Here is a 57,671-nt window from a genome sequence, read left to right as displayed (position 1 = left end):
ATATGGGTTGCCGTCTGCCCAAAGTGCTTCCCATCGGAAGCACATAGGCGCACTTGAGCTGCCGCCTGCCCAAAGTGCTTCCGATTAGAAGCACTTGAGCGCATATGGGTTGCCGTCTGCCGAAAGTGCTTCCGATTAGAAGCACTTGAGCGCATATGGGTTGGCGCATGCCCGAAGTGCTTCCCATTAGAAGCACATAGGCACACTTGGGCTGCCGTCTGCCCAAAGTGCTTCCGATTGGAAGCACTTGAGCACATATGGGTTCCCGTCTGCCGAAAGTGCTTCTCATTAGAAGCACTTGCGCGCACTTAAGTTGCCGCCTGAAGAACCGAGCAGGCTCAAAGGGGAAGCCCCATAGAGATAGCCCTGTTCTTCGGACTATTCCAAATCCGGAACCGTCTTCAAGTTGTTCGTTCTTTCCTCCGAAATCTCGTCGTACCCCAGTTTCCTTTCCGTTTCCTGCCACTTCGCGATGATGCTCCGGATTTCATCCTCGGATTTAGCCAGCACGCCGGCTACGACCATGTCCTTCCACCGGGTAGCATAGCCTGCGCCCTTCTTCAATTCGATCGGTCCCGGGAGGACGTATGGCGCTTTATCCGTAATGTAGCTGTAGACCGGCTCTCCCTGCACGTAACCCATGTTTTTCAAGGTCTCGATGACGTCGGCCCGCTTGTCGTACGCGGTCGGCGCATAGTACTTGGCCTGGAGCTCGTAGTTCGGCGTCGGACTGTAATACCAGATCCCTTCGGGGATTTTTTCCGTGAGGCTGCCTTTGAATTTATCCGCGGCCGCTTGCGTCTCGACGATCTTGTGGTCCGCGTCGTATTCCCAATCGACGCCTTCTTGTCCGAAGGTCGTCAGCTTCCAGCCTTCTTCGCCCATCGTGTATTCCATGTACTTGATGAATGCATTCAAGTTTTCTTCGCTGATGCTTTTCTTGATGATCCAGTAAGAGTTGACGCCAAGCATGGCCTTACGGACGAAATCCGTGTTCATCGTCGGATTCGTCTTGCTGCTGAATACCGTCGTGCCTACGAACAGCCCGTCTGGATCGACGCTCGCCAGGCTATCGTTGACCGTCATGACATGCGTGCCCCAGGTTCCGAACAGGCCCACCCGGCCGCTGGACGCCTTCTCGATATATTGACCGTACTTCATCGTCAAGCTTTCCTTGTCGATCAGGCCTTCTTTGAAGAGCGAGTTGTAGTACGCCACAAATTCGTACAGATTATCCGTGAATACCATGTCATGCCGCTTGACCTTGCCGTCGTTTTTGTCCGTGAACCAGTCGTTCAAGCCGACCGTCACGTTGCCGGAGCCCGCATAGGAATATTCCGGATTATCGAACATGTATTTATTGTTCCAGAACATCTCTCCGAAATCGATCGAAGGAATGACCTTCTGTCCGTCGGGAAGCTTGATTTTGTCGCGGAAAGCAATCAGCGTATCCCGCAATTCATCCGTCGTCTTGGGCAGCGGAAGGCCGAGCTCGTCCAGCCAATCCTTGCGGATGAGCGGCGCCGTCGCGGGCTTGGTTCCGAGCGGGGACTCGAAATTCTGAGGAGCGCGGAACTGCTTGCCGGTCTCTACGTCCCTACTGATCGGAAGAAGCTGGTTCACTTGCGCCTTATAGTTCGGCATCCGGTCGAGGATGTCGTTCCAGTCGAGCAGGATGCCGTTTCTGCCGAGCGAATCGATCGTTTGCGCCGCCAGCGTGGAGCTTGTCGTCATCAAGATGTCCGGCATGTCAGCCGCCTTGGTCGCCGCCCATAACTGAAGCTTCTTGTCGGCCTCGTCCGAGCTTCCCGCCTTCAGAACGTTGAGCTTGACCTTGAAGCCCAGCGCCTTCTCGAGCTCGGGTCCGATTCTGTCGCGGGCTTCGTCTACAGTCGGCCATCCCCAGTTAAAGGAGGATACGGTAAGCTCCGCAGGAAGCGCTTCCTTCGAAGTCGCCGCCGAAGCGGACGCCTGTTGTTCGGTCGATGAAGCCGCGGGCGCCGATTGTTGGGCCGCGTCGTTCGATTTGGCGCAGCCGGCCAGCACGCTTGATACCGTCAGTGCAAGCGTGGCCAGCGATACGATCATCTTCTTTTTCTTCCTCATGCGAACCTCTCCCTATGATTTCATTATATATAAATACCGTAAGGTACTCATACCGACTGTCCGACTAACCTTTGACCGAACCGAGCATCATGCCTTTGACGAAGCACTTCTGAAGAAAGGGATAGACGACGATAACCGGAACCGTCGTGATGACCAGCATGGCCATTTTGACGGATTCTGCCGTAACGGTCGCTTTGAAGCCCGCATCCATCTTGGAGATGGACGCGATGTTGGACGCTTCGTTCGTTTGGATGATTTTCAGAAGCACGTTCTGCGCGGTCCAGAGGTGTTCGCTCGTCATATAGGTGAATCCGGAAAACCAGTCGTTCCAATGGAAAACGCCGATAAACAGCGCGACCGTCGCCAGCACCGGCGTGCTCAGCGGCATAATGATTCGCCAGAATAGCGAGAAATCGCTGGCTCCGTCGATAACGGCCGATTCTTCCAGGGCGGCCGGCAGCTCGTTCAAGTAGCTGCGGAGGATCAGGATATGGAAAGTGGCGAGCAAATGCGGCAGCACGTATACCATCACGTTGTTGACCAGCCCGAGCATGTCCATGACAACGTAAGTCGGGATGATGCCGCCGGAGAAATACATCGGAATCAGCATCCACCAGGTCAGAAATTTTCGGAAGACGAAGTGCTTCTTGGTTAACGCAAAAGCGAACATCGCGGTCAGGACGACATGCAGCGCAGTCCCGGCAACGACGCGAAACAGCGTAATTTGATAAGCGTTTAACAGCTCCGACGTCTTGAAGATCGCTTTATAATTTTCGAAGGAGAACGACCTTACCCACAGGTAGAGCCCCCCTCGCTGCGCATCCAGCGGATCGTTAAGGGATACGATCAAGACGTAGTAGAACGGATAAATACAGGCGAACGCGAAGAGGAGCATCAGCAATCCGTTAATCGCGGCGAACGCGTCTAGTTTTCGTTTCTTCTCCATGCCTAACCTCCGGCTATCAAATGATGGAATCGCTCTTGGCGGCTTTCGCCAAATAATTGCAGACGACGAACAAAGCCAGGCCGATAAAGGCTTGGAAGATGCCCATGGCCGTTCCGATCGAGTATCCCGTAAGTCCCATATCCTTCAAGTATCGAAGCACGAGCGTATCCAAAATCTCGGCTTTCTGCTGAACGGTTACGTTCGACATCGTCCACAGTTGATCCTGACCCGCCTTGAGCAAGTTCGAGGCGTTCAGAATGAACATCAGCACGATCGTGTTTTTGATGCCCGGCAGCGAGATGTGCCAGATTTGCCTGAATCGGCTGGCTCCGTCCACCCTGGCCGCCTCGTACTGTTGGACGTCGATCGCGGACAGGGAAGCGGTAAAGATAATCGCGCTGAAGCCCATGTTTTTCCAGGCCTCGGTCAATAAAATGATCGGGTAGAAAGCGTCCTTATCGGCCAAAAAGTAAAACGGCTCCTTTAGGATGCCAAGCGAGACGAGCAGGTCGTTCACGACGCCGCCGTCGATGGACAAGAGCTTATACCAGATCCCGGCCGCGATGACCCATGAAACGAAGTAAGGCAAGTAGGAGGTCGTTTGAACGAACTTCCTGAACCATCCCGTACTGATCTCGTTGATCATGAGGGCAAAAATGACGGTCGCGGGGAAGAGCAGGATCATTTTCAGGGCGCTGATGAGGATCGTGTTCCGGAGCGCGTTGTTAAAGTCGGGCATATCGAACAACGTCTTAAAGTTATCGAATCCGACGAAGTCGCTTCGGAACACGCCTTTGAAGACGTCGAAGTCCTGAAAAGAAATGACGACGCCGTACATCGGCAAATAGGCAAACACGAGGAAAAACAGAAATCCGGGCAAAGCGAACGCGATCAACCATTTTTGCTGATAAAGTTTGTTCATGCCTTTCACCTTCTTAGCTATAAAATAATCCTTAAATAATGAAAGCGCTTTCTTTAATGATTGAGCGGGACCGCCCGTTCCGCGCTTAGCTTTGACCTTTCCAAAGCTTCGCTCGTAACGGACTCGATCCTCTATCCTCTTCTCGATTGCGCGTTGCTTCTTATAAGTCTACTTTAACTCACCTTACACCGCTGATCTTGCACGATTCTTACGCGTTTTTTTGACTTTTTTTACGCTTCGTCCGCCATTCGTTCGGCGTCGTTCCCGTCGTTTTCTTGAATACCCGGTTAAAGTACTGTTGGTCGGAAAAGCCGAGTCCGTGGGCGATATCCGCGATCTCCAGCGCCCCGTGCTCCAGCAGTTCTTTGGCCTTGTCGATCTTAAGCCCGGTCACGTATTTGACGAAGCCCTGGTTCGTAGCCGCCTTGAAGACGCGCGACAGGTACGAAGGGTTAATGGCGAATTTATCGGATATCGTCTGCAGCGTCAATTCATCCTCGATATTTCTGGACACGTAAACGATGATTTGATCGATGACCGACGAATTGAGAGCGGCATTGCGGCGTACGTCTCCCTCCGATCCGGTAGCGGCGCGGAACAGCCGCTCGAGCATCGTCTCGATCGCCTTCACGATCGCGCCGCGATCCTCGAGCTCGTCGAGCGCCCTCCCCGACAGAACGTCCGGATCGATCCGCTCGATGAAGTCGTAATCGTTTTTTAAGCAGAACCGGATCACCAGATTGACGTATTCGTTAAACAAGTAGTCGATCGAAATCTCTTCCCGGCATTCGGCCAGCGAGCGAACGAATACATCCTCCGCGGTATGGCGAAGAAGGCCGATCGCTTTCGCGAGGCTTTTATTTTCGAGGCTTTGTTCGGCCAGCTTAAACTTTAGCGCGAGCGCTTGCGAAGCGCCGTTGCCGCGAATCTCGGTCGCGGCATATCGAAAGATTCGGTCCGTTCCGAAGCAGAATCGGCTCTTCAGCGCCATCGCGGCTTGCCGGTAAGCCGTCCTCGGATCGCCGCAAGGCAGGCTGACGCCGATCGTCGCCGCCAACCCGTGCCGTTCGCGCAGCGACGCACGAAGCCCATGCGTCTCCTTAGCCGCCATGTCGGCTAGCCGATTTTCGTCCTCGCCGCCGAATATCAGAATGAAGGTATCCTTGCCGAAGTAATTTTCCAGCATCCAGCCGTTTCCCGTTTCAGCGTCGAACCGATCGCGCATTTCCCGATAGACTTCGCCGCCGACCGGCTGCTCGCCGGCATGGAGCCTGACCGAGGCAACGACGTAGACGCCGTGTCTTAGAAGGGAGATTTCCCGTTTGGCTTCCCATTTCTCGCCTTCGTCCTCCCGCCGGTCGGTCAACAGATGATAAATTTCCTTTTCCATGGCCAAACGGCGATTTTCCCTGCTGACCGTCTCGATCCGCTTGCTGTCTTCCTTCGCCTGTCCGGAGGCCTCGATCGCGGCCCGCATCGCCTCCACGACGGGGATGAGATCCAGAGCTTTGACCGGCTTGAGTACGTAATCCGTGACGCCGTGCTTCATCGCTTTGACCGCGTAATCGAAATCGGCGTAACCGCTGGTTACGATAAACCTGGTGTCCGGATACCGTTCCTTTACGGCCTCGATCAATTCCAGCCCGTTCATGACGGGCATCCGGATATCGGTCAGAATCAAGTCCGGAAGCTCGCCGCCTTCGATCAGGTCCAGCGCTTCCCTGCCGTTGCCCGCCGTTAACACGCTTTCGAACGAAATGGAGCTGCTTTGCAGCAAATAAACGATTTTGTCCTTGCTCAATTCTTCGTCGTCTACGACCATGACCTTCATCTGGATGCACCTCACTGCATTTTGCGACCTGTAATGACGACTTTTGTCCCTTTCCCCTTCTCGCTTTCAATCGCTATTCCGTAATCGCCGCCGAACAACAGCTTGAACCGCATGTTCACGTTTTTCAGTCCTACGCCCCCGCGCGGCTCGGCATGAGGCAAGGAACCGCCTCCGTCGATGCTTTGCTTGATCTGGCGAAGCTTGGGCTCTTCGATGCCGATTCCGTTGTCCGACACTTCCAGCACGATCGAATCCTCCGTTGCATAGACGCCGATCCGTATGATATAAGCCTGGGACATTTCGTTAAAGGCATGCTTGATCGCGTTCTCGACGACGGGTTGAAGCGTGAACCGAATCGTCCGGTATGCCAAGACGTCTTCGTCGATCTCATAGATGACGCTTAATCGATTTCCGTAACGAACCTGGATGATTTCCAGATAATTTTTCACGTGCTGGATTTCGGTTCCGATCTCCACGACGTTATGGCTTGCGATGTTCATGTTATACCGGTAAAAATCGGCCAGCTTTTCCACCATTTCATTGATTCGGACATGATCCCGTTTGATGGCCAGCGAGCTGATCGCATCGAGCGTATTATATAGAAAATGCGGGTTGATCTGGTCCTGCAAGCTCTTGATCTCGGCTTCGTTGCGCAGCACCTGGTTTTCCAGCACGTTCTTGACCATCGCATTAAAGCTCTGGCTGAGATCGCCGATCTCGTCGTTGCGGTTGATGTCGCTCCGGATTTTGTAGTTCGACTTCTCGATGTTTTTCATCGTCTTGGACAGCCGCTTGAGATCCCGCGTGCTCCTCGTCACGAAGAGATGTACGGCGAGGATCAGGATGACCATCACGATGATTCCCGTCAGCATGATGATGATTTTCGAATCGTTGATTTGTTTGTCGATCTTGTTTTGGTTAATCAAAGAGACGACGTACCAGCCGGTCGTCGCGGAGTTTTTAACGTTGGCATAGTAGCTTGATCCGTTGAAATGAAGCGTATCGAACTCAGTCAGCCGGCCGATGTCCTTGCCGCTGAACTCGTCATACGTCGAGACGTCGGAATTGAGGCTGAAAATCACCTTCCCGTCGGCCGTCGTAATCAGAATATCGTCGAAGGCCTGGTTGTTGACCCCGTTGAGAAAATCCGAGAACAGGTTTTTGTCGGCGCTCAGCACCATAAAGTCTTTTTCTCCGGGCAGGTTGTCCCATAACTTGATGGCCTGTGAGAATAGCGTATTGTTATCCTTGCCCGGCAGCAGGGAGAATCCGGGCAGCAGCACCATCGATTGATCGGAATCGGTGATCTCGCGATACATGTTCGTATTCAAGGCGTTGCGAATGTACTTGAAATCCTGGCCGTCATTTAGATCCGTCGTCAGAATTTCCTGCCTGTCGAAGAGAATGACCGACAGCGACTTGTACCCTTTGAAAAAAATGAGCGATCGGATGTTATCGTAAAAATGATTGTAAGCCGAATAGCCTTCGTACGTTCCGACGAACTTCTTGTCCGCGATCACGGGGAGATTGGCATCCTCGGAGAGGATCATCAGCACCTTCTGCATATCGTCGACGTAGCGGTCGATGCTGTTGCTGATCTGCGCGTTCAGGCTCGTGACGTACTGATTGATGTTTTCCTTCGTGTACTTTTCCATAAAATGCGACAACAGCGCGCTTAGCACGGTAATAAATACGATGCCGACGACGGTGTTGAACAAAATAAATTTATTTCTTAAACCAAAAAAGAGGAATTTCATCCTCTTCTGGAAATGGGGAACGATATTCGTTCGTATAAAATAACCTCCTGACGCGGAAGCCCGATCTAGATGGCGATGCAGAGTTGTTTCATTATATCATCGTCAGTCGAATCGCAGCGTAATTTCGGCTTCTCCGTCGAACCCCTCAACCAGGACGTTTTGCCGCGACGCGGCATAAGTTCCGCCCATGACGCTTGCGGGAATCGCCCCCTCCGGATGCGGGAGCCGGATGCTGACCGTATTCGGCTTCCTGTCCGAACGGCAAACGACTTTCGCCACGATCTCCTTCCGGTCCAAATGCGATTCGACGTGCAGCGAGACGGGCCCGAAATAAGTCGCGATGCCGTCCAGCTCGATGACGTTGCCGCTCTCCAGCCATTTGCTCGGAATGCCCGGCAGCAGGTTCAACCGCTCTTCCCCGTCTTCCATATACAGCATCCAGCGGGTCTGCATAAGGAACCAGCCTTCTTCGTGCGTCTTGTGCGGGCTGGCGTGCCAGAAATGCTCCCAGAACGTATACGTCTCCCGGTCCGCCAATCCGGCAAACCCGTTATAATAGGCCTTCAGGAACGGCTTGACCTCGCCGCGCTTTAGGTGCACCCACGGATGAATGCTGTAGTACGGCTGGCTCAGCGCGACGTTGCGGGTACACATCAATTCATGATGGTAATTCAACATGAACGACGACGCGTCTTCCTCGGAATCCACGACCTCCTGAAAAACGAGGTAGAGCGGGCCGAGCAGCGAATCCCGCGTGGCGACCGAGCCGTGCGTCAGCCACTTGCCGCCTTCCCCGTTCACGGCAAGCGGTCCCCTGTGCTCCACCCAAGGCGGAACGGTCGGCACCCAGCTTCCGTCGGCCAACGGGACGACCGGCGCATTCGCCATCGCGGCGAACAAAGCTTGACGGATATCCGCTTTGAAGGCTTGCGCCTCGGCTTCGATCCGCGCGGAGTTGCCGGGATCGATGTCCCTCAGCATCTCCGCCAGCCTGCTCATCCCCATGTACGCATAGCCGTTTAACATAAAGGAACGGAACGGATCTTCCGGATCCGCCGTCTTTCCTTCCAGCATACCGTAGCCTTTGCCTCGAAGCGCCTCCGTTTTATTGCGCTCCCTCCACTTCGCCAGATAATCGAACGCTTTCAGCAAATGATCCTTGATTCGCACAACCCATCGTGCGTCCCGCGTATATCGGTAATGCTCTCCGAGGCTCCACAACGCGGCGCCCGTTTCCAGCATATATCCGCCGTAATTTTGCATGAGACCGTCGTCGTGCTGCTTATCCAGGAAAAACCGCAGCGCCCGCTCCGCAACATCGTTCCAGCCCATGGATTCCATGAATTGAATGATCGGCGAGCTCTCCGAGCCGATCGCCGTATACACGCCGATCGTCGGGACGACCGTTCCGCCGGGCTCCAGTCCGTAAGAGACGAGATCGAGATGGAGCAAGCCCGCCTTGACCATCTCTTCGATCCGCGGCTCGGGAAGCTTGATCGAAGCCGCCCGGGACAGCTTCTCCCGCCAGAACGCGCGGCATTCCGTCCATCGCGCCTCGAAGGACTGCCGGCTCAAGCCTTCGGCGCGTTCCCTGGAGATCGGCCGGTGAGGCAGGTAAAATTCGAAGGCGACCGACGCGCCCGGAGGCAGGAGAACGGCCGTCTCTTCCATGCGAAGCGGTTGTCCGTCCAACTTGGATACGCAGAAGACTCGATCCTCCGAATAGCGGACGAACCCGGTATCCCCGTCAAATTCGTATTGCTTGTCGTCGTTCAGGACAAAAGCGTTTGGCACGACATTTTTGAACCAGGCGTACCTGGGCACTTGGGCGTTGTTGGTGGCTACCGCCCGGAAGTAGAGCACCGTCTCCTCTTCCCGGTCCAGCTCCTGCGGCAGGATCCGTTCCCGCAGCGCCGTTTGTTCCTCCGTCAGCATATGGAAGTGACCGAAGCCGTCGGCAGCGAGATAGTGCGTGCCCCTTAACGTATCGGCATTTAACGGGCTGCTTTCGTAAGAGACGAACGATACCGTGTCATAGACGACGTCGTTGTCCGAGATGGATGCGTGCAGGATGGGCAGCGCCCCGTCCTCGAGCCTGCGGGAGATGCCTTCCACGCAGCCGACGCCTCGGCCAAGCATGTACCGGTAACAGACAGGCTTGTCCTCGTTCTCGGGCAGCTTCGCCTCGAAGCCATGGAATCTCGGCTGCACCCAATCCCATAGCCGCTCTTCCCCGCCGATGCCGCGAAATCCGACGCCAAAAATCCGAACGTCTCGCGATAACCCGAGCCACGTCTGCGAAGCGAGCTCCCGCGTATGCGCGGCGGCGTTCTCGTAGCTTTCTTCCGGTTCCTCCTCGATCCGCTGCAGATCGGTGACCAGATTCTTCGCCTTGATATCGAGCTCGATTTGGTCGTAGGTCCGATCGTCTTCCGCTTGCGTGACGGCGACGCCGTAAGCGGGGATGTAGATCGGATAGCCCTTGTTCACGTCGCTCAGAAAAAAGCTGAACGGGTACTGTGGCGCATCGATCTTCACCAGGATCGCCGGGAAGCGGTTCGCCTCCTCCGTTTCTAATGTCACTTCCAGCCGCACCGGATTACCGTCCGTGAAGAAACGATTTCCTTCGGACTTGCCGCTCCCCCGCATGATTGCCGTAACGAGCGTGCCGGCGGTCGCCGTAACGTTCCCCTCGATCGGCCCCGTTTTCCACTCTACCGCGATTTTTGCTTTCATTTATTCCGCCCCCTTATGTCACCATTTCCAATCCGCGTGAAAGCGTTATCATTTATAATTCTACTATAGCCTTCGGCGAGAAAATACGATTGTACAATGCTTACGTTTTCTTTTGGACTTTTTTTACTTGGGGAAGTCGTATGATCCGAGCAGATGACGGATTGCTTAACTCATGAAAAAAAGGCACAGCCCCCTTATGAGAATAAAGGAACTGTACCCTGCTTCTTTAAATTAAACCCGCCGCTTCCAGCAAACGTTTGGCGAACGCCGCCGTTTCCGCCCGCGTGATATTGCTGGCTGGACGGAGCATATCGTCGCTGCCTTCGACGATGTGCAGTTCTACGCAGAGCGCCGCCGCGCCTTTGGCCCAGCCGCCGAACGACGCGCTATCGCGAAATGCGACAAGCCGTGCGGCAATTTGCTCATCTGTCAACGTTTGATTGTTACCGGCGAGCTTCAGCGCCCGCTGCATAATGACCATTGCTTCCTGACGGCTGATTCGCTTGTCCGGGCCCAATTTAGTATCGCCGTACCCCTGGATCAAACCATATTCCTGGGCAATAGCCACCTCCGTGTAATACCAATCGCTCTCGTTTACATCGGCATAGGCAATCCTATGGTGCGCTTCATGCAATCCAAGCGTGCGGACGATAATCGAGATAAACGCTGCTCGCGTAATTTCCTGATTCGGAGCAAAATGACTTTCGTCAATCCCGTTAATAACGAGACGTGCGCTCATTTCGTTTACGGTGTCCTTGGACCAGTGATTTTGGACGTCCGCGAACGATTTTTGATTGTAAATAACCGAATAAACGCTGTTGGTCAGGCTGTTGATCACTGCATAGAATTTACCGTCCTTCTGGACTATCTTTGTTGGCACATGGACGAATGTGCCGTCCGGCATCGCCACGACGCCGGTCGTAATACGGCTCGGATCCGTACCGTCAGGAATGGCAATCGTACGCTCCACGTATTCGTTGAACCGGCTGACCTCGACCTGCTTGCCATCGTAGCTGGCTACCAGCTTGAACGAGACGGCCGGTGCGATCATTTCGACATTGCCGTTCTGTTGCTTCTGCAGGACGATCGCCGGATCGTCAGGGGACAGATTAGAAATCCTTGAGCGCAGCATTACTATCGAACATGGCGAACACCGTGTCGATGTCGATTAGTCTCGCAGGAATGGTGTACGATGCATTGTTCGTTTGCACCTGGAGCACCGCTTCGTGCGCAGCCATGTTTTTAGCCATCAGTCCGTTCAGCATGCTGAATGCTTGGTCCTCATCCTTAGTAAACGGAATGATGATGATCGCATGGTTGCCTTCCGTCTCAAGCTTTGCATTCATCGCTTGATCGTCGAGCTTAATGGTGCTTCTCTTGCGGCCGTCCGGCAATGTTTCTGTTTTGACCGTTGCCATTTGCTTCTGCACGACACCGTTAACGATCAATTGGGCGGAATTCGAGTCAACCGGAGTCGTCGGGTTCGGATTCGGACTCGCTTGTAAAACAAAGGAGACCGCCGCATTGCAGTCGGCATATAATTCGCCGTCGTATGCGTTCCAGACCAGTTTGGCCGTGCCGGACCAGCCTAGCTGAGGCGTATAAACCAGTTGGTCGATATGCGCGATATCGATTTCTTGACTCACGGCAGCCGCGACGTTATTGAACATAAGCGTGCCGTGATCCGGCAGCGAGACAATTTTGATTTTTTGCAGTGTACTGCCATCCTCGTTGCTGTATCCGAAGAAGGACGCTGATAAGGAAACGGCCTGGTTATCCATTCCGGAATGCTTATAATCGGCGAGTTGCGGCACCGATTTGTACGCGATCGTATCGGTATAGCTCGAGCTGACATTACCCAGGGAATCCTTGAGCTGCATATAAACGGTTTTTGTGCCTTTGCCGCTTGTTAGCGTCCATGCTTGGCTGGCTGCTATGGCCTGCCATTCCGTCCAATCGGTATTGTCGTTGGAGAAACGGGCTTGAATGCCGCCTGCGCCGCCGCCGTCCGATCCGGTGACCGTAAGGGTTACGGTCTTGTTCGCGGTCGAATCGGCATTGCCGTTGATGACGAGCGTACCGATCGGCGCCGTCTTATCCAGATTGAATTGAATCGTCGTGCTGTTGCCGGCCGCATCTGCCACTATCAGCGTGTGCGAACCTTCCCCGTCCACGATTCCGCCGCTTGAGAAGCCGGCGCCGTCCAACGTAGCCGTGCCTTCGTTGAAGGCGATCGTCAGGTCGCTTGAATACTCTCCGGCATCGGCAGCGCCTGTAATGACCGGAGCGGTCTTGTCGATCGTGAAGCTTACCGTCGTCGTATTTCCGGCCGCATCTGTCACGATCAGCGTATGCGAGTCTTCCGCGCTCACCGTGCTGCCGCTCGTGAATGGGGAGCCGTCCAGCGTCGCCGAGCCTTCGTCGAAGGTAATCGTTTTGTTGACATTATACTGGCCGCTGTCCGCTACACCCATAACTACCGGCGCCGTCTTGTCGATCGAGAAGGTTACTGTCGTCGTATTCCCCGCCGTGTCCGTCACGATCAGCGTATGCGGACCTTCCGCGCTCACCGTGCTGCCGCTCGTAAAGGGGGAGCCGTCCAGCGCCGCCGTGCCTTCGTTGAAGGTGATCGTTTGGCTGATGTTGTAGAGCAAACCTTCCGTCACGCCCGTCACGATGGGCGCCGTCTTGTCGATCGTGAAGTGGATCGTCGATGTATTCCCCGCCCCATCCGTTACGACCAGCGTATGCGGACCTTCCGCGCTCACCGTGCTGCCGCTCGTAAAGGGGGAGCCGTCCAGCGTCGCCGTGCCTTCGTTGAAGGTAATCGTTTTGTTGACATTATACTGGCCGCTGTCCGCTACACCCATAACTACCGGCGCCGTCTTGTCGATCGTGAAGTTTACCGTCGTCGTATTCCCCGCCGTGTCCGTCACGATCAGCGTATGCGGACCTTCCGCGCTCACCGTGCTGCCGCTCGTAAAGGGGGAGCCGTCCAGCGTCGCCGTGCCTTTGTTGAAGGTGATCGTTTGGTCGACGTTATATAGGCCGCTGTCCGATACACCTGTCACCACCGGCCCCGTTTTGTCGATCGTGAAGTTGACCGTCGTCGTATTCCCCGCCGTGTCCGTAACGATCAACGTATACGAGCCTTCCGCGCTCACCATGCTGCCGCTCGTGAATGCGGAGCCATTTAACGTCGCCGTGCCTTCATTAAATGTTATTGTTTTGCTTGTATTGTACAATCCGGTGTCCGTCACGCCCAGCACTAACGGCGCAGTCTTGTCGATTATGAACGTCACTGTTCTCGTATTCCCTGCCGCATCCGTCGCGACCAGCGTATACGAACCTTCCGTGCTTACCGTGCTGCCGCTCGTAAATGCGGAACCGTTCAGCGTCGCCGTACCGTCGCTTAACGTAAGGGTACGGTCATTATTATAGCTGGAGCCGTTCGCCGCTCCAGTTACCGTAGGCGCCGTTTTATCGATCGTAAAGTGCACCGTCGTCATATTATCCGCCGCGTCCGTCACGATCAGCGTATAGAAGCCTTCCGCGCTCACCGTACTGCCGCTCGTAAATGCGGAGCCATTCAACGTCGCCGTACCTTCATTAAACGAAATCGTTTTGTTCGTATTGTACAAGCCGGCTTCCGTTACGCCCGTGACCACCGGAGGCGTGGTATCCGCTGGCGGGACATTCACAACCTGCGTGACTGCAAAAGTTACAGGCGTCATATTGTCGGCCGTTACCGTAACCGTAGCCGTATAAGTCCCTGCGACGAGCCCGTCGTTCGCTTTTACCGCAAAGGTCGTCGATGGCGTCACGCTGTTTAGCGTGGTCAACAACGGCTGCGTAACCGTAAAGCTGCTGGCGTTCGTTCCGCTCAACGCCGTCGTCAAGCTCGTCAAGTCCCCGGTTCCCGTACGCGTCACCGTTACCGTCTTGGTCTCCTGCGTTTCCGGCGCATAGCCCGCGTTCAGCTCAGTCGGCGTTACATCCGATAAAGAGGAGATCGTGTACATCGGCGGAACATAGGGTAATTGCGAAGTCGAAGAATTACGAGGAATAGGGGTCCTAGCCACAAAGTCCGTTGAATTGTTATTGGTATCCAGACTAGAAGCGTAGCTCGAGAACACGCCGTTGTTCCCGTCTTTGCGGACAAGTCCCAGAATGTTGGACACAGAAGGGGCTGCCGCAGCGCCCTCCCAATTAGCCGCGGTACCCCAGCCGACAAAATCTACAACATCAGGATTGTTGAGAACATTACTGGATGTCACACTATTAGAATTAGTTACCAATATTACTCTTCCGCCAGCTGTCGAGCTAGAACTCATATCAAATGATACAATCGCATCAGGAGCAGGAAGAGCAGTCCCACTAGTAGAGAATCCATATGCTTTGATTAAAAAATAACTATGAGCAGGAATTGTCCCGGTTAGCGTACCCATTGATGAAAAAACAGTCCCTGTAGCGGATGCATATCGAATCGTCCATCCGTTCATGTTAATCGGACTTGCGGTTGGATTATACAATTCAATGAAATCGTTATTATATACATTTGGGGAACCCCCGAACAACTGGCTAATCACCACGTTGCCGTTATCCGTCGCTGCATTTGCCTTTCTAGTCATGCCAACGGGCACGAACAACGTCACCAGCATAACCGCTGCCATGAACAAGGCATAAATCTTCTTGTTGATTTGAATCAATCTCGACATAATCGGGCTTTCCCTCCGCATCGTTATCCTCTTGCCTATTTATCGCATCCTATCACATTCCGCTAAACTTTATCTAAACATTAACGTAGAACGTCCCCTCACATTTGTTCGTCTGCTTAAGTCATCTCAACAAAAAAACGCAGTCCATTGGGACTGCGCAGCACTTATTGCGATTGCGTAATCGAGCGGCGTTCAATCCGCCGGAACAAGACCGCGAACACGACAATGCATCCGATGGCGAGCACCGCATTGTACATGAATACGTCGCGCATTCCCCAAATCTCACTAGCCTCTCCGCCCGCGTAGCTCCCGATCAAGCGGGCGACGCCCAGGCACAGCAGGGCGTTTAACGTCTGTCCGCTCGCTTTGAGTTCGTCCGGCACTTCCCGGTTGATGACGGTGGCCATCGTGACGGACAATACGATAAAGATTAAGCCGTGCAGTACCTGAACCGGAATCGTCCAATAAGGATCGTGGATGGCGGAGAACAAATACCATCGCAGAGCAGCCGCAATGCCTGCCCCGAACAAGATGTAGTGGGTGCGTACACGCTGAAATATCTTCCCTGCCAGCAGCAGGAAAGGAATCTCGCTCAACGACGATATAACCATCGACCAGCCGAGCCAAGCGTTGCTGCCGCCCAATTCCTGAAAATATAAGGGGAAAAACGTATAATAGTATCCCAGCGTGATATGAAGAACGAAATTGACCGCCAAATAAAAGACGAGCTTGCGATTGCGAAACAAGATCCAGATCCTGATTCGCCTTCCTTGCCTCTGATGGCCTGCGACAGACGGAAAGCGGAGGACGAACATGAAAGACACAACCATGACCATTGCATAGACCGCAAACATCAGGTCTACCCGCTTCTCGGCAATCAAGCCGAACGCGATCGACATGAGCGCGAATCCGAGCGTACCCGCAAGCCGAATTCGGCTGAACCCTCCCGCCCATCGATGCCGATCTAATTCTTCAAGCGTGATCGCGTCGCTGAGGGCGAATATCGAGGCCTGGAAGAAGGTAAAGATGCTGATCATGCCGAGCAAGTAGCCGAATCCGTCGGATAACGGATACAGCAGCATGGCGCCTCCGCTCCCGGCAATCAGCAGCAACAATATGGTGTTTTTGGTTTTGGCCCGGTCGCTTAGAGCGCCCCATACCGGCTGCGCGAAGATGGCGACGAGCGGGCCGATGCCGAGCAGGATGCCGATCTGGGAGGCGTCGAATCCCGCATCGCGGAAGTAAAGCGGGATAAAAGTGCCGTATACGGCGTTGCCCATATAAATAAAAAAGTAGAACAAATAGAAATAGGAGAGCCGAACCGTCGTTGTCATAAGCAGCTTCCTTTGCAGCAGATTACGCAAGCTGCTACTAGCATAATCCCTGCCAACCGCAAGATCAATTCTGAATCTCGCATCCTGGAGCTTGTTGCACTGGCATTTGATGAAGCCAAGGGGGATAACGATATCCTGATTTAACTTGCTGACGAAGCAAATTCGCCGATGTAGAGCGCTGCGGTAGATATCGATGCCGTGCTCGTCCGCCTCCGGCTCCCTGCGCGCGGAACGCCCCCCGGGGTCCGCCCCCTCCGAGGCCCCACCAAATGCAAAAAACACGCCTCATCGGCGTGTCTGAAGTTTGCATTTGGTGGAGCCAAGGGGGATCGAACCCCTGACCTCATCGCTGCCAGCGATGCGCTCTCCCAGCTGAGCTATGGCCCCAAATGACGTGTCGTTCGTTGGCGACAAGAATGATCTTATCACAAGACTGAAAGGCCTGTCAACAATAATTTGAACGAACTTTCTTCATGCACATAAAGCTTAAAAGCTCTGCCCCTGTAAGGCGCAGAGCTTGTCCGCCTGTAAACGAAAAAACATGCAACACATCAAACCCCATGCTTGTTAATGAGCACGTTCAATTCCTTAAGGAACATGTTAATGTCCTTGAACTGCCGGTATACGGAAGCGAAGCGCACGTAGGCGACTTCGTCGACCGGGTACAGCTGCTCCATGACGCTCTCGCCGATCATGTTGCTGTCGATCTCCGCCTGGGCGGTGTTGCGCAGCTCGCGCTCGACGTTGGAGACGAGGATCTCGAGCTGTCCGACGGATACGGGACGCTTCTCGCATGCGCGCAGCAAGCCGCGCAGCAGCTTCTCGCGGCTGAACTCTTCGCGGCTGCCGTCTTTCTTGATGACGATCAGCGGCGTCTCTTCGACCATTTCGAACGTCGTGAAGCGGCGATTGCACGATTCGCATTCGCGACGGCGGCGAATCGACTTGTTGTCGTTGGCCGGACGGGAGTCCAGCACCTTCGTTCCGTTGTAGTCGCAATAAGGACATTTCATATGGATGCGGCTCTCCTTCGACGAGAGAAACTTTTTTTAAATTTCCAAGCCTTCCCTTACATGATTCCTGGGATAAGGCACATAATACGTTTACCAACCGCGAGGAGGTGAACAACATGAGCCAAGGAAACAACAGCAACAGCAACAACCTAGTGGTACCTCAATCTCACGGTGCGCTTGACCAACTGAAGTATGAAGTTGCTCAAGAACTCGGCATCGCAATCCCGCAAGACGGTTACTACGGGAACATGGTTACTCGCGACACCGGTTCGATTGGTGGCAGCATCACTAAGCGTCTGGTACAAATCGCCGAGCAACAACTCGCTGGCCGTTTCTAAGTTCACGCTCTTCACCTAGGTAATTCAATAACAAGGAGTCCTGAAGCTTCGCGCTTCAGGGCTTCTTTTCCATTTTAACGCGATTAAGACCAATTGTCATACAGTTCGTCATATTTCTTGCGGTAAAAAAGCACCTTTTGTACATACCGCCGGGTTTCTCCGTATGGAATATCGGAGATCGTCTCTTCGCGGCCGTCCCATTTTCCGTCGCGGAGCCACTGCTTCACCTTGCCTGGCCCAGCATTGTATGCCGCCAGCGACTTGACCGCATCGCCGTCGAATTGCCGCAGCAGCTCCTTGAGGTACCAGGACCCGAGGCGAATGCCCGCGTCTGCTCGCTCTCCCGCGAGCTTGGCCGTGATGCTGCCGAAGTCGTCTTGCTTGAGGATCCATTCGGCGGTATCCGGCATGATCTGCATGATGCCGATCGCGCCTTTCGGAGAGACGGCATTCGGCTCGAAATTGGATTCTACCCGTATGACGGCCGCAATCAGGCGAGGATCCACGGCATAGCGGTCCGCGTTCGATTGAATTTCTTTTTGGTACTGAATGGGGTACACCATTTGGCCGAGCCATTCCGATCGGATAAACAGCAGCGCGACGATAATGAGGAACAGCAGCAAAAACCAGCGTTTTCGCTTCGGCCTCGTCCTTTTTTTGCTCATAACGAAACCGTTCCTGACTGAAGCGACCGCCAGAAGCGATCCAGCTGCGCTTCAGTGTCGTCGATCGTACCGCTATTGTTTATCACGTAATCGGCAAGCTGCCGTTTTTTTTCGATGTCCATTTGCGCGCCAAGTCGCTTGTCCGCTTCTTCAGGCGACAGCCCGTCGCGCTGGATCAGGCGAATCCGCTGAATTTCCCGAGGAACGTAAGCCACCATGACGCCTTCGTATAAATGCTGCAGCCCCGACTCGTACAGCAGCGGAATGTCCGCCACGACTAATCGGTCCGGCCGCTCCGCCTCAAGCGCGTCGATCCGCTCGCGCATCAACTCGCGAATGGCCGGATGCGTGATCGCCTCCAGCGCCTTGCGCTCCTCCGCATTCGCGAACACGATCGAACCCAACATCCGCCGGTCAAGCGTACCGTCCTCGCGGATGACCTCTGCGCCGAATCGCTCTGCGATCCGCGCGAGGGAAGCTTGTCCTGGTTCGACAATTTCCCGGGCAATTCGATCGGCGTCGACGAGCGCAGCCCCTCGGGCCACCAACATTCGCGCGACTGTACTCTTGCCGGTAGCAATGCCGCCGGTCAATCCGATGTTCATCCTGCCAACCTCCTTGCAGCGGCAAAGTATGCCGTCGTTCGCTCCAAATGAAAGGGTTGCCGTCCTTTGTACGATTATACCGTTCGCTCAGCTCCGGCACTCCCTGCCATGCCATTATCCCCTCGGCTCAGATAAAGCTACGAGCTGCCCATGCTGCGCATCTGACTGCCGAATGAAGCTCCTGTGCAAACCGGCTGCCAAATGAGCCTGCTGAGTCAATGGGATAATGGCATGAGTCGTAAAAATCGAGCCTATACCGCGGACCTCAAGAAGCCTGCATCAGCTTGAATATGCCCATTACGATTAAAATAATGCCCGGCAACACGGTCAGCCTCTGCACCCAGCGCATTCCCGACGCCAGAAATCCGACGCGCATGCCCGCCCAAAGAAACATGCCGCTCGCCGCCGCGATCAAGATCGCAGTCGGCACAGCGGGAAATCCGACGAGCGCAGCGCCGATGCCCGCTCCGAACGCGTCCAGCGACAAGGCAATGCCGAGTAGCAGCGCCTCGCCGGAAGTAATAATGCCTGACCTGTCGACGTCGGCAACCGACGGCGTTCGCAGTATTTGTATAATAAGACCGAACACGCGAAGCTCAAGCGTCAGCATCGGCACGACGCTAACGGCGTCAGCTGCATGCGCCGCCTCTGCGCCCGACCTCGGTGCGTGGGATTCGCCAACCTGGGCGTTCAGCGCTGCTGCGTCGCTCTGTCCCCCGTCCGCTAACTCGCCGTTCTCCTCAGTCCTTGATTCTTTATCCGCCTTGCGATTACGCGCGAACTGGATTAAGGCCCAAGTGCCGATTCCTATAAGAATCACCGCGCCCACGGCTTTGGATCCGTACGGCGACAGCCACCCGGCGATTAGCGATCCTACGATCATGGAGACGAGGATAACCACGCCCGAGCATGCCGCGATGATCGCGACGGACGGGAGCGGGATGCGAATCTTGCGAAGACCGTACGTAATGCCGACACCGAAGCCGTCCAGACTGACCGCGAACGCGAGAAATAATAATGATGCCAAATGAGCGAGCATGATCGTACCTCCTGCATGGCGAAGACATAGCGCCGAACCCGGGTAGGGATCGACGGTTCTGTTCATCCTATGCAGAAGCGCGGGCGAATGCCCGCTTCGATCTCGAACAATCGGTTACGATTCGTCGGCAGCCGATCCGTCCAACCTGCGCTTTACGACGTTGCCGCCCTCGCGGTAACGCTTGGAAGCAGCCGCGCTGACGCCGCTCGCCGGTCCTGCGGCATCCTTCGGGGGCTTCTGGCACTTGGCGCACACATGCGTGCCGCGCCCGCCGACGACTGACTTGACGATTGGGCCTCCGCACACCGGGCAGGCCTCGCCGGTGCGGCCGTATACGCGAAGCCGATGCTGGAACATGCCCATCTCGCCCTGTCCGTTGACGTAAGACTTGACCGATGATCCGCCGGCCTCGACCGCCGCCGTCAGCGTCGTTACGATCGCTTCATGCAGTCTGCCCCAATCCTTGGGCCTAAGCTCGCCGGCCATGCGCTCGGGATGAATGCCCGCAAGATGGAGCGCCTCATCTACATAAATATTGCCGAGTCCCACGATCCATTCCTGATTCAGGAGCAGCGGCTTGATCTTTGTATTTCTGCGGCCCAGCGAGCCCCGCAGCGCCTCCGCGGTAAAGCCTGCCTCGAGCGGTTCGAGCCCGAGCTTCGCAAGCGGCGGCGACACGAGCTCCTCGCCTGCAGGAAATAAATGCATCGTGCCGAACTGCCGCACGTCCGTGTACCTCAGCGCCGTGCCGTCCGTAAAATGGAATATGACATGCGTATGCTTGTCCAGCGGCGCGTCGTCCGCGAACATGCCGTACCGGCCTTCCATTCGCAGGTGGGAGACGAGGACGAGTCCGTCCAGGATCAGCCGCAGAAACTTGCCCCGCCGCTCTACGGCCGTAAACGTACGCCCCTCAAGCATCGCGCCGAAAACGTCGGGATCGTCCGGTTTTTGCAGGATGCGCGGCAGGCGCACCGTTACCGATCGAATTTGCTTGCCTACGATCAGCTCGCTCAACGTGCGCCTGACCGTTTCTACCTCCGGGAGCTCCGGCATATTTGTCCATCCTTTCTCTAAGGTGACTGATCGATTCGCTAAAAATCGAACGCCGCTTGCGTCGCTTATTTTGCCTCGTACCAATTGACGCCTGCGCTAACCTCCGCCTTCAGCGGCACGTCGAGCGGCAGCGCGGAAGCCATCACTTCCGGCACGAGCTTCTTCATCGTATCCAGCTCCTCCGGCGGCACCTCGAATACGAGTTCGTCATGCACCTGCAGCAGCATTCGGCTTTTTAACCCTTTTGCTTTAAGCGCTTCGGCCATACGCACCATTGCAAGCTTGATGATATCGGCAGCCGTGCCCTGGATCGGCGTATTCATCGCCGTACGCTCCGCGAAGGAACGCAGGTTGAAGTTAGACGAGCGGATGTCGGGCAGATAGCGGCGACGCTCGAGCATCGTCTTGACGTAGCCGTCCTGCTTGGCCTGCGCCACGATGTCGTCCATGTACCGGCGTACGCCCGGGAAGGCGGCAAAGTACTGCTCGATAAAGGATGCCGCTTCCTTCCGCGTAATACCAAGGTTCTGCGACAGGCCATAGTCGCTGATGCCGTACACGATGCCGAAGTTGACGGCTTTGGCGCTGCGCCGCATGTTGCCGTCCACCTGCTCGGCGCTGACGCCGAAAACGTCCATCGCCGTCTTCGTATGAACGTCCATTTCCAGCCGGAAAGCTTCCTTCAGCCCTTCGTCGCCAGAAATGTGCGCGAGCACGCGCAGTTCGATCTGCGAGTAGTCGGCGGCGATAATCTGCCAGCCCGGCTCGGACGGCACGAACGCCTTGCGAATCTGGCGTCCCTCCTCCATGCGGATCGGGATGTTCTGCAGGTTGGGATACTGGCTGCTGAGGCGGCCCGTCGCGGCGATCGTCTGACGGTAATACGTATGGATCTTGCCGTCCTCCGGGCGAATTTCCTTGAGCAGTCCCTCGATATAAGTCGACTGCAGCTTGGCAAGCTGGCGGTAATGAAGGATGAGCCGCACGATCTCGTGATACGGCTCAAGCTTCTCCAGCACCTCGGCGTCCGTCGAGTAGCCGGTCTTCGTCTTCTTGACGACGGGCAGACCGAGCTTGTCGAACAGCACCTCGCCGAGCTGCTTGGTCGATCCGATGTTGAACTCGAAGCCCGCGATCCGGTAGATCTCGGTCACGATCTGGCCGATCCGCGCTTGAAAGTCCTTGCCCAGCTCCTCGAGCGCCTCGGACTGCACGACGATCCCCTGCTTCTCCATGTCGGCGAGGATGATCGCCAGCGGCTGCTCGAGCTCGTAGAACAGCGGCTTCATCCCCGCTTCATCGAGCTCTGACGCCTGACGGGAGGCGAGACGCCTGACGGCATCCGCCTTGGAGGCCAAATGGGCGGCCAGCGCCTCGGGCTCCGGCACCTTGAACTTCGCGCCCTTGCCGTAAGCCGCTTCGTCGGACGCGATGCCGGGCAACCCGGCCTTGGCCAGCAGTCCGACAAGCGACGGATCCGCCTCGGTCGGGTCGAGCAGGTACGCCGCGAGCGAGCAGTCGAAAGCTTGACCGCGCAGCTCGAGCCCCTTGCGAGCCAGCACGAGCTCGGCGCGGTGCAGGTCGTAGCCGGTCTTGGGCACGCCGGCATCCGCGAGCCAGTCCCTGAGCGGCGCGGCTTGCGGTGCCGTCAGCAGCGCCTCGAACGGAAGCGCGTATACCCGCTCTCCGGCGGCGACCGCGATGCCGATGCCTTCGCTCATGTGCGGGTTATCGCCGCTCGCGTCGAGGATGAAGCTATCGGCGTGCGGCAGCGCCTCCGCGAGCGCGGCCCAGCCCGCGTCATCGTTAACGCGCACCGTCTCGTAAGCGGCAGCGGCCAAGGCGGCGGACGCCGCGTCCGCTTCGCCTTCGCTGAGCGCGAGCCGCTCGATCAGCGATTTGAACTCGAGCTTGCGCAACGCCGCGAGCAGCGCCGGTTCCTCGGCGCCTTCCCAGGCAAGCTGCTCCCAGTTCCGCTCAAGCGGAATCTCGCGCATAATCGTCGCGAGCTCCTTGCTCATTTTCGCCGAGTCCATGTTGCCGCGCACGTTCTCTCCGAGCTTGCCTTTGATCTCTCCGGCATGCGCCAGCACTTCTTCGACGCTGCCATACTCCGCGAGCAGCTTGAGCGCCGTCTTCTCCCCGACCCCGGGAATGCCCGGAATATTGTCGGAAGCATCTCCCATGAGTCCCTTCAGGTCGATGATCTGAAGCGGCGCCAGACCGTATTTGTCTCCGATCGCCGCAGGCGTATAACGCTCCGTCTCGCTCACGCCCTTGCGCGTGAGGAGCACGCTCGTCCGCTCGGACGCCAGCTGCAGCATATCCTTGTCTCCCGAGACGACGACCGCCTCGATGCCCGCTTGCTCGGCCTGCTTGGTCAGCGTGCCGATGATGTCGTCAGCCTCGTAGCCGGGAATCTCGTACCTTGCGATCGAGAACGCGTCCAGCAATTCCTTGAGCAGCGGAAATTGCTCGGACAGCTCCGGCGGCGTCTTCTGGCGGCCGCCTTTGTACTCGGCGAAGCCCTCGTGGCGGAACACCGTCTTACCTGCGTCGAACGCGACGATCAGATGCGTCGGGCGCTCCTCCTCGAGTACCTTGAGCAGCATCGTCGTGAAGCCGAACACCGCGTTCGTCTGCAAGCCGGCAGCATTCGTCAGCGGCGGCATCGCATAAAACGCCCGGAATACGATACTATTGCCGTCGATCAAGAGCAGCTTGTCCCGCCCGCCTTCGCCTTGCCCGGTTTTCCATCGTTTTGCCATCGGTTTCGCACGCTCCATCCGTTCTTCTTCCATTAAGATCAATCATACCATAAACGCCGGAGGCCGGGCGACGTCGGGGACCGATCCCGCTTTAAGGAAAGTTTAAGCACTTGGCCCGGGCGGGCTGTGTTAATATTGCAATATATTTGAACGGTAAGGAGAGTTCGCGTTGACCCAAGCGAGAAGATACATCCCGGAAATCAACCTGATGCGAGCGATGGCGATACTGGCCGTCATCATGATTCACTCGACGAGCAATGCCCTGGTTCAGCTGCAGACAGCCTCTTCCTTCTATGGACTATACGTATTTTTGCATGATTTCGCCGTCTTCGCCGTGCCTGCGTTTATTTTTATAAGCGGGTTCGTGCTTACCTACAATTATGTCGGCAAACCGCTCACCGGCGGCACGATCGGCACCTTTTACCGCAAGCGCATCTGGAACGCCGTGCTGCCGTACGCGATTTTCAGTCTGTTCTATTTTCTGCTCAAAGCCAAATTCGCGCCGTCGGCCGATTCGGCGACGAAATTCCTTGAACAGCTGCTCACCGGACAGGCATACGGCCACTTGTATTTCATGTTTGTCATCATCCAGTACTACATCCTGTTCCCCATTCTGCTGCTCGCGCTCCGCAGCGGCTGGGTCCGCCGCCATATCTGGTGGATCGGCATTGCCCTTCAATGGGGCTATTACTACCTGAATCGCGAATACATCGTGCATCAGACCGGATGGCCTGACGTTCTGCATCGTACAGGCAGCCTGTTCATCTCTTACTTCGGCGTCTTCACGGTCGCCATATGGATCGCCATCCACTATGAACGGATTCTGTCCTGGTTCGCGGCGCGTCCCGCCGTTCGCCGTCTGTCCGCGCTGCTGGCCTACGCGTTGTGGCTCGTGTCGGGTTTCTACTACGTCTACTTGCGATATCAAGGTCTCGTGCACAAGGACTGGGCAGACGGACAGGTTTTCACCTATACGCAATTCGTATACAACCTCGCTTCCGCCGTCGCGCTGTTCCTGCTCTCGAACGTCATCCTTCGCCGGCCCAAGGCGTTGGGGACCAGACTGCTGGGCAACATCGGCGTCTGCTCCTTCGGGATCTACTTTGTTCATCCTGCCGTCTTGTACTATTACCGCGACATACCGGTCCCTGGCAACGGCATGCTGTTCCACGTATATTACGCCTGCGAATATCTCGCGGCGCTGCTGGTCGCATGGGGCATCACCTGGGCGATTCAGCGCAATTTCCGGTGGGCCTGGATCCTGTTCGGCACCTCCTCGGTACCTAAAAAGAAACCGGCTGAGTCGCGATAAACGGCGATCAACCCCCCTATTTTCCGCGTAAAAATGACGCAAAAAAGGAAGGCCGTCCAAGAGGGCGGCCTTTTGTTCGCTGTTTCTTCACGATTTCAACGCAACTTTTGATTCCGGCATTCGTCTAGAATAGAGTCGCATCCAACCGTAACCGTCGGATTTTAGAAGTAAAAGGAGACCTTAGCACTATGAAATGGAAGCTTGAAAGACAACGCTTGATCAAATGGCTCACCGCTGCCGCGCTGCTCGTTACGCTGCTCGCACCAGCCGCTACGCACGTCGCTACGGCCGCCAGCCCGAGCGACAACGTTCTCACTTTGACCCTGAACAAAGCGCAAGTATCGGTCAACGGCACGACATACGCCTCGCCGCAGCCCGCACTTATCGTCAAAGGCGTCACCTATGCGCCAATATCCATGCTCGCCCTCCGATTCGGCTATAAGATTGCATACAACGCCGCATCCAAGTCCTACACGATCTCCACAGACGGCAATTCGGTCGAATTCAAGACCGGCAGCACCTCGTTTTGGCTGAACGGAGCGAAGGTCGCTTCCTCCGGCAAGACTTACATCTACAACGGCAGCCTGATGGTTCCGCTGCGCGATTGGGTCAAGGCGACCGGCTCCACGCTGTCGGCTGCGCCAGGCACCGTATCGCTCACCTGGAGCGTTGCGCCGACCGCCGACTTCAAGGTGGATCAGGACGTGATCTATGCCGGCCAGACGCAGGTCACTTACACGAGCCTGTCCAAAAACGCGAATAAGATCTGGTCCGAGAGCTGGGACGGCAACATGAGCATTTTCCCCGAGCCAGGTACATACGTGATTACCCGCAGCGTGCAGGACATGGCCGGCAATTGGCTCGATCCGTACGCCGTCTCGATCACCGTACTGCCTCCGAACCAGCCGCCTGTCGCTCAATTTACGACGGAAAAAGACACGTATATGATCGGCGAGCCGATCACTTACACGAACCAGTCGTACGATGACGAGGACGCGATCGTGTCGACCGAGTGGTCCAACAACAAGCGGGGCTTCTTCGTATCCGGCCCGCAGACGATCTCGCTCCGAGTTACCGACAGGCACGGCAGCATTTCGGACTTCAGCAAGACGATTACGATCTCGACGGACGTCATGTACACCGAAGCCGAATTCAACGAACGCTTCACCCTTGTCGGCGACAAATATCCTGTCGTCGGCGCGGACATTCTCAAGATTCCGACCGTGCCTTATACGTTCTATAGCACGAACCGCGCGCTCATCGCCTCCGACAGTCCCGAGGATCTGACCGGTCCCGGCGTTCTGTACCGCGACACGCTGGCCGGCGACCTCCGCCTGTTCCTGTATCATCAGAACCTGGGTTCCGAGCCGCTCAAGATCTATCTCGCCGCGACCAACGAGAGCACGACCGAATCCGCGTCGATCGACCTCGGCGCCTGGGGCAGCGCAGGTCCGGAGACGTTCGGCGCTTATACGGGCAAGATGGCGGCGATCCGTTACCTGGACGCCCGCGATTCGCAGACGACCTCTACGACTTGGCTCGCGCCGGGCGCGACCAAGCTGATCGTGCCCGAGCTGAACCAGAAGGCGCTGTCCAAAGGCCAAACCTTCTCCGCCTATGCGGACCTTAGCACGTCGACCAACGTCAAGTTCACGCTGTTCGCGGTGAAGAGCGGCGCCGATCCGCTGACTACGCTGCCGACGCTCGGCGTCATGAAGCGCGACGGCAAGCATATCCGCGGCACGTTCCAGGGCGCGGACCGCGAGATCGTCATCCAGGAGACGCTTGGCGATACGGCGAAGCGCATCGTGTTCGGCGACCACAGCATCGATCCGGCGCTCGACGGCATCGACCAGCTGAACGGCCAACCGGAGAACAACTGGGGCAACTTCGGCGTCGTGTACCACATGACGGTACAGGTCAAAGCGAACACGCTCATCTCGCTGAACGCGCGGGGCGGCATCTATACCGGCGCCTTCCTCGTCAACGGCGTGAAGGTTCCCGTCACCAACACGAGTATCCTGGAAAACCCGAACGTCGCGACGCCGGTCTACCGCACCGGACAGTACAACGAGACGGTCGAGATTTCCTACCTGACGGCGCTCGGCTCCAATCTGCCGATTACGCTCATGTTCATCCCGATGAAATAATGCGAAAAGGGTTGTTCCTCCGCCAAGCGGATGGGAACAACCCTTTTTTCGCGTCTGAGGCGGCAGGGCGCTTGCATCGCCTTCTCTATAGGAGGCGATGGCCCTTACGGCAGCGGCACAGCGCTCATCGCCTTCTCTACAGGAGGCGATGGCCCTTCCCGCGACGGCATAGCGCTCATCGCCTTCTCTATAGGAGGCGATGGCCCTTCCCGCGACGGCATATCGCTCATCGCCTTCTCTACAGGAGGCGATGCCCCTTTCGGCGGCCGCTTAGCGCTCATCGCCTTCTCTACAGGAGGCGATCGCCCTTTCGGCGGCTGCATGCCGCCAAGCGTTTCCCCGCCCCCGCCCCCCAAAAACAAAAGGCTGCCCTGCAGCCACAAATTGACTGCTCGGGCAACCCTTGTCTTGCGGCTTCGCTGCCGCACCTTCTGGCGATGCTTACTGGTTCAAGTCAGGACGCGTGCCGACGACGAGGAAAACAACGTTCTCGCCGATGTTCGTCGCATGATCCGCGATCCGCTCGATGTAGCGTCCCACGAAGCAAAGGTTCATCGCCTGGCCGACGTTCTTCTGATTCTCGCCGGCCAATTCGAACAGCTCGCGCAGAATCTGGGAGTACAAAGCGTCGATCATATCGTCTTCCTTGGCCATTTTGTAAGCCAGGTCAACGTTCTCGTCAATGTAGGAACGGATCGAATCGCCGATCATTCCTTGCGCCAGCGAGGCCATCCGCGGCAGGTCCACGAGCGGCTTGATCAGCGATTGGCCTTCCAGCCGAATCGCGACCTTGGCGATATCGACGGACAGATCGCCCATCCGCTCCAGATCCGAGGAGATTTTAAGCGCCACGAGAATGCGGCGCAGATCCTTCGCCACCGGCTGCTGCGTCGCGATCAGCTTGGACCCCAGATCGGCGATGCGCTCCTCGAGCCTGTTCAGCTCGGGATCGGCTTTGACGATACGCTGCGCCAGCGGCCCGTTCAGGCCCTCCAGCGCCTGCATCGCGTCGCCAAGCGCCTTCTCCACTCTGTCTCCCATTTCCACCAGCATATTCTGCAATTGCACGAGACCGATATCAAATTCCCTTCTCGCCGTCATTAGCCGTTTGCCCCTTCCAGGTCGTTTAACCGAATCTGCCGGAGATATAGTCCTCCGTCCTTTGATCGCGCGGCGCCCGGAACAACTGCTCCGTCTCCGCGGACTCCACTACCTCTCCATTCAGGAAAAACACCGTCCGGTCCGAAATTCTGGCTGCTTGGTGCATGTTATGCGTGACCATGACGATCGTATAACTTTTTTTCAGCTCCCGCGAGAGCTCCTCGATCTTCGTCGTGGAGATCGGATCGAGCGCCGACGTCGATTCGTCCATGAGCAGGATGTCAGGCTCGATCGCGAGCGCCCGCGCGATACATAGACGCTGCTGCTGGCCGCCCGACAAGCCCCACGCGGACTTTTTCAGCACGTCCTTGACTTCAGGCCACAGCGATGCCGAGCGCAAGCTCTTCTCCACGATGGCGTCAAGCTCGGACTTCTTGGTCACACCATGCAGACGAGGTCCGTAGGCGACGTTGTCGTAGATCGACTTGGGAAAAGGATTCGGCTGCTGAAACACCATGCCGACCCGCTTCCGAAGAAACTCGACCTCCGTCTGCCCGTCGTAAATATTGCGGTCCTGGATGACCACCTCTCCTTCGATGCGCACGCCCGGAATCGTGTCGTTCATCCGGTTGAGCGTCCGCAGCAGCGTCGACTTGCCGCAGCCCGAAGGCCCGATGAACGCAGTGATGCTTTTCTCCGGAATGGTCAAGTCCACGTTTTTAAGCGCATGGAACTTTCCGTAGTACAGTTGCAGCTGTTTGGTCTCGATGATCACTAGCGCGCCTCCTCCTCATTGGGCCGGGCCTGCGGTCCGGCACCGCCTCATGTCGATCGCCCGCGGTCGCTTTAGGACGGTTGCGATCAACCGAAGCGTCCGGAGATGTAGTCGTCCGTCGACTTGCGCGACGGGTTGGTGAAGATTTTGTTCGTCTCGTCATACTCGACCAGATCGCCGAGGAAGAAAAACGCCGTCTTGTCGGAAACCCGCGCAGCCTGATGCATGTTGTGCGTGACGATGACGATCGTGTAGTCCTGCTTCAGCTCGGCGATCAGCTCCTCGACCTTGGCGGTCGACACGGGATCGAGCGCGGAAGCCGGTTCGTCCATGAGCAGAATGTCCGGCTTTACGGCAATTGAGCGCGCGATGCACAGACGCTGCTGTTGGCCTCCCGACAAGGCGAGGCCCGATTGATGCAGCCTGTCTTTGACTTCGTCCCACAGCGCCGTCTTGCGCAGACATTCCTCGACGAGCTGGTCGAGCGCCGCCTTGTTCTTCACGCCGTGATAGCGCGCGCCGAACGCGACGTTCTCATAGATCGATTTGTGAAACGGGTTCGGCCGCTGCCACACCATCCCGATCTTCTGCCGAAGACGTACGACGTCCGTGCGCGGATCGCAAATATTGTGACCGCCGATCCAGATCTCGCCCTTGATCGAAGCGCCGGGAATCAGGTCGTTCATCCGGTTGAGCGACCGCAGGAACGTCGACTTGCCGCAGCCCGAAGGGCCGATCAACGCAATGACCTCACGGTCGGGGAATGCCATGCTGACCTGCTTGATCGCCTGCTTTTCTCCATAGAAGACGGACAGGTCTTTCGTGTAAAAAGCGGGCGGCGGCGCAGCTTCCGTACGCGCTGTCCCGCTCGCTTCGGGCTCGGACGGCGCCGTCTTCGGCTTATGGGCAGGCACGGCCGGCGCGGGAGCCGCCGAAGACTCGGGTTGCGCAGGCGGCGCGGAAGGCGCAGGCGGTGCAGGCGGCAAAGCGGTTCCCGCGCTTGCATGCTGCGGGATCGGCGCGCCGGCAGCCGGGCTTGATGCGCGTTCGGCTTCTGTCTTATCGGTCGCGATCGTACTCACGATGAATTCCTCCTTTAAGGTTCCGGGTGGTCGGACGAGACGGGGCTTAACGTCCCGCCGTCAGCTTGCGGTACAGCGCGCGGCCGAACCAGCGGGCGCCCAGATTGAAGAGCAGCACGGTGATAACGAGCACGGCCGATGCGCCTGCGGCGATCTGCGCGGCGTCCGGCGCGAGGCCTTCGCTGTTGACCTTCCAGATGTGCACGGCCAGCGTCTCTGCCGGTCGGAACGGATTGAGCGGCGACGTGTGGTGCAGCGGATTCCAGTCCGTGAAGTCGAGGCGCGGCGAGCTCATGCCGGCCGTGAACAGCAGCGCGGCTGCTTCGCCGAATACGCGGCCTGCGGCGAGAATCGTGCCCGTAACGATGGCGGGCAGCGAGATCGGCAGCATGACCGTCGTGATCGTGCGCCAGCGGGACAATCCAAGCGCAAGCCCGGCTTCTTTTTGCTCGCGCGGCACGGCTCGAAGCGCCTGCTCCGTGATCCGTACCATGAGCGGCAGGTTGAACACCGTCAGCGCGAGCGCGCCGGACATGAGCGACAGCCCAAGGCCGAAGCGGTTGACGATAACCAGGAGGCCGAACAAACCGACGACGATCGACGGGAAGGAAGACAGCACCTCGACGATCAGGCGGATGAACGCGGTCAGCCGGTTTTGCTTGGCGTATTCGCTCATATAGATGCCGGCTCCGAGGCCGAGCGGAACCGTGATGATCATCGTCAGCACGAGCAGGAACAGCGAGTTGAACAGCTGCGGACCGATACCGCCGCCTGCGCGGATCGACTCGGGCGCCGACGTGAGGAAGTGCCAGCTGATATGGCCGACGCCGCGGATGAGGAGATAGCCCAGCAGCGCGGCGAGCAGCGCGATGATCAAAAAGCCGATGCCGACGATGACGCCGGTCATGATGCGGTCTACGGACTTGGCCTTCATGCGTGCTTCACTCTCCTCTCCAGCAGTCGTACCACGAATACGAATAAGAATGTCATAATTAGCAAAATGAGCGCGAGACTCCACAGTGCGTTGTTGTGCAGCGAGCCGCTCGTCGTGTTGCCCATCGACAGCGTGATGATACTGGTCAGCGTCGCGGCGGATTGCGTCAGCGAGTGCGGGATATGCGGCGCGTTGCCGATAACCATCTGCACGGCCAGCGCTTCGCCGAATGCGCGTGCGATGCCCAGTACGACGCCGGTCAGGAGCGACGGCAGCGTCGTCGGAATGACAAGCCGCGAGATCGTCTGCCAGCGGGTGGCGCCGAGCGCATAGGAGCCTTCCTTAAGTCCGGCGGGCAAGCTGCGCAGCGCGTCCGTCGCGACGGTCGTGATCGTCGGCAGGATCATGACGGACAGCACGATTGCGCCTGCCAGAATACCGACGCCCTGACCGGGGAAAATATCGCGAAGGAACGGTACGATAACGCTCAGGCCGACGAAGCCGTAAACGACGGAGGGAACGCCGGCGAGCAGTTCAATCGCAGGCTGCAAAATATTTTTGCCGACTTTGGGCATCATTTCGGTCATAAAGATCGCGGCGCATATGCCGAGCGGAGCGGCAATAACGGCGGCCAGCAGCGAAGTTGCGAATGAGCCGAACAGAAACGGCAGCGCGCCGAAGCGCGGCGTGTCCGCTTCCGGCGACCATTTGAGGCCGCCGAGCATCTCGCCGACGCTTACGCCCTGGCTCGCGAACGGCGTCAAACCTCTCGAAGCGATGAAGTAGACGATCGAAAAAATGATTACGATCAGCATCAGCACGCAAAACATTACGTAACCTCTGCCGCGGAGTTCCTCGAGCTTGTGCTTCGGGAATTTGCCGCGTCCGTCCTTCGCGATGGCATCCGCCGCTTGGCGGGTTTGGGTCATGTTCATGCGAGCCTCTCCTTAACGTGGCAAGAGAGGCGCCCGTTTTCAGGTCCGCCTCTGCCGGCTATTCTTGTAAGTTATTAAATTACTTGTTGGTTACGTTGCCTTGCACGTCGCGCGTAACCTTCATGTCGCTAACCGGGATGTAGCCCAGATCCTTAACGTCGGTGCCTTGGATATCGTCGCTCAGCATGTAATCGAGGAACGCCTTCAGTGCGCCGTCTGGCTCGCCCTTCGTGTACATGTGTTCGTAAGCCCAAACCGGATAAGTGCCGGACGCTACGTTTTCGGCCGTCGGCTCTACGCCTTCATACTTCAGCGCTTGAATCGTGTCGTCGAGGTAGGAAAGTGCCAGATAGCCGATTGCGCCAGGCGTTTCGGAGATCAGCTTGCGAACCGTGCCGGACGCGTCTTCCGTGATCGAATCAGGCAGGTCTTCCGATTTCGCGCCGAGCGCGAAGTTTTCGAAAGTTGCGCGGGTACCGGAGCTTGCAGGGCGGTTGACGAGGACGATCTTTTCATCCTTGCCGCCAACGTCCTTCCAGTTCGTTACTTTGTTGGTGAAGATGTCAACCAGTTGCGCCTTCGTCAGGTTGTCCACGCCGACATCTTTGTTGGCGACGGCTGCGATCGATACGACTGCGACTTGGTGATCGACGAGTTCCTTAGCCTTGTCCGCGTCGGCGTCCTTCAGCTTCTCTTCTGCGAATACGTCCGAGTTGCCGATTTGTACGGTTCCTTCGGATACTTGGGACAGGCCGGCGCCGCTGCCGCCTCCGTTGACGGTGATCGTGACGTCCTTGTTCAGGTCCATGAACTTCTTAGAAGCTTGATCGACAAGCGGCTGAAGCGCGGTCGAGCCCGCTGCGCTGAACGCGCCGCTGATGGCTGCGCTGGCAGGCGCGCTGGAGGATGCGCCGTTGTTGCTTGCGTTATTGGAATTGTCGTTTTTGCCGCAGGCAGCGAGCGAGATGCCAAGCGCGAGCGTCGTCAGTACGAGCAGAGATTTTTTCAAGAGATAGAGCCCCTTTCAAATTGTGTTTATATTGTTTGCTCTCAAGCACATCTCTGATTCTAGCGACCAATCGTCAATGTTGTATTCGGGTATTGTTAACGCAATGTAAAAAATGTCGAACGTTAATATTTTTCTTCCGGAGATTCGTTCATCTGCGCTGCGAGCTTGGCGACTTGCGCAGCAATCTGCTCCGACATGACCGACGCTTCGCGCGATGCGGCCGCGAGATGCTCCGTGCCTTTTGCGTTTTCGGAGCTGCGCGTCCACAGCCGGTTAAACGTGTCCTCCGTTTTGTGAACTTGCAGCATTCCGCGATCGGCTCCTTCCTTGCCTTCGCGTACATGCGCGGCGGCGGCGGCGGCGGAAGCCGCCATCCCGCTCAGTTGCTCGTGGATCTGGCTGGCCTGGGACTTGGTCTGGTCGGCGAGCTGGCGTACTTCCTGCGCGACGACGGAAAATCCGAGACCGTGCGAGCCTGCCCTGGCCGCTTCGATCTGCGCGTTGATCGCGAGCAGGTTGCACTGATCCGCCAGCTGCGCGATGATTTTGGCGATGCCGACGGTGTCCGATACTCTGGCGAGCAGCTCGTCCACCGAGCTGGCCTGGCGGTCCGCCGTCTCCGTCCACAGGCGGAACAGTCCCAGCATCTGAGTCAAATCCTGCTGTCCGTGCTCGGCCAGCTCCGCAATCTCTAAGCTGCCGGTGCGGGATACCGACGCTTCGCCGGCAAGACGGTCGACCGATCCCCGAATGTCGCGCAGCATCCGTTCGGCTCCGCGTACGGTCGACATCTGGCGTCCGGCAAGCTCGCGCCGCAGCAGCCTCGAGAGCTGCAGCATGTCGCTTACCGTTAGGACGCCTGTAAAGGCACCTCCGCTCGTCATCATCACCGCATCGTAAATCCGCTCCTCGTCCCGCGACATGGCGCGGTCGATCAGCTCCTGCGGCGACAGGTCGGTCTCGGCGATCATCGCCTTGCTATCCATCAGCTTGGTTACGGGCTTGTCCGCGAACAGCGGCATGCCGTACAGCGAGCCGATCAATTTAAAGAAGCGATGACGCATGACGATGCCTGCCGGTTCGCCCGTCGTCTTCACGACAGCGACGCACTCGAGCTCATGGCGCCTGCGGAATAGCTCGGCCATCTCGCCGCAAGTCTGCTCCGGCGACACCTGCGGGCAGGAACGAATCCACTCCGCAAGCACGACGGACGGGTAATGCTTGGCGAATTCGACCGGCTCGACTTTTTGAACCGGCACGATTTCGGAAAGCTGCGTGCTTCGTTCTTCCGTTTTTAAGCGGGGCGCCTCTTCGGCAGCCCGGGATTTCGTCTTTTCTAATAGAAGCAAACTCATGCTCCCAGCCCCTTATCCGCTGATCTTGACCCGCTCAGTTTATCAGCGGCTTGTCAACACGGCGTTAGAAGAACAATGGAGAAATGTAAATTATCCCTTTTTTAATGAACTTCGTGATGACAGCGAATTCATTTTGAATGATACCGCATACATCGATTAACCAAACTTGACAGCCTTTGGATGGACCTTTAACATGGATGTAAGCTTAGTTTCCGGCACGGCCGGAGAGCGGGGGAACCACGTTTTGGGGCGAATCGAGACAGGATCGCAGGAGATCCGGTCAGTAGGGTACCATCTTACCCGAGTCCGTCAGCTAACCTCGTCAGCGTTTGAAGATGGGTCCATTAGATTTTCTAAATTTCATTTAGAATCCGCGGCCCTTCAGGTTTGAAGGGTCTTTTTATTTTCTGCCAGCGGCCCATCGCCGGCGTCCCCCCTCTCGCCGTTGTTCGGAAGAGCAGAATAACTTCATGGAGGGATTTGAAAACCTATGACTATCGCATCGCGAACAAAGGCTGTTATTTTCGATTTTGACGGTACGATCCTCGACACCGAGACTGCATGGTACGAAGCTTTTAAGTCCGCATACCGGGAGTACGAGGTGGACTTGTCCCTGGACATGTACGCCGGCTGCATCGGCACGAGCCTTCACAAGTTTAACCCCTATGAATATCTGATCACCGATCTCAAGCTGCCGATCGACCCGGATTTATTCCGCGAGTCGGTGCACGAGCTGCACGGCAAGCTGATGGAACGCGAAGAAATGCGACCCGGCGTTCTTCATTTCCTCAATAGCGCGAAGGCGGCCGGACTCAAGATCGGTCTTGCCTCGAGCTCTCGCAGGGAATGGGTCGAGACCCATCTCAAGAAGCTGGGCATCTACGACTACTTCGATTGCATCCGCACGGCCGACGACGTCAGCGAAGTGAAGCCGAGCCCCGAGCTTTATTCGCAAGCTCTGCGTGCGCTCGGCGTGTCCGCCCTCGAGGCGATCGCGATCGAAGACTCGCCTAACGGCGCCAAAGCCGCCGAAGCCGCGGGCATTCGCTGCATCGTAACGCCTAATCCGTTGACCGAGCGTCTTGAATTCGGCGGCTGCCTGCGCCGGGTCGAATCGCTGTTGGAGCTGGATTTTCATCGAATCGTCAACGAGGCGGTTGCCGGCTGACCCCTTATATTTTCGCAATATTCTTACTATTTAATTCAAAAAATGATAAAGGGGAGAGGTCATTTGAGTGTTCGCTATGAAATTGTCGCTGCAAGGCATACTGAAAGGACATCCGCAAGAGCCTATCCGCGTCCGCGCAATCAAAAGCCGTTGGCCGTGCACTTCGGTGCCGGCAACATCGGCCGGGGATTCATCGGCATGCAGCTGTCAAAGTCGGGCTACGAGGTGTGCTTCGTCGCCCGCAACGAGACGCAGATTGCCCGCCTGAAGCAGCAACAGCAATATACAGTGACTTATGCGGACGAATCCGAACAGACCGAAGTGGTTCGCAACGTTACCGCCGTTCACATCAAGAATGGCGAGGAAGTCAAGCGCCGTATTCTCAACGCGGATATTTTAACCACCGCCGTAGGCGCCGCTTCGCTGCCGGCGATCGCCGCGACGATCGCCGCAGGCTTGGAGCTAAGATTGGCGACGCACAGCCATCCGCTGTATATTATCGCATGCGAAAATGCGGTCAGAGGAAGTACGCAGCTTAAAAAGCACATTTACGAAAAATTGTCCGCGGAAGGCCGCGCCCGCGCAGACCGCAGCGTTATCTTCCCCGATTCCATGATCGACCGCATCGTTCCCGCGCAGCCGAGCGACGATCCGCTCGCAATCAAGGTCGAGCCCTTTTACGAATGGATCATCGACCGCCATCCGCTGCGGCCTGACTTTCGCCGCATCCGCGGCGCCATTTTTGCCGACAAGCTCGAACCTTATATGGCGCGCAAGCTGTATACCGTCAACACGGGGCATTGTGTGGCCGCTTATCTGGGGCATCGGTCAGGTTGCCGTACGCTCCAAGAGGTGCTGAGGAGCGCGCCGCTGCGTCTCCTGGTCCGGCAGACGCTGGAGGAGACCGGGGAACTGCTCGTCCGTAAATACGGTCTGGACCGCGACGAGCATCGCCTTTATATCGACAAAACGCTGGAGCGCTTCGCCAATCCCGCGATTGTAGACGACGTCACGCGGGTAGCGCGTTCGCCGCTGCGCAAGCTGTCGCGCGGCGAGCGAATCGTTCGTCCGCTGCTGGAGGCGCATGAGCTCGGACTGGCCGTGCCGCATTTGACAGCCGCCGCGGCTGCTGGGATTTTGTACCGGTACGCCGGCGATCCGGAGTCCGTTCAGCTGCAGGACGCGCTGCGTGAGAACGGATTGTCCGCATTTATCGCGCAGCACATGGGCATTCCGGCCCGGCACGCGCTTCATGCCGAGCTTATCGCCGCCGTAGGCGAGCTGCGCACGCAAAGCGCAAGTCGCTTAAATAGCGCAAGTGACGCAAGTAGCGCCCATAGCTAAGACGTTAAAAGGAGCTGCACTGGCAGTCCGCGCGAGGCGGACAGTCAGGCAGCTCCTTGCGTATGATACGGCGGCTTTCCGTTCAACCTATCGGTTGTCCACCTTTTCCGGGTACAGATCGTGGTTCAGCAGCCGATGCTCGGCCATCGCCTCGTATTTGGTGCCAGGCTGTCCCCAGTTGCAATAAGGATCGATGGAGATGCCGCCTCTTGGCGTAAACTTCCCCCATACTTCGATATACCGGGGCGCCATCAGTTCGATGAGATCGTTCATAATGATGTTCATGCAGTCCTCGTGAAAATCGCCATGGTTGCGGAAGCTGAACAAGTATAGCTTAAGCGACTTGCTCTCCACCATCTTCACGTTCGGAATGTACGAGATATAGATCGTCGCAAAATCCGGCTGCCCTGTCATCGGGCACAGACTGGTGAATTCAGGACAGTTGAACTTGACGAAGTAATCCCGGCCCGGATGCTTGTTGTCGAACGATTCCAGCACCTCGGGCGCGTACGTGCTTGCGTATGAAGTGCCCTGGTTGCCGAGGAGCGATACGCCCGCCAGCTCTTCTTTGCTTCTTCCCGCCATGATCGCGGCCTCCTTATACGCCTTTCTTGTTCCCCCAGATCCAGGTGTGCAGCTGGGGCAGTACGTGTACGTCTCGCAGATCCGGATCGGCGACGACTCGATCGACCAGCCATTCATAACGCGCCAGCAAATAGGGCAGCAGCTGCTTGCGATCCTGCTCGTCGAGGCTACCGTTGCCTGCCTGCAAATAAAACGGAATGCCGGGAAAGCGCCGATGCACGTCAGCTGCGTAGGCCAGGTCATCCTCGTCAAAGACGACAACCTTTAGGCTGAAATTGCGGCCGCCCTGCGCAAGACGGGCGACGATTCGCTCTAGCGCAGCCCAATCGGTCGTCATGCCGGAGCTCGGCGGCTTGGGCGATATCGTCAACTCGTCGATCTCCATGAACCAATCCTGCCATTTGCTGCCTTGCGTCTCCAGGGCGACGACCGCTCCCGCCGCGCGGAGCGCGCCGAGCAGCGCCCCGAGCTGCGGCAGCAACGCGGGATTGCCGCCCGACAGCGTCACGTGATCCGGTGCGGATCCGTCGAGCGCGGTCAGCTCTCGTACAACATCGTCCGGGCTCATCAAGCGGATGTCGTCTTTGCCGGTGCCGTCCCATGTGAAGGCCGAATCGCACCAGCTGCACCGGTAGTCGCAGCCGGCCGTGCGGACGAATCTCGTCTTCCTGCCGATGACCATGCCTTCGCCCTGAACCGTCGGACCGAATATTTCCATCACCGGAATGCGAGCCGCGCGGCTCTCCTGCGGACTCGGCGCCTGCTTAAGCACGCGCGTCACCCGCCGGTCTCTTGAATACTTTAGGCCATGGCCGATAGACGCAGTAGCTGGTCGGCGTCTCCCTTAAGAACACCTGCAGGCAAACGGCATGATTCGGCCGCCCGTCCAGATGGCTCTGCACGAGCTCGCAGATCGTCTTTGCCACGACCTCCGTCGTCGGAAAACGATTCGGATCCTCAGCATTGAAGCTATCCGTATCGTCATTCAGCAAAGTATGGTCGAAGCGTGCATGAATGAGCGTCTTGATATCCGAAAAGTTTACGAGAAATCCCGCTTCATCCAGCGTGTCTCCGGCGACGGTGACATTGACGAAGTAGGTGTGACCGTGTATTTGACTGCATTTGCCTGCTGTCTCGGCTGGTATGAAGTGCGCAGCGGCAAATTGAAAATCCTTGTTAAGCTCATAGCGATACGGATGCGGGACGACCGGATAGATCTGCTGCAGCATCAGCGTACGCCCTCCTTTGCGGCTTCGCCAAGATAGATTGCCAGTCCGTTTGCGCGAAGCTTGCAGGCAGGGCACTCCCCGCATCCTGCGGCCGGAATGCCGTTGTAGCAGGTCAGCGTGCGATCTCTGACGAATTCAAACGCGCCGAGCCGGTCGGCCAACGCCCAGGTCTGCGCTTTGCTGAGCCACATGAGCGGCGTATCGATGACAAACGGATAGTCCATCGCCAGATTCAGCGTCACGTTCAGAGATTTGACGAACACGTCGCGGCAGTCGGGATACCCGCTGAAATCCGTTTCGCAGACGCCGGTCACGATATGCTTGGCACCGACTTGCTTGGCCAGCACGGCCGCGAAACTGAGGAAAAGCAAATTGCGACCGTCGACAAAAGTCGTTGGCAGCTCGCCCTCTTCCTGCTTGATCTCGATGTCGCTGCGGGTCAGCGCATTCGGCGTCAATTGCCCGAGCAGCGACATATCCAGCAGGTGATGGCGTACGCCGAGCTCTGCCGCGATCGTGGCGGCGATCTCCGTCTCCAGCGCATGCCGCTGACCGTACTTGAAGGTGACGGTCTCCACCTCGGCGAAGTTTTCCTTCGCCCAGAACAGACAAGTCGTACTATCCTGGCCGCCGCTGAATACGACGACCGCTTTTTCCTGTTTCATCGCTGCACTCTCCTAGTTGGGCATCAGGAGAGAGGTCTCTGAATTCCCGAAGCTAAAGAAACGGCGCGAAGCGGGCCTATAGCCGCTTCGCGCCGAACGTCAAAAACGACAGCGCCCATAGCGAGCCGCCGCTTTTGCATAGTTTTTTATAGAGGGAGTTCGCGAACCTCTCCCGGCGCTGCCGGCCGTCCTTGCAGAACAACCTCGCCCGGATTTAATCTTTAGTTGTACGGTAGGTAATATACCACACTCGGCCAAACCCCCGCCAGCAACTTCTAAGCGGCTGCCACATGTAAAATACTGGAGTGCGAAAACAGGACGATACATTTATTCGATTCATCCCACTATCCCATCCGCTCAGCGGTGCACTTCGATCGCGCATGTCGTCCCATTATCCCATCGGCTCAGTATTGTACTTCGATCGCGCATGTCGTCCCACTATCCCATCGGCTCAGCGGTGCACTTCGATCGAGCATGTCGTCCCACTATCCCATCGGTTCAGATCAGGCCGCTCTCCGCAAGCTGAACCGATGGGATAATGGAATGGCAAATTAAAAATGACTATGCCGTTTAGCGTACGACGGTCTCATTCACGATTCAGACAAATGCAGGAGCTCGCTGACAGTTACGAGCCTATAACCTTCATCCGTCAATTCATTGATTAAAATCCGAACGGCTTCGATGGTTTGGGACCTGTCGCCAAAGCCGTCGTGAAAGAGCAGGATGCTTCCGCATCCGACGTGCTTTCGAGTGGCTTCGAGAATATGATCGACGCCGGGCGTGCCCCAGTCTTTGGCTTCTCCGTTGAGCGCGCCTATGACGCGATAATTCAGCCGGGACGTAATCGCGTGGACGTCCGAGCTGTAATCGAGGTAAGGTGGACGCATCACGGCGGGACGGACGCCTGTAATTTTTGTAATCAAGCTGTCCGTATCGAACAGCTCGCGCTCGCATTCGTCCAATCCGATTTGCGTCATATAAGGATGAGTATAAGAATGGTTCCCGATCTCATGGTTCCTGGCATGGACCTCCATAGCGGTCTCGGGATAAAGCGCCATTTGTTTACCCATCATGAAAAACGTAGCGCGCCCGGAAACCGCATCGAAAAGATCCAGCAATTGCGACGTATATATGGGATGCGGACCGTCGTCGAACGTAAAAGCAACCGCTTTTTGCGATGTGGGAACGCGGCGTATCACTTCCACCCTTCCATCTACTCCTCTCTGTCATTCCTTTGACATACGGTCCGGTATGGGCGAGGCTTGCATCCCTCTGCCGCATACCGGAACCGACGTTATAAGCAACAGGTGCTTCTTTGGCTTCTTTGGCTTCTTTGGCTTCTTTGGCTTCCTTAGCTTCTCGCTCTTACGGCGCCATTAGCTTCAGTTCCCCGAAGGCGGACGTATTCGTCCAGTTCGCAGAATCTCCGGCCCATACTGTCTGGCTTTGCCTGCCGTTGCCATTGTCCTCGTCATTGTTCGCTACGTCAAAGCCGATGATCATCCCCGCGGACGGCGTGATCCCCAGCGAAGTCCATGGAATCGCCAGCTCCACGCTATATCCGCCGGTTATTGTAGCCCATGCATGCTGCACGCCGTTCGTGAGGCTTCGCCCCTCAAACAAGGCGCTGTCGTTCCAGCCTTTAATAAATTGCCTGTCAAAGCTGTCGTAGATCGTGCCCTTGTTATGATCGCCGTCGATATAAATCTCGACGGAATCGTCGGCATAGGGCTCAGGCGAATTGTTGTACAGGTCGGCGTCGAGGACGGTGATTCCGACGTACAAATAATTGTCGTCCCATAACACCCCGAACTTTGTCGTGTTGTTGCCGGTCCCGCTCACGTCTTTGCTCACTTGTTTGGCGATGGCCCATGCCGTTTCGCCCAGCGAGCCGTCCACCTGGATAGCGGCGCTTGTTTTGGCGACGGAGAGCAGCGTGTAGGACGCATCCATCGTGACGCTGGCCGTGTTGCTCGCCGCCGATACGTTGTTTTCCGCGTCTTTCGCCTTCACATGAAACGTATAGCTGGCTTCCGGCGTCAGCCCGGTGACCGTATAGGTCGTCGAAGCGACGGATGCAACCAAACTGGTACCGTTATAAACGTTGTAGCCGGTCACGCCGACATTGTCCGTCGAAGCCGTCCAGGACAAGGTCGCTGTCCGGTCGGTGTGAGCGGGCACTGTCAAATTCGCAGGCGCTGTCGGCGGCTGCGTATCTCCGATCGAAACGGAGGATAGCTGCAGGCTACCGAAAGCGGACGTATTCGTCCAGTTGTCGTTCGTTCCCGCCCACATCAGCTGGCTCTCGCGGCCGGTGCCGGTATCCGTGTCGTTGTTCGCCACGTCGAAGCCGACGGTCAAGCCGGCGGTCGGCGCAAGGCCGAGCGAGCTCCACGGAATCGCCAGCTCCACGCTGTATCCGCCCGGAATCGGCGCCCATCCATGCAGCACGCCACTCGGCATCGTTCTCTGCAGCCAGAGCGTGCTGTCGTTCCAGCCCTTTACATACTGCTGGTCGTAGCTGTCATACGTCGTACCCTTATTGTTGTTGCTGTCGATATAAATCTCGATCGAGTCATCGTAATAGGGCAGCGAAGAGGTGTTGTACAGATTGCCGTCGAGGACTTTGACGCCCACGTACAAATAATTGTTGTCCCACAAGACGCTGAATTGGGCCGTATTGTTCGGCGTGCCGACGATCGCTTTCTTGATTTGCTTGAACGCGGACGCCGACCAGCCTGCTTCGTCAAGCGATCCGTTCACGGTTACGGCGGCGATCGTCTTCTTCGCCTGATACAGATACGGATCGGTCGTGACATTTAGCGCGGCGCTCGCCGCGGACACGTTGCCTGCCGCATCCTTCGCTTTCACGCTGAAGGCATAGGCCGTATTCGCCGCGAGCCCGGTCGCGGAATACGTGTTGGTCGTGACTGTCGCGATCAAAGCCGAGCCCTGATACACCTCGTATTGGGTGACGCCCACATTGTCCGTCGATGCGTCCCATGCCAGGTCTGCCGTCGTCTCGCTCTTTGACGTCAGGCGCAAATTGCCGGGCGCCGTCGGCGACGCAAAATCGCGGTCGCGAACGACTTTTACGTCATCGAATTCCACGCTTGTTTTGAAGGCGTACAGACCGATTTTACCGGAGGTAAGACTCGTGTCCGTAACCGACAATTCCTTGAACCCGTTCACATATAATTCCAGCGTGCTGTTGTTCAATACTGCCGTGAACGAGTATACGACGTTTGTCGTCATGATGTAATTTTTCGCGGTCAGAATCGTGATGATCCCGTTCACCGATTTCCCGATCTGCAGCTTGCCCGCCTTGACCCGGAAGTAGTAAAAGTTGCCCGGGTCCTGATAGCGAGCGGTAATTCCGGCAGCCAGGTCGCTGTCGTTCTGCGTAAGTTTAATATTCGTTTCCACGCTGTAATTGGTATACGCGCTTGCATCGACAGTGCTGAACGAATCGACCGTCGGCCAGGACGATTGTCTATAAACCTTGGATCCGCCCGACGTTACGACGGACCAGATCCCGTTCACGGAGGTCCAGCCGTCCGCAACACCATCCTGAAAATCGTCGCTGAAGGCGAGCGTGCCCGGACCTGCCGAGGTCGTCGCGGCAAGCGTATTGCTCGCTGCAGACGTACTGCCTGCGGCGTCGAACGCACGAACCGTAACCGAGTAGGTTCGGCTCGGAAGCAAGTTCGTAAGCGTGTATGTCGTACCCGAGGTAGCGGCCACCTGCTTGGAGCCGACGTACAGGTTGTAGCCGACGACGCCGGACATATTGGACGGCGGGCTCCAACTCAGCGTGAGGCTCGTGAGCGTAGCCGATGTCATCGTCAGACTTGTCGGCGGCGCCGGCGGAGACGCCGTCGTCACGCTTATCGCATTGCTCGCAGCCGACAGATTGCCCGCGCCGTCTTTGGCTTTTACCGTAAATGAATAAGTCGTGTTAGGCGTTAAGCCGCTTACGGTATAGCTGGTGCTCGAAGGCGTCGTGGTGGCTCCGACATAAGTGCCTCCGTTATAAATGTTGTAGCCCGCCACGCCGGTATTATCGGTCGAAGCCGTCCAGGACAGGTTGACGGTCGCCGACGTATGCGACGGAGACGACAAGCTCGAAGGGGTCGACGGCGGCTCCGTATCGGTCCCTTCGCTCATCAAGGTATCGCCGTAATAAACGCCGTTGCCGTTCGTTCCGATATATACGCGCCCCCACGTCTGACGGTCGCCTTCCATCGTATTGGCTTCGTCGCCGATCGCGGGGTCGAGCGCGTCGATCTTCACCCAGGTGGCGCCGAAGTCGTCGGAGCGGAAAATACCGACGGTATTGTCCACCTTGCCGTATACGAAAACGGTAGGATCCGGAGCGCCGAGCTTGTTTTTACCGAATGCGAACAGCGTCGCCTGCTGTACGTTCGGCACCTGCGTCCAGGTATCGCCCGCATTGCTGGAGCGCCACAGACCTCCCGCATCCAGGCTTGCCCACAGTTCTCCCGCCTTGCCCGGGGCTGCCTTAAGGCTGAAATACGCGGGCGTCTTGCTCAGCGATACCGGTATTGTGGAAGCAAGCCCCCAGGAAGCCCCACCGTCCGTGCTGCGGAACAACTTCCACGTCCCGCGTTCCAACAGATAAAACGTATTGTTATTGACGCGGTCGGACGCCAGCGGCTGGTACCAGACCCAGAAATCGTGCACGGCTCCGGACGGCGCGCCCGTGCCCGGCGTCCACGACTGTCCCCGATCGGTCGAATAAAGCGGGCTGCCGTACTGGGGCACCCAGACCATCGTCTCGCTGCCGGCCGATACGGCGATGCGGCCGGCGATTCCCGGCGAACTGGTAAACGCCGTCCAGGTCGCCCCGTTGTTGGTGCTGTAGCCCCCGCTTGCCGTGCTGGCATATCGCGTGGTGCCTACCCGGGCGATGAAGTTCGGATTGCTCTCCTGAAAATCGATGGAAACCGTATCGCCCATCGTCGGGCCCCCGAATTTGGCGCTTGGAAACGCCGTGAGCGACGTATGGCGCATGCCGTCGACGTCCGCGTGACCGCTCAGCAGCGGCGCGCCGATCGGCGTACTGCGCAGGGCGAACGTCACCACTTCCTCGTGGCCCTCTTCGTACGTATACCAATGGGAAGGACTTGCCGTTATATCGTCCGTACGCCATGTGCCGTAGAAGTCTGTCAGCCACACCCGCTTCGGATCATGGGGATCGATGGTCAAGGTGGACGTATTGGCGGCGAACCAGTTACTCGTCCACCAAGGAACGTTTTGATGCTTGACGAAGGTAATCTGCGTCCAGTTCGTGCCGCCGTTCGTCGACCGGTAGATCGGCGCCGGCGTGTTGGAGCCATCCTCGATGGCCGTCATCACGATGTTCGGGTTGGTGGGATCTACCGTAATGCCGTTGTATCTTCCTGCCGAAGGCGGCGTTATATCGGTCCAAGCCCCGCCCGCGTACTTGGCAACGCCTGTTTCATAAGTGACGTACAGGGTGCCGCCGGCAAGGATAGCCCGACGAGGCGTCAGCGGGCTGCCGTTCATCAGCGCCCAGGACGCGCCCCCGTCCGTGCTTCGGTAAATACCGGTGCCCTTGACGCCGACATAGATCGTTTGCGTCGCGGCGCCCGGAGACCCCGTACTCTTGTCGAACAGCACGAAGTTGAGTCCGGTCGGATCGGCGCCGACGGTCGGGAAGCTCGTCACCTGCTGCCACGAGTTGTTGCTCGCGCCGGACGTGCTCTTCCAGAGCCCGTCGTACCGTGTTCCCATGTAGACGATCTGACCGTCGTTCGGATCCACGGCAAGCCGTTCGCCCAGATCCCGGCCAGACCCGTTGCCGTAATGTCTGGGGCCGAAGCCGGTCGGCGTCCACGTGGCTCCCCGGTCCGTCGACTTCAGAATGTCCGCCGGCGCTCCGACATAGTTGTATTTGCCCGCTGCGACGTACACCACGTTCGGATCCGACGGATCGAGCGCAATGCTGTCAACGCCGTAGTAATTGTATTTCTCGCGTGGAACCGCATTCAAAAGCGGGATCCACTTCTGGTTGGCCGCGTCCCAGCGCAAGGCGCCGCCGACGTCGGTGCGAATATAGACAAGATCCGGCTCCGTCGGGTGAATGGCGATTCCGGTTACGAAGCCGCCTCCGCCGATGCGCACATTTTGCCAATTGTAAGCTTCAGGTTGAGCGGCATTGAGGGATTTAACATTGAACAGGAGCATACCGATTAGAAAAAAGAGCATCAAAACAACGCGCGATTTCCATCTTTTCGATAATTCCAAGCCGATCATCCCAATTCCCTCCCATAATGGATATCCACATGCCCGACTTACAGCGTTCATCCCCCCTTTGCGTAATTTACTTTTTGAGAAGAGATATGGCTGCGGCAGCCTGCGCTGGCCAAGAGACGCCGGCAGACTGCCGCAATGCCTTCCATTCGTTTAATGCTTTATTTGCGAACCGTCGCGTACCAGGCGTTGATTTCGTCGTAGCTCGTTTGGCCGCCCGCCTTTTTGTATTTGTCCGTGAACGCGTCGAATCCGTTCAGCTGCTCGGCGCCGACGATCACTTTGACGGCATAATCGTTGACCATCTGGCCGAGCTGCGCGTCTTCCTTGGAGTAATCCGGCAAATAAGGCGCCAAGCCCAACGGATTTTTCTTGAACGCTTCCGGCTTCTGCTGCTTGTTCAGCGCTTCCCAGCCCTTGTAGAGCCGCTCGTCCTTGCGAACGCGGGCCTGCCAATAGATCGGATAATTTTTCTCGTCGATGCCTGTCAAATAGTTGCTGGCCGAGCCGCGCTCGTCATTGAAGATCGGCAGGATCGGGTAGTAATTTCCGTCCTTGAACGTATGGTGCGTGCCCTCGAGGCCGATCGCCATGTTTTTGAACGTGTCCGGGTCCAGCTTGGCGTCGATCCATTTGATCGCGTCTTCGGGATGCTTGGAGGACTTGGGCACAAAGGTGATCCGGTCGAAGCCGGAGGACTGGGCCAGACCTACCTGGCCGTCCTTGCCTGCCAGCGCCGGAATGTACGCATACGTCGCGTCGGGGAAGTTTTTCTTGAGCGCATCGTCGATCTGGGGAATGTCGGCCCAGTGCAGCACGATGACGCCCGCCTTGCCGTTCGTGAACTTTTCCTTCACCGTCGCGTCCTTGTTGATCGCGAACTCCTGATCCAGCAGCCCTTGTTTGTAAAGATCGGACATGTACGTCAGATATTCCTTGAACGATGGATTCATGGCGCGGGGAATCAGCTTGCCGTCCACGTCGTTCCAATCGTTGACGATGCCGAAGGCGCCGACGAGGTTGTCGACCATCGGAACGTCGCCCTTGATGGCCATCGGGATGTTTTTGGCGCCGTTGCCGCCGGGATCCTTTTCCTTGAACGCCTGAAGGACGGCCGTCAGCTCGTCGAGCGTCGTCGGCACCTGCAGGCCCAGCTTTTCCAGCCAATCCTTGCGGATCATCAGGCTCGTGCCGACGGATTCGATCGACCTCGTCGGAATCGCATAGATTTTGCCGTCTACCTTGGCCATCTCCAGCGTCTCTGCGGACAGCGACGCTTTGATGTTTTTGCCGAATTTTTCGATGAGCGGCGTCAGATCGACCAGCGCGCCTTTTTTGGCATAATCGGCATAGATCGCTTTGGAGCTGCTGTCTCCGCCCGTCGATACGATGTCGTACGGCTCGGAGGAAGCGATCAGCAGATTGAGTTTGTCTTCCGGCTTATCCACCGGGAGCGCTTCGTAATTCACTTTGTAGCCGGTCTTCTCTTCCAGCATGGCGGCGATCGGATCTTTCTCGAAGTTGGGACCGAGGCGCATAAGCGCTTTCAATTCGGGCTTGGCAGCTTCGCTTGTCGACGGGGACTGACTTGACGGCGCAGAGGCGCTATTCTGCGCATTGCCCGCTCCCTCGCCGTTCGATCCGCAAGCGGACAGCAGCATGAGGCTAAGCGTCGCAGGGAACGCGACCCATTTCATCGATTTTTTCATCTCTTTTTAAAACCTCCCATGAATGTTTGCGATTTATCATTAAGCGGCGGTTTTTTCCGCCGGCGTTAATGCAGTGTCAGCCTTTGACGGAGCCGATCAATACGCCCTTGATAAAATACTTCTGCAGAAACGGATACACGAGAAGAATGGGGACGGTAGAGGCGACCACTGTAGCGGCCCGGATGCTTTCCGGCGACATATTCATCAGATCGTCCGCCGACCTGTTGATCGCGTTCGCCGTATCGTTCTCCATCACGACGTCGCGCAGATGCAATTGCAGCGTTTTGAGCGCAGGATCGCTGATGTAGAGCATCGGACTGAAGTAATCGTTCCAAAACCCTACGGCATAGAACAAGGCGATCGTGGCGAGAACGGGCATGCTGAGCGGTAAAATGATGCGGAACAGAATCGTATAAGACCTCGCTCCGTCGATCCGCGCCGATTCCTCAAGCGCTTCCGGAAGCCCTTCGTAATAGCTCTTGATGACCAGCATGTTAAAAACGCTGATCATCGCCGGCAAGATAAGCGACCACAGGCTGTTAATCAGATGCAGCTCGCGAATCAACAGGTAATTGGGAATGAGCCCTCCGTTGAACAGCATCGTGAAGACGAACAAGACCATGATGGCGGAGATGCCGGGCAGCTCCCGCTTGGACAGCGGATAGGCGGTGATGGCCGTCACCAGGATACTGAGCAAGGTCCCCACCGACGTCACGATGACCGAAATGAGGAAGGCCTTGCCGAATGCGTAAGAGGTAACGACGTTGATCAGCGTATCGAGCTGAAAGCCGACCGGCAGCAGGTCCACGCGTCCCGACACGAGTGCCCAATCCGAGCTGACGGATTTGGAAAATACATGGATCATAGGCAGCAGCGTAACGAGTCCCAATCCGATCAAGAAGCCATAAACGAAGATATCCAGCACCCAGTCGCCAAACGTTCTTTTATGAATGTGCATGTCAGCTCTCCCTTACCAGATTCCGCGCTTCAGCACTCTCTTGCTGAACCAGTTGCCGGAGACGACGAGAATGAAGCCGACGACCGAATTGAAGAGGCCGACCGCGGTGCTGAAGCTGTAATCCATCTTGCCGAGGCCCGTCCGGTAGACAAAGGTGCCGATGACATCGCCGGACTCGTAGACGGTCGGATTGTACATCGTCAGGATCTGCTCCGTACCCGCATCCAGCACGATGCCGAGTCTTAAAATGAGCATCAGGATGATCGTCGGCAATAACCCGGGAAGCGAGATATGCCACATCTGCCGAAGCCGGCTTGCGCCGTCGATCGAAGCCGCTTCGTATTGCTCCTGCTCGATGCCGGCGAGCGCGGCGATGAAGATGATCGCGTTCCATCCGATCTCCTTCCAGCCCGCCGTGAACACGACGACGCTTCGGAACACGCTGTTGTCCATAAAAAACTTGATCGGTTCCCCGCCGAACCATTGAATGACGGAATTGACGAGGCCGTCGGAGGGAGACAGGATGGTCATGAATAAACCGGAGATGATAACCCAGGACAAAAAGTGGGGCATGTAAATGATCGTCTGGACGGTCCGCTTGAACGCCGTGAAGCGAATCTCGTTCAGCAGCAGCGCGATGAGGATCGGGATCGGGAACAACAGCACGATCTTGTAGATGCTGATGAGCAGCGTATTCGCGAATACTTGCATGAATTCCGCAGAATGCATGAGCTTGCGGAACTGCGTTAGCCCCACCCATTCGCTTGCCGAGATCCCGTCAAAAATGTTGTAATCCTGAAAAGCGATCACGATGCCGTACATGGGAATATATTTGAAGAGGAGCAATAACAGGAGCCCGGGTACCAGCAGCAAATAAGTATCGATGTTGCGCCATACCATTCGCCGTCTGCTCTCGCGCTTTCGCAAAACGTGGGTCCGTTCTGCCTTTTCCTTCAATGGGGTAATCATTTCGTTCATATCATAGTAGCACCTCCTGCACTTATGGCTTCATTCTACCTGCAGGAGGATGCGCGATGTAGATGGCAATCCGACACTTTCTCGTCGTATCCTACTAAGTTAGGTGCTCAGTCGCTGCCTTCAGACGAATGGTCACGACCGTCCCCTCGCCCGGACGGGAGAAGACCGCAAGTCCGTATTCATAGCCGGCCATCAGCTTGATCCGCTCGTTCACGTTGTATAGTCCGTACGAGCTGCCGCCGCCTTCGGAACGCTCGGATGGACGCGATTCGGACAGCAGGCTGGCAGCCAGCCGCTCCTCCATGCCGATCCCGTCGTCCGAGACGGCAATCTCAAGCTCGTCGCCGTTCCGGTGCGCGCGAATGCGGATGGTTCCGGGGTTGCCCTTGTTCTTGCGGATGCCGTGCAGGAGCGCATTTTCGACGATAGGCTGCAGCGTCAGCTTCGGAATGAGGCATGCGTTCGCTTCCGGCTCCGCTTCGATGAAAAACGCGAACGTGGAAGGAAACCGCTTTTGCTGAATTTCCAGATAGACGCTTGCAAGCTCCAGCTCGTCCGCCAAGCATACATAATCCTTTCCCTTGTTCAGGCTGAGCCGGAAATAGTCGGACAGACTTTCGATCATGTGGCTGATATCGTCGGCATCGCGGGAGATCGCAAGCCAGTTGATCGTGTCCAGCGTGTTGTAGAGGAAGTGCGGATTAATTTGCGCTTGCAGCGCGCGAAGCTCGGCCTCCCGCTCCAGCATTTTCGAACGATAGGCTTCCTCCATCAGATCCTTCACCCGATGCACCAGGTGATCGACGACCCGCTCCAGCAAATAAAAGTCGCCCCCTGTTGCCGTGCGCGGCTCTTCCAGCCCTTCGACGCCTTCCGTGCGGATCGTCTTGACGACCGACTTGATCCGGCGGTTCATGCCGTTGATGACGAACGCCAGCAGCACGAACACGAGAATCAGGAACATGACGGTCATGCCGGCGATCGTCGCGATCCCGGACCACTGGCTAAGCGCGGTCGTACGGTGCGTCAGGCCGGTCTTGGGCACCTCCAGCACGAGCCGCCAATCCGCGGTTTTGATAGGCGCGAGCACCTCGAACAAATCGACGCCGCCGTCGGACCGTTCGAGGATGCCTTCGTCGGGCTCGCTCGCGAGCGCGGACCTGGTGCCGATTAAGTCGCGCTCCGGGCTGTAAATGACAGTCCCGATGCGGTCCATGATATAGACGCGGCTTTGCGCGGGAAAATCAAGCTCGGAAACGATGTCCGCGACCATCTTCTCGGGAACGTCGAGCATCAGCACGCCAAGCGTCCGATCGAAATCTCGCGGATGCCTAAGCATCCGGACACAGGAAAAAATCCGCGCCGGTCCAGCGTCCAGATAGTTTTCCTCATAAACGCCCGTCCAAACGACGCTGCCCCCCGCGTTCAATACGTCTTCGCGCCATGGACGATCTTTTAATTCTTCCAGCGGAAAAAGATTCAACAAATCGAAGCCGTATAGATTATTCGGATCGGTAAAAAGGCGCGCCCTGACGATATCGGGCGCCGTTTGCACCGATTCGAGCAAGTTGCGCAATTCCTTCGATTGATTGATGCGCTCGATAATCGGATGAGCGGGGTCCAGGCTCTCATACAGCTTATGGTTCATGAATAGGGAATTGGATGAATTTTGCACGTAGTCGAGCCGCGAGCTCAGATTAATCCCTGTCTGCTTCAACGTCTGCTTCATGGTCTGAGTCACCTCCTCCTGCAAAATCCGGGAGGACTGCTCATAATAGACGAACAGCATGATGCAGGCCGGCAGGAAAATCAGAAGCCCGTAAGCGAGCATCCACCTTCTGGCCGCCACGAAACCTTCCCACAGCTCGAACGCGCGGCTCCTTCTTTTTCGCGGGACGCTTCTCACCGGCTCAACTCCTTTAGCATGGAACCCCGTTCCCCTTCTACTGCTGATCCCGGTAAGCGCTTAGCGTAAGCCCGGTCATTTTTTTAAACAGCTTGCCGAAATAGCTCGGATCGGAATAACCGACCTGCTCGCACACCTCGTAGAACTTGATGCGGGGATCTCGCAGCAGCTCCTTCGCTTTCTCGATGCGGACCTTCATCAAGTATTCGTAAATCGTCTCCCCGGTCTCTTGCTTGAACAAGAGGCTGACGTACGTTTGGCTGAGGTAGACGCTGGCCGCGATCTCCGCGACCGATAAGTTTTTGGCATAATTCTCGCCTATGTATTTCTGCGTATGCTCGATGACGTTGCTCGACCGTCCGCTTCGCTTCTCCTGGATCCAGCCGCATATGCCGAATAAGTAATCGCTTACGAAGCGCTGCAGCTCCGCCTTCGTCTCCAGCTTCAGCAGCCCATCCAGCGCCCGAGCCTCCTGTTCTTCCTTTTCGCGGGTAAGCAGGTTAAGTTCAAGCAGCAGCCTCCCGGCGAGCGCGATCATTTGCAATCCCGCATGCCGGACGTATTTGAAGCCTTCCTTGCGGATCGGCGCCAGCGCCTCGAAGATGCCGTCCAGCTCCGTCTCCAACCGGTGCTTCTCTCCCGACTTCAAGCCGGACAGCAGCCGTTCGCTCTGACGGGAATCGAACCGGATCGGGCCTGCCGATCCGCTTTCCAGGCTGTCCATCGTGATCACCTGATTTTTGCCCATATACCACTTTTGGTCCGCCGCTTCGCGGGCATGCCGGTAGGACGCAGGCAGTAAACCGATATGCTCGGCGCGCTCTCCGACGCCGATCGTCACGCCGATCTTCAGCCACCGCCGCACATTATCGCGAATCGCCTTTGCGAGCGAGAGCAGCGTATCCTCCGGATCCTGCAACCGGTCGTCAAGCACCAGCAGCGCTACATATTCGGCCGCTCTGTTCTCGAACGCATACCCGGGCAGAAACTGGTCGATCAGCTCCTGAATGATGTTCAAGAGCGAATAGGACAAGAGCTGCTTGTCCCTTTCCGAACGGCCGCCGTACACCTCCTCCGAATCGTCGACGGTGATGGCCAGCGCGAGATACGGCGTTTCGAGCGGCAGCGACAGATTGAGGAACGCCGCTCTTTCCTGCAGTTCGTCCGCATTTGCGATGCCGTCCTGGATCAACGACATCAGAAACTTCTCGCGAAGCAGCGGCATGCTCTGAGTCAGCTTGACCTGCATGTCCTTAAGCAGCTGCCGCTCCTTTTCTTTGGCATGCAGGTCCTGTACGACCCCTTCGATGACCTTCCGAAGCTCTGTCCGTTTGACCGGCTTGAAAATATAATCGGCAGCATGGATCTGCAAAGCCGAACGCAAATAATTCGCGTCGTTGTGGCCGCTGATGAATACGATCTTCGTCTCGGGGAACCGCTCCCGAACGTCCCTCGACATCCGGATGCCGTCCATCGCCGGCATCATCACGTCCGTCAGCACGATGTCGGGCTTCACCCGTTCGATCAGCTCAAGTCCCGTATCGCCGTCGTCCGCCGTGCCGGCCAATACGATTCCGTATTCGCCCCAATCCACGAATTTGCCAAGCCCGTCCCGGACGGCCGGCTCATCGTCGATAATGACCAACTTATACATCAATCCAGCCTCCCTAGCCGCGCATGAAGGAGCGATATAACGAAAAAATGCACAAACGGCTTTCGCTGTTGCTCCGGCGCGCGAACCCGTTTGTGCTTGTAAAGACGATTTTTGCGTTCGAATCACTTGCGGGCGTTTTTCAAAAACACCACATTCTGTTGTCCCAGCGCTTCATGCAGTTCATCCGCGCCGACATGCTCCAGCGCGATTCCTTGATCCGACGCGATCGAGGCAGCGATGCCTGCCGCCTGACCGAGCGCATAACACGTCGCCTGAACCCGCATCGACGACATGGCCACATGCGTGGCCGATATCGAGCGCCCCGCTACGAGCAAGCCTTGCACGCCTTGCGGAAGCAGACAGCGGTAAGGGATATCGTACCCTTTCACTTCCCGCTCGTCGGTGCCTGCCTTGCCGTCCGGATTGTGAATATCGATCTCGTAATTCGTCTGCGCCACGACATCGTCGAATCTTCGGCTGGACAGGATATCGTCCTCCGTCAGCGTGTAAAGACCGACAATCTGATTCGTCTCCCTGACGCCGACCTGCCCCGGAATATGGGACAGCGCATAGTTCTCGAACCCGTTGCGCTGCAAAAAGTCGGCGACGGAGAACGCTTGCCGCAGCGATTCCTTTTCCGCATAGCTGACGTCCTCGACTTTGGCTCCGTTCCCCTTCACCCGGGTCATGTTGACGAGCAGATTGCCCGGCTCGCTTTGCTCCCAATGAAGCAATCTTCCTTGCGGCAGTTCGGATACGCGCTCGTAATGATAACAGCCCTCCGGCAGCTGCCGTATGGCGGGCTGGCCGGTATTTTGCATCATGAACATCAGCGTCATGGGCTGGGTCATCCCGTCGGCTTCGCGCCCCGACGTGTACTCGGCTCCCGCCTCGATCGCCACGCGCCCGTCTCCCGTGCAGTCGATGAACACGTCCGCTTCAAACGCCAGCAGTCCTTCGCGCGAATTCGCGATGACCGCCTTGACCTGTCCCTGTTCGGTGACGGTTCCCGCGCAGCTGACGTGGAACAACACCCGGACGCCTTCCTTTTCGAGCTTCTCGTTCAAGTAGTGCCGCAGTCGGAACGGACTGTACTGCGGCCAGATCGAGCCTTTGTGATCGTCCGGAACCGCCTGCTGCGGCAGCGCCTCGGAGATGATCTCGCGATAGATGCCCGTCACGTTGCCGACGCCCATAAACACGCTTACATTTCCCAAGGTGCCCATCCCGCCCAACTGTCCGGATTGCTCGAGCAGCGTGACTTTTTTTCCGCGCCTTGCTGCCGCGATCGCGGCAGCCACTCCCGCTGGACCGCCTCCTACGACCAAAATATCCGCTTTCTCATAGACGGCCACGTTTTTCTGGAATGCGTAATGATTCATTCGGACAACCTCCCTTTGCTCCCCATGATATCCTCTATTATCAGATGTTTTGGAAACGGCCTACAGGGTGGATCCTACTATTTCCGGTGTTATCCTATGCAAAAAATGCCGCGGCTTAAACGGCAATGCGATTGAAGCAACATCCTGATACTACCATTTATTTGAAAGGGATGACATACGCAATTTCGTCTCATTTATCGGCGTTCGGTGACCGTCAATGACCTTCGACGACCATGGATAACCTTCGATGACCATGGATGACCTTCGATGACCATCGATGACTATCGATGACTATCGATGACTATCGATGACGCCCTTCTCGCCTGAGCCGATGGGATAATGGAACAACTTGCAAAAAAACAATCCCCCGGCTTCAAAAGAGCCGAGGGATTGCTTGGGCCGGCGAGCGGGATGCCGCCGGGACGATCTTATACTTCTTCGATGCCGACCCAGGCGCCGCGCTCGATCGACAGATCGACCGCTTCGAGCACCTCTTGGCAGCGTACGCCGTCCAGGAACGTCGGCGCGAACGGCGAACCGGTCGCCATATGTTGCAGGAATTCGTACACGATGTGCACGAAGCCGTGCTCGTAGCCGATGATGTGACCGGTCGGCCACCAGTTGGCTGCGTATTTGTGCGACGGATCGGTCGCCAGGATCGTGCGGAAGCCCGCCAGCTCGGGCTCGTCCTCGCGGAAGTAAACCTCGAGCTCGTTCAGACGCTCCAGATCCCAGCGCAGGGTACCCTTGCTGCCGTGAATTTCGAACGTGTTATGGTTTTTGCGGCCAGCCGCGAAGCGCGTGGCGATAAATACGCCCATCGCGCCGTTCTTGAAGTCGGCCAGGAAGCCGGTGGCGTCGTCTACGGTCACTTCGCCCATCTCAGACGTGCCCGTGCCGGACAAGCCGGAGGTCGACGACGGGATCGGACGCTGCTTCACGAACGTCCGGCTGTGGCCGACGACGCGGTCGAACTCGCCGATCAGGAAGCGGGCGAGGTCGATGCTGTGCGCGTTCAGGTCGCCGTGCGTGCCGGAACCGGCGACTTCCTTCTTGAGGCGCCAGGCGAGCGGCGCTTCGGGATCGACCAGCCAGTCTTGCAGGTAGGTCGCGCGGTAGTGATGGATCTCGCCGAGCTTGCCGCTCTCGATGATCTGCTTGGCCAGTTGTACGGCCGGCAGGAAGCGGTAGTTGAAGCAGATGGCATGCTTGACGCCCGCTTTGTCGGCGGCGGCGAGCATTTCGCGCGCGTCGGCCAGGTTCAGCGCCAGCGGCTTTTCGCAGAAGACATGCTTGCCCGCTTCGATGGCAGCCAGCGCGATCTCCTTGTGCGCGTCGCTCGGCGCGTTGATGTCGATGAAGTCGATATCGTCGCGCGCAACCAGCTTGCGCCAGTCGGTCTCATAGCTTTCCCAGCCGAACTTGTCCGCAGCTTCCTTGACGCCATGCTCGTCCCGTCCGCAGATCGCCTTCATGACGACCGGCGCTTCGAGATCGAAGAACATGCCGACGTCCTTGTACGCATGACTGTGCGCTTTGCCCATGAACTTGTAGCCGACCATGCCGACGTTCAACGTTTTTTTGTTTACGCCCACCACATTTCACCCGCGCTTTCCTTGAGAATGAGGCCGTTCAGGAAGCCCGCGGCTTTGGTGAAGCCTTCGTTCACGCTCATGATGCCGTCCTCGTGCTCGATGCTGATGACGCCGTCGTAGCCGACCAGGCGCAGCGTGCTGACGAGATTTTTCCAGAACTCGTCGTCATGGCCGTAGCCGACCGTGCGGAAGACGAACGAACGGTTCAAGATGTCGCCATAGTGCTTCGTGTCGAGCACGCCGTTGAGCGCGGTGTTGCGCGCGTCGATCTTCGTGTCCTTGGCATGCACGTGGAAGATCGAATCGCTGAGCGCCTTTACGCACTCGATCGGATCCATGCCCTGCCAGAACAGGTGGGACGGATCGAAGTTGACGCCGATATTGTCGCCGGCTTCGCGGCGGAGGCGCAGCGCGGTCTCGGTATTGTAGACGAGGAAGCCCGGGTGGGATTCGATGGCGACGCGCACGCCGTGCTTGCGGCAGAACGCGGATTGCTCTTTCCAATAAGGAATCGCGATTTCGTTCCACTGCCACTCGAGCACGGTGAGGAAGTCCGGCGGCCAAGGGCAGGTAACCCAGGACGGATATTTGGAATTCTCCGATTCGCCAGGGCAGCCGGAGAACGTGATGACGGTGTCGACGCCCAGTTTTTCAGCCAGTTGGACGGTAGCGACGAAGTCTTCGTGATCGGACTTGGCAACGCTTGCATCGGGGTGCAACGGATTGCCGTGCACGCTCAGCGCGCTGATCGTCATGCCGCGGGAATCGACCGCATTTTTAATGCGCGCAATCGCGGCTTCGTCATTCAGCACTTCCCGCGCGTTAACGTGCGAGGTGCCTGGAAAACCGCCGCAGCCGAGTTCTACGGCTTCGAGACCGGCCGCTTTGGCCGTATCCAGCGCGGATTCGAGGTCCTGCTGGCCGAACAATACGAGAAATACTCCCAATTTCACGAGCGCTTCACCCAACCTTTCAAAATTAGAGGTCCTTGCAGTCTTTGTTTATCCAGCAAACTTAGTTTACAGGAACGGTCGCCGGAAGTCATCTCCGTTTTGCGGGAAAACGGAGATGACTTCCGGCGACGCGGTTAAACTTGATGCTAAAGCGGGGCTTAAGAGAAGGAGATCGCTTGTCCCTTGTTCGCGGATTCGTAGATCGCTTCGAGAATCTGCTGCACCACGTAGCCTTGGCGGGCGGTGACGACCGGCGCTTGATCGTTCAGGATGGCGTCGATCCAGGCGCGCGCCTCGCGCTCGGCGGAGTCGCTCGGCATCGACGGATCGAACTGATTGCCGAGCAGAATCTCCTTGGTGTAAAGCTGGCCGTGTTCCTCTCCGTTGACGCGCAGGCCGCCCTTCATGTCCGCGCCGGCCTTGGAGCCGTGCAGCGTCACCTTGGCCTCGTCCACGTCAAGCGTGTTGAGCGCCCAGCTCGATTCGACCCATACGGTCGCGCCGCTTTTCATCGTGATCATCGCGAATGCCGAATCCTCGACGGTGAACGCCTCCGGATTCCAGTTGCCCCAAGCATTGGCAGGACTGCCTTGCTCGGCTAGCTTGCGGTAGGTCGTCCCGAGCACGGTCTTGGGCTCGTAGTTGTCCATCATCCACAGCGCCAGATCGAGCGCGTGCGTGCCGATGTCGATCAGCGGGCCTCCGCCCTGCTTCTCCAGATCGAGGAACACGCCCCAGGTCGGCACCGCGCGGCGGCGGAC

General features: G+C 57.2%; 42 protein-coding genes, 1 tRNA gene, 1 pseudogene and 2 riboswitches (1 of these 46 only partly in view). Of the genes and pseudogenes, 5 read left to right on the top strand and 39 right to left on the bottom strand.

Annotated elements, in window-relative coordinates; all coding sequences use genetic code 11:
• Window positions 1-378: 378 nt before the first annotated feature.
• From ACFOTD_RS25070 to nrdR, 12 genes and pseudogenes are all read right to left on the bottom strand, one after another.
• Entirely contained in the window at window positions 379-2,106 is a 1,728-nt protein-coding gene (locus ACFOTD_RS25070; protein ID WP_378122671.1) for a type 2 periplasmic-binding domain-containing protein, read from the bottom strand.
• A gap of 64 nt (window positions 2,107-2,170) precedes the next feature.
• Window positions 2,171-3,052: a carbohydrate ABC transporter permease gene (locus ACFOTD_RS25065; RefSeq protein ID WP_378122670.1), complete on the bottom strand. Its 882-nt coding sequence runs from the start codon at window positions 3,050-3,052 to the stop codon at window positions 2,171-2,173.
• Between the two features lie 16 nt (window positions 3,053-3,068).
• Complete coding sequence (locus ACFOTD_RS25060; protein WP_378122669.1) at window positions 3,069-3,974, bottom strand: ABC transporter permease; 906 nt, start codon at window positions 3,972-3,974, stop codon at window positions 3,069-3,071.
• 208 nt (window positions 3,975-4,182) lie between these two features.
• Window positions 4,183-5,805: a response regulator transcription factor gene (locus tag ACFOTD_RS25055; protein WP_378122668.1), complete on the bottom strand. Its 1,623-nt coding sequence runs from the start codon at window positions 5,803-5,805 to the stop codon at window positions 4,183-4,185.
• A gap of 11 nt (window positions 5,806-5,816) precedes the next feature.
• The gene (locus ACFOTD_RS25050) at window positions 5,817-7,523 is read right to left on the bottom strand and encodes a sensor histidine kinase (protein ID WP_378122667.1); all 1,707 of its coding nucleotides are present in this window, start codon (window positions 7,521-7,523) and stop codon (window positions 5,817-5,819) included.
• Between the two features lie 141 nt (window positions 7,524-7,664).
• Complete coding sequence (locus tag ACFOTD_RS25045) at window positions 7,665-10,298, bottom strand: glucosidase family protein (protein ID WP_378122666.1); 2,634 nt, start codon at window positions 10,296-10,298, stop codon at window positions 7,665-7,667.
• A 226-nt stretch (window positions 10,299-10,524) separates the two neighbouring features.
• Window positions 10,525-11,349, bottom strand: a complete 825-nt coding sequence (locus ACFOTD_RS25040; RefSeq protein WP_378122665.1) for an S-layer homology domain-containing protein — start codon at window positions 11,347-11,349, stop codon at window positions 10,525-10,527.
• Between the two features lie 58 nt (window positions 11,350-11,407).
• Entirely contained in the window at window positions 11,408-14,479 is a 3,072-nt protein-coding gene (locus ACFOTD_RS25035; RefSeq protein WP_378122683.1) for a beta strand repeat-containing protein, read from the bottom strand.
• 120 nt (window positions 14,480-14,599) lie between these two features.
• Window positions 14,600-14,929: pseudogene (locus tag ACFOTD_RS25030) on the bottom strand (lamin tail domain-containing protein); the annotation flags it as partial.
• 251 nt (window positions 14,930-15,180) lie between these two features.
• A complete protein-coding gene (locus ACFOTD_RS25025) occupies window positions 15,181-16,350 on the bottom strand; it encodes an MFS transporter (protein ID WP_378122664.1) in 1,170 nt (389 codons plus the stop codon).
• 311 nt (window positions 16,351-16,661) lie between these two features.
• Window positions 16,662-16,737, bottom strand: a tRNA-Ala gene (locus ACFOTD_RS25020).
• 164 nt (window positions 16,738-16,901) lie between these two features.
• Window positions 16,902-17,363 carry a transcriptional regulator NrdR gene (gene nrdR / locus ACFOTD_RS25015; RefSeq protein ID WP_378122663.1) on the bottom strand — a complete coding sequence of 154 codons (462 nt, stop codon included), beginning with the start codon at window positions 17,361-17,363 and terminating at the stop codon, window positions 16,902-16,904.
• Window positions 17,364-17,479: 116 nt separating this feature from the next.
• On the opposite strand from nrdR, the gene ACFOTD_RS25010 reads away from it, so the two are divergent.
• Window positions 17,480-17,701: an alpha/beta-type small acid-soluble spore protein gene (locus tag ACFOTD_RS25010; RefSeq protein WP_090113886.1), complete on the top strand. Its 222-nt coding sequence runs from the start codon at window positions 17,480-17,482 to the stop codon at window positions 17,699-17,701.
• Between the two features lie 83 nt (window positions 17,702-17,784).
• Here ACFOTD_RS25010 and ACFOTD_RS25005 read toward each other — a convergent pair whose 3' ends face one another.
• From ACFOTD_RS25005 to polA, 5 genes are all read right to left on the bottom strand, one after another.
• Window positions 17,785-18,366: a lytic transglycosylase domain-containing protein gene (locus ACFOTD_RS25005; protein ID WP_378122662.1), complete on the bottom strand. Its 582-nt coding sequence runs from the start codon at window positions 18,364-18,366 to the stop codon at window positions 17,785-17,787.
• Window positions 18,363-18,971, bottom strand: coding sequence for a dephospho-CoA kinase (coaE, locus tag ACFOTD_RS25000; protein WP_378122661.1), 609 nt, complete (start codon window positions 18,969-18,971; stop codon window positions 18,363-18,365). The genes ACFOTD_RS25005 and coaE overlap by 4 nt, the downstream gene beginning before the upstream one ends.
• A 265-nt stretch (window positions 18,972-19,236) precedes the next feature.
• Entirely contained in the window at window positions 19,237-20,010 is a 774-nt protein-coding gene (locus ACFOTD_RS24995; RefSeq protein WP_378122659.1) for an MntP/YtaF family protein, read from the bottom strand.
• Window positions 20,011-20,124: 114 nt separating this feature from the next.
• On the bottom strand, window positions 20,125-21,066 hold the full coding sequence (gene mutM, locus ACFOTD_RS24990) for a DNA-formamidopyrimidine glycosylase (RefSeq protein ID WP_378122658.1): 942 nt from the start codon (window positions 21,064-21,066) through the stop codon (window positions 20,125-20,127).
• A 65-nt stretch (window positions 21,067-21,131) separates the two neighbouring features.
• Window positions 21,132-23,834: a DNA polymerase I gene (gene polA / locus ACFOTD_RS24985; protein ID WP_378122656.1), complete on the bottom strand. Its 2,703-nt coding sequence runs from the start codon at window positions 23,832-23,834 to the stop codon at window positions 21,132-21,134.
• Between the two features lie 169 nt (window positions 23,835-24,003).
• On the opposite strand from polA, the gene ACFOTD_RS24980 reads away from it, so the two are divergent.
• Window positions 24,004-25,146, top strand: coding sequence for an acyltransferase (locus tag ACFOTD_RS24980; RefSeq protein WP_378122655.1), 1,143 nt, complete (start codon window positions 24,004-24,006; stop codon window positions 25,144-25,146).
• Window positions 25,147-25,334: 188 nt separating this feature from the next.
• Window positions 25,335-27,296, top strand: coding sequence for a stalk domain-containing protein (locus ACFOTD_RS24975; protein ID WP_378122654.1), 1,962 nt, complete (start codon window positions 25,335-25,337; stop codon window positions 27,294-27,296).
• Between the two features lie 441 nt (window positions 27,297-27,737).
• On the opposite strand, the gene phoU is transcribed toward ACFOTD_RS24975, so the two are convergent.
• The 7 genes from phoU to ACFOTD_RS24940 all read right to left on the bottom strand — a co-directional run bounded on the left by phoU (window position 27,738) and on the right by ACFOTD_RS24940 (window position 34,487).
• Window positions 27,738-28,397, bottom strand: a complete 660-nt coding sequence (gene phoU / locus ACFOTD_RS24970; RefSeq protein ID WP_378122653.1) for a phosphate signaling complex protein PhoU — start codon at window positions 28,395-28,397, stop codon at window positions 27,738-27,740.
• Between the two features lie 25 nt (window positions 28,398-28,422).
• A complete protein-coding gene (gene pstB, locus ACFOTD_RS24965; protein ID WP_378122682.1) occupies window positions 28,423-29,169 on the bottom strand; it encodes a phosphate ABC transporter ATP-binding protein PstB in 747 nt (248 codons plus the stop codon).
• Between the two features lie 89 nt (window positions 29,170-29,258).
• Entirely contained in the window at window positions 29,259-29,987 is a 729-nt protein-coding gene (pstB, locus tag ACFOTD_RS24960; RefSeq protein WP_378122681.1) for a phosphate ABC transporter ATP-binding protein PstB, read from the bottom strand.
• A gap of 313 nt (window positions 29,988-30,300) precedes the next feature.
• Window positions 30,301-31,188 carry a phosphate ABC transporter permease PstA gene (gene pstA / locus ACFOTD_RS24955; RefSeq protein ID WP_282909927.1) on the bottom strand — a complete coding sequence of 296 codons (888 nt, stop codon included), beginning with the start codon at window positions 31,186-31,188 and terminating at the stop codon, window positions 30,301-30,303.
• Complete coding sequence (pstC, locus tag ACFOTD_RS24950; protein ID WP_378122680.1) at window positions 31,185-32,117, bottom strand: phosphate ABC transporter permease subunit PstC; 933 nt, start codon at window positions 32,115-32,117, stop codon at window positions 31,185-31,187. The genes pstA and pstC overlap by 4 nt, the downstream gene beginning before the upstream one ends.
• A gap of 85 nt (window positions 32,118-32,202) precedes the next feature.
• Window positions 32,203-33,132 (bottom strand): phosphate ABC transporter substrate-binding protein PstS family protein, encoded by a 930-nt coding sequence (locus ACFOTD_RS24945; RefSeq protein ID WP_378122652.1) that lies wholly within the window; start codon window positions 33,130-33,132, stop codon window positions 32,203-32,205.
• A 122-nt stretch (window positions 33,133-33,254) separates the two neighbouring features.
• Window positions 33,255-34,487 (bottom strand): methyl-accepting chemotaxis protein, encoded by a 1,233-nt coding sequence (locus ACFOTD_RS24940; protein ID WP_378122651.1) that lies wholly within the window; start codon window positions 34,485-34,487, stop codon window positions 33,255-33,257.
• A 192-nt stretch (window positions 34,488-34,679) separates the two neighbouring features.
• Window positions 34,680-34,831, top strand: a riboswitch (cyclic di-AMP (ydaO/yuaA leader).
• 146 nt (window positions 34,832-34,977) lie between these two features.
• On the opposite strand from ACFOTD_RS24940, the gene ACFOTD_RS24935 reads away from it, so the two are divergent.
• Together ACFOTD_RS24935 and ACFOTD_RS24930 are read left to right on the top strand one after the other, a co-directional pair.
• On the top strand, window positions 34,978-35,655 hold the full coding sequence (locus ACFOTD_RS24935) for an HAD family hydrolase (protein WP_378122650.1): 678 nt from the start codon (window positions 34,978-34,980) through the stop codon (window positions 35,653-35,655).
• A gap of 156 nt (window positions 35,656-35,811) precedes the next feature.
• The gene (locus tag ACFOTD_RS24930; protein WP_378122679.1) at window positions 35,812-36,999 is read left to right on the top strand and encodes a mannitol-1-phosphate 5-dehydrogenase; all 1,188 of its coding nucleotides are present in this window, start codon (window positions 35,812-35,814) and stop codon (window positions 36,997-36,999) included.
• A gap of 87 nt (window positions 37,000-37,086) precedes the next feature.
• Here ACFOTD_RS24930 and queF read toward each other — a convergent pair whose 3' ends face one another.
• The 15 genes from queF to ACFOTD_RS24855 form a co-directional block, all read right to left on the bottom strand.
• Window positions 37,087-37,584 (bottom strand): preQ(1) synthase, encoded by a 498-nt coding sequence (gene queF, locus ACFOTD_RS24925; protein WP_378122649.1) that lies wholly within the window; start codon window positions 37,582-37,584, stop codon window positions 37,087-37,089.
• A 13-nt stretch (window positions 37,585-37,597) separates the two neighbouring features.
• A complete protein-coding gene (gene queE, locus ACFOTD_RS24920; RefSeq protein ID WP_378122678.1) occupies window positions 37,598-38,302 on the bottom strand; it encodes a 7-carboxy-7-deazaguanine synthase QueE in 705 nt (234 codons plus the stop codon).
• Window positions 38,303-38,348: 46 nt separating this feature from the next.
• Window positions 38,349-38,813 (bottom strand): 6-carboxytetrahydropterin synthase QueD, encoded by a 465-nt coding sequence (gene queD / locus ACFOTD_RS24915; protein WP_378122648.1) that lies wholly within the window; start codon window positions 38,811-38,813, stop codon window positions 38,349-38,351.
• Window positions 38,813-39,478 carry a 7-cyano-7-deazaguanine synthase QueC gene (gene queC, locus ACFOTD_RS24910; protein WP_378122647.1) on the bottom strand — a complete coding sequence of 222 codons (666 nt, stop codon included), beginning with the start codon at window positions 39,476-39,478 and terminating at the stop codon, window positions 38,813-38,815. Before queC ends, queD begins: the two co-directional genes overlap by 1 nt.
• 132 nt (window positions 39,479-39,610) lie before the next feature.
• Window positions 39,611-39,654, bottom strand: a riboswitch (PreQ1 riboswitch).
• 414 nt (window positions 39,655-40,068) lie between these two features.
• On the bottom strand, window positions 40,069-40,677 hold the full coding sequence (locus ACFOTD_RS24905; protein ID WP_378122677.1) for a polysaccharide deacetylase family protein: 609 nt from the start codon (window positions 40,675-40,677) through the stop codon (window positions 40,069-40,071).
• A 166-nt stretch (window positions 40,678-40,843) separates the two neighbouring features.
• Window positions 40,844-45,778: a sugar-binding protein gene (locus ACFOTD_RS24900; protein ID WP_378122646.1), complete on the bottom strand. Its 4,935-nt coding sequence runs from the start codon at window positions 45,776-45,778 to the stop codon at window positions 40,844-40,846.
• Window positions 45,779-45,936: 158 nt separating this feature from the next.
• Window positions 45,937-47,484, bottom strand: coding sequence for an extracellular solute-binding protein (locus ACFOTD_RS24895; protein WP_378122645.1), 1,548 nt, complete (start codon window positions 47,482-47,484; stop codon window positions 45,937-45,939).
• Window positions 47,485-47,560: 76 nt separating this feature from the next.
• Entirely contained in the window at window positions 47,561-48,442 is an 882-nt protein-coding gene (locus ACFOTD_RS24890; RefSeq protein WP_378122644.1) for a carbohydrate ABC transporter permease, read from the bottom strand.
• A 12-nt stretch (window positions 48,443-48,454) separates the two neighbouring features.
• Window positions 48,455-49,411 carry an ABC transporter permease gene (locus ACFOTD_RS24885; protein ID WP_378122676.1) on the bottom strand — a complete coding sequence of 319 codons (957 nt, stop codon included), beginning with the start codon at window positions 49,409-49,411 and terminating at the stop codon, window positions 48,455-48,457.
• Between the two features lie 103 nt (window positions 49,412-49,514).
• Complete coding sequence (locus tag ACFOTD_RS24880; protein ID WP_378122643.1) at window positions 49,515-51,326, bottom strand: cache domain-containing sensor histidine kinase; 1,812 nt, start codon at window positions 51,324-51,326, stop codon at window positions 49,515-49,517.
• A 37-nt stretch (window positions 51,327-51,363) separates the two neighbouring features.
• A complete protein-coding gene (locus ACFOTD_RS24875) occupies window positions 51,364-52,980 on the bottom strand; it encodes a response regulator (RefSeq protein ID WP_378122642.1) in 1,617 nt (538 codons plus the stop codon).
• A 122-nt stretch (window positions 52,981-53,102) separates the two neighbouring features.
• The gene (locus ACFOTD_RS24870; protein WP_378122641.1) at window positions 53,103-54,362 is read right to left on the bottom strand and encodes an FAD-dependent oxidoreductase; all 1,260 of its coding nucleotides are present in this window, start codon (window positions 54,360-54,362) and stop codon (window positions 53,103-53,105) included.
• 428 nt (window positions 54,363-54,790) lie between these two features.
• Window positions 54,791-55,924 carry a Gfo/Idh/MocA family protein gene (locus ACFOTD_RS24865; RefSeq protein ID WP_378122675.1) on the bottom strand — a complete coding sequence of 378 codons (1,134 nt, stop codon included), beginning with the start codon at window positions 55,922-55,924 and terminating at the stop codon, window positions 54,791-54,793.
• Window positions 55,925-55,947: 23 nt separating this feature from the next.
• The gene (locus ACFOTD_RS24860) at window positions 55,948-56,910 is read right to left on the bottom strand and encodes a sugar phosphate isomerase/epimerase family protein (protein ID WP_378122640.1); all 963 of its coding nucleotides are present in this window, start codon (window positions 56,908-56,910) and stop codon (window positions 55,948-55,950) included.
• Between the two features lie 158 nt (window positions 56,911-57,068).
• On the bottom strand, window positions 57,069-57,671 hold the 3' portion of the coding sequence (locus ACFOTD_RS24855) for a Gfo/Idh/MocA family protein (protein WP_378122639.1). Its footprint extends 468 nt past the window's final position; the window shows 603 of its 1,071 coding nt (coding positions 469-1,071); its start codon lies beyond the right edge, outside the window — the gene reads right to left on this strand; the stop codon is at window positions 57,069-57,071.

Source organism: Cohnella sp. GCM10012308, assembly GCF_042649185.1.
In the GTDB taxonomy this organism is placed as follows: Bacteria; Bacillota; Bacilli; order Paenibacillales; family Paenibacillaceae; genus Cohnella.
This window is presented reverse-complemented; position numbering and strand designations above follow the sequence as displayed.

Coding starts and splice junctions, on each gene's coding strand:
- ACFOTD_RS24935 (WP_378122650.1), top strand. CDS start 34,978: ATGACTATCGCATCGCGAACAAAGGCTGTTATTTTCGATTTTGACGGT.
- ACFOTD_RS24995 (WP_378122659.1), bottom strand. CDS start 20,010: ATGCTCGCTCATTTGGCATCATTATTATTTCTCGCGTTCGCGGTCAGT.
- ACFOTD_RS25005 (WP_378122662.1), bottom strand. CDS start 18,366: ATGAGCAAAAAAAGGACGAGGCCGAAGCGAAAACGCTGGTTTTTGCTG.
- ACFOTD_RS24975 (WP_378122654.1), top strand. CDS start 25,335: ATGAAATGGAAGCTTGAAAGACAACGCTTGATCAAATGGCTCACCGCT.
- queC (WP_378122647.1), bottom strand. CDS start 39,478: ATGAAACAGGAAAAAGCGGTCGTCGTATTCAGCGGCGGCCAGGATAGT.
- ACFOTD_RS25045 (WP_378122666.1), bottom strand. CDS start 10,298: ATGAAAGCAAAAATCGCGGTAGAGTGGAAAACGGGGCCGATCGAGGGG.
- queD (WP_378122648.1), bottom strand. CDS start 38,813: ATGCTGCAGCAGATCTATCCGGTCGTCCCGCATCCGTATCGCTATGAG.
- ACFOTD_RS25055 (WP_378122668.1), bottom strand. CDS start 5,805: ATGAAGGTCATGGTCGTAGACGACGAAGAATTGAGCAAGGACAAAATC.
- queF (WP_378122649.1), bottom strand. CDS start 37,584: ATGGCGGGAAGAAGCAAAGAAGAGCTGGCGGGCGTATCGCTCCTCGGC.
- ACFOTD_RS24940 (WP_378122651.1), bottom strand. CDS start 34,487: ATGAGTTTGCTTCTATTAGAAAAGACGAAATCCCGGGCTGCCGAAGAG.
- ACFOTD_RS25010 (WP_090113886.1), top strand. CDS start 17,480: ATGAGCCAAGGAAACAACAGCAACAGCAACAACCTAGTGGTACCTCAA.
- ACFOTD_RS24885 (WP_378122676.1), bottom strand. CDS start 49,411: ATGATTACCCCATTGAAGGAAAAGGCAGAACGGACCCACGTTTTGCGA.
- queE (WP_378122678.1), bottom strand. CDS start 38,302: ATGGAAATATTCGGTCCGACGGTTCAGGGCGAAGGCATGGTCATCGGC.
- ACFOTD_RS25060 (WP_378122669.1), bottom strand. CDS start 3,974: ATGAACAAACTTTATCAGCAAAAATGGTTGATCGCGTTCGCTTTGCCC.
- ACFOTD_RS24875 (WP_378122642.1), bottom strand. CDS start 52,980: ATGTATAAGTTGGTCATTATCGACGATGAGCCGGCCGTCCGGGACGGG.
- phoU (WP_378122653.1), bottom strand. CDS start 28,397: ATGACGGCGAGAAGGGAATTTGATATCGGTCTCGTGCAATTGCAGAAT.
- pstC (WP_378122680.1), bottom strand. CDS start 32,117: ATGACCCAAACCCGCCAAGCGGCGGATGCCATCGCGAAGGACGGACGC.
- ACFOTD_RS24890 (WP_378122644.1), bottom strand. CDS start 48,442: ATGCACATTCATAAAAGAACGTTTGGCGACTGGGTGCTGGATATCTTC.
- mutM (WP_378122658.1), bottom strand. CDS start 21,066: ATGCCGGAGCTCCCGGAGGTAGAAACGGTCAGGCGCACGTTGAGCGAG.
- polA (WP_378122656.1), bottom strand. CDS start 23,834: ATGGCAAAACGATGGAAAACCGGGCAAGGCGAAGGCGGGCGGGACAAG.
- ACFOTD_RS25065 (WP_378122670.1), bottom strand. CDS start 3,052: ATGGAGAAGAAACGAAAACTAGACGCGTTCGCCGCGATTAACGGATTG.
- ACFOTD_RS25040 (WP_378122665.1), bottom strand. CDS start 11,349: ATGATCGCACCGGCCGTCTCGTTCAAGCTGGTAGCCAGCTACGATGGC.
- ACFOTD_RS25025 (WP_378122664.1), bottom strand. CDS start 16,350: ATGACAACGACGGTTCGGCTCTCCTATTTCTATTTGTTCTACTTTTTT.
- nrdR (WP_378122663.1), bottom strand. CDS start 17,363: ATGAAATGTCCTTATTGCGACTACAACGGAACGAAGGTGCTGGACTCC.
- ACFOTD_RS24865 (WP_378122675.1), bottom strand. CDS start 55,924: ATGGTCGGCTACAAGTTCATGGGCAAAGCGCACAGTCATGCGTACAAG.
- ACFOTD_RS25070 (WP_378122671.1), bottom strand. CDS start 2,106: ATGAGGAAGAAAAAGAAGATGATCGTATCGCTGGCCACGCTTGCACTG.
- ACFOTD_RS24895 (WP_378122645.1), bottom strand. CDS start 47,484: ATGAAAAAATCGATGAAATGGGTCGCGTTCCCTGCGACGCTTAGCCTC.
- ACFOTD_RS24900 (WP_378122646.1), bottom strand. CDS start 45,778: ATGATCGGCTTGGAATTATCGAAAAGATGGAAATCGCGCGTTGTTTTG.
- pstA (WP_282909927.1), bottom strand. CDS start 31,188: ATGAAGGCCAAGTCCGTAGACCGCATCATGACCGGCGTCATCGTCGGC.
- ACFOTD_RS24870 (WP_378122641.1), bottom strand. CDS start 54,362: ATGAATCATTACGCATTCCAGAAAAACGTGGCCGTCTATGAGAAAGCG.
- coaE (WP_378122661.1), bottom strand. CDS start 18,971: ATGAACATCGGATTGACCGGCGGCATTGCTACCGGCAAGAGTACAGTC.